Annotated in this window: 47 protein-coding genes and 1 tRNA gene (1 of these 48 running past the window's edge); 11 read left to right on the forward strand and 37 right to left on the reverse strand. The window is 67.4% G+C overall.

Annotated features, from left to right (window positions below; translation table 11 throughout):
- Window positions 1–251 precede the first annotated feature (251 nt).
- A complete protein-coding gene (mftM, locus tag AMD30_RS05690) occupies window positions 252–1115 on the forward strand; it encodes a mycofactocin oligosaccharide methyltransferase MftM (RefSeq protein ID WP_055474984.1) in 864 nt (287 codons plus the stop codon).
- Between the two features lie 38 nt (window positions 1116–1153).
- Here mftM and AMD30_RS05695 read toward each other — a convergent pair whose 3' ends face one another.
- From AMD30_RS05695 to murA, 7 genes are all read right to left on the reverse strand, one after another.
- Window positions 1154–1810 carry a MadR family response regulator transcription factor gene (locus AMD30_RS05695; protein ID WP_010842994.1) on the reverse strand — a complete coding sequence of 219 codons (657 nt, stop codon included), beginning with the start codon at window positions 1808–1810 and terminating at the stop codon, window positions 1154–1156.
- On the reverse strand, window positions 1807–3186 hold the full coding sequence (locus AMD30_RS05700; RefSeq protein WP_010842993.1) for a MadS family sensor histidine kinase: 1380 nt from the start codon (window positions 3184–3186) through the stop codon (window positions 1807–1809). Before AMD30_RS05700 ends, AMD30_RS05695 begins: the two co-directional genes overlap by 4 nt.
- Window positions 3186–4361, reverse strand: a complete 1176-nt coding sequence (locus AMD30_RS05705; protein ID WP_055475108.1) for an iron-containing alcohol dehydrogenase — start codon at window positions 4359–4361, stop codon at window positions 3186–3188. Before AMD30_RS05705 ends, AMD30_RS05700 begins: the two co-directional genes overlap by 1 nt.
- A gap of 64 nt (window positions 4362–4425) precedes the next feature.
- Window positions 4426–5970 carry a MadC family VWA domain-containing protein gene (gene madC, locus AMD30_RS05710; protein ID WP_010842991.1) on the reverse strand — a complete coding sequence of 515 codons (1545 nt, stop codon included), beginning with the start codon at window positions 5968–5970 and terminating at the stop codon, window positions 4426–4428.
- A 5-nt stretch (window positions 5971–5975) separates the two neighbouring features.
- Window positions 5976–7079 (reverse strand): MadB family AAA-type ATPase, encoded by a 1104-nt coding sequence (locus AMD30_RS05715; RefSeq protein WP_010842990.1) that lies wholly within the window; start codon window positions 7077–7079, stop codon window positions 5976–5978.
- A gap of 77 nt (window positions 7080–7156) precedes the next feature.
- Window positions 7157–8428, reverse strand: a complete 1272-nt coding sequence (mdo, locus tag AMD30_RS05720) for an NDMA-dependent methanol dehydrogenase (RefSeq protein WP_010842989.1) — start codon at window positions 8426–8428, stop codon at window positions 7157–7159.
- A gap of 138 nt (window positions 8429–8566) precedes the next feature.
- Window positions 8567–9823, reverse strand: coding sequence for a UDP-N-acetylglucosamine 1-carboxyvinyltransferase (murA, locus tag AMD30_RS05725; RefSeq protein ID WP_010842988.1), 1257 nt, complete (start codon window positions 9821–9823; stop codon window positions 8567–8569).
- A gap of 98 nt (window positions 9824–9921) precedes the next feature.
- Between murA and AMD30_RS05730 the strand changes: the two genes are divergently transcribed.
- Window positions 9922–10566, forward strand: a complete 645-nt coding sequence (locus AMD30_RS05730; protein WP_055474985.1) for a cob(I)yrinic acid a,c-diamide adenosyltransferase — start codon at window positions 9922–9924, stop codon at window positions 10564–10566.
- Here AMD30_RS05730 and AMD30_RS05735 read toward each other — a convergent pair.
- The 16 genes from AMD30_RS05735 to rpmE all read right to left on the reverse strand — a co-directional run bounded on the left by AMD30_RS05735 (window position 10563) and on the right by rpmE (window position 25100).
- Window positions 10563–11003 carry a DUF2550 domain-containing protein gene (locus AMD30_RS05735; RefSeq protein WP_055474986.1) on the reverse strand — a complete coding sequence of 147 codons (441 nt, stop codon included), beginning with the start codon at window positions 11001–11003 and terminating at the stop codon, window positions 10563–10565. The genes AMD30_RS05730 and AMD30_RS05735 overlap by 4 nt on opposite strands.
- 214 nt (window positions 11004–11217) lie before the next feature.
- Window positions 11218–11598 carry a F0F1 ATP synthase subunit epsilon gene (locus tag AMD30_RS05740; RefSeq protein WP_055474987.1) on the reverse strand — a complete coding sequence of 127 codons (381 nt, stop codon included), beginning with the start codon at window positions 11596–11598 and terminating at the stop codon, window positions 11218–11220.
- 9 nt (window positions 11599–11607) lie between these two features.
- Window positions 11608–13056: a F0F1 ATP synthase subunit beta gene (atpD, locus tag AMD30_RS05745; RefSeq protein ID WP_010842985.1), complete on the reverse strand. Its 1449-nt coding sequence runs from the start codon at window positions 13054–13056 to the stop codon at window positions 11608–11610.
- Window positions 13057–13125: 69 nt separating this feature from the next.
- Window positions 13126–14049 (reverse strand): F0F1 ATP synthase subunit gamma, encoded by a 924-nt coding sequence (locus tag AMD30_RS05750; RefSeq protein WP_055474988.1) that lies wholly within the window; start codon window positions 14047–14049, stop codon window positions 13126–13128.
- 45 nt (window positions 14050–14094) lie between these two features.
- Complete coding sequence (gene atpA / locus AMD30_RS05755) at window positions 14095–15723, reverse strand: F0F1 ATP synthase subunit alpha (RefSeq protein ID WP_055474989.1); 1629 nt, start codon at window positions 15721–15723, stop codon at window positions 14095–14097.
- Between the two features lie 86 nt (window positions 15724–15809).
- Window positions 15810–17234: a F0F1 ATP synthase subunit B/delta gene (locus AMD30_RS05760; protein WP_055474990.1), complete on the reverse strand. Its 1425-nt coding sequence runs from the start codon at window positions 17232–17234 to the stop codon at window positions 15810–15812.
- 2 nt (window positions 17235–17236) lie between these two features.
- Window positions 17237–17725, reverse strand: a complete 489-nt coding sequence (locus tag AMD30_RS05765; RefSeq protein ID WP_055474991.1) for a F0F1 ATP synthase subunit B — start codon at window positions 17723–17725, stop codon at window positions 17237–17239.
- Window positions 17726–17772: 47 nt separating this feature from the next.
- Complete coding sequence (locus AMD30_RS05770; protein ID WP_004021252.1) at window positions 17773–18024, reverse strand: F0F1 ATP synthase subunit C; 252 nt, start codon at window positions 18022–18024, stop codon at window positions 17773–17775.
- Window positions 18025–18160: 136 nt separating this feature from the next.
- The gene (gene atpB, locus AMD30_RS05775; protein ID WP_055474992.1) at window positions 18161–18910 is read right to left on the reverse strand and encodes a F0F1 ATP synthase subunit A; all 750 of its coding nucleotides are present in this window, start codon (window positions 18908–18910) and stop codon (window positions 18161–18163) included.
- Complete coding sequence (locus tag AMD30_RS05780) at window positions 18907–19320, reverse strand: hypothetical protein (RefSeq protein WP_004021250.1); 414 nt, start codon at window positions 19318–19320, stop codon at window positions 18907–18909. Before AMD30_RS05780 ends, atpB begins: the two co-directional genes overlap by 4 nt.
- A 285-nt stretch (window positions 19321–19605) precedes the next feature.
- A complete protein-coding gene (locus tag AMD30_RS05785; RefSeq protein WP_055474993.1) occupies window positions 19606–20805 on the reverse strand; it encodes a glycosyltransferase family 4 protein in 1200 nt (399 codons plus the stop codon).
- Window positions 20806–20856: 51 nt separating this feature from the next.
- A complete protein-coding gene (gene glyA / locus AMD30_RS05790; RefSeq protein ID WP_084817209.1) occupies window positions 20857–22116 on the reverse strand; it encodes a serine hydroxymethyltransferase in 1260 nt (419 codons plus the stop codon).
- Window positions 22113–22772 carry an L-threonylcarbamoyladenylate synthase gene (locus tag AMD30_RS05795; protein ID WP_055474994.1) on the reverse strand — a complete coding sequence of 220 codons (660 nt, stop codon included), beginning with the start codon at window positions 22770–22772 and terminating at the stop codon, window positions 22113–22115. The genes glyA and AMD30_RS05795 overlap by 4 nt, the downstream gene beginning before the upstream one ends.
- 4 nt (window positions 22773–22776) lie before the next feature.
- Entirely contained in the window at window positions 22777–23685 is a 909-nt protein-coding gene (locus tag AMD30_RS05800; RefSeq protein ID WP_055474995.1) for a N5-glutamine methyltransferase family protein, read from the reverse strand.
- A 5-nt stretch (window positions 23686–23690) separates the two neighbouring features.
- A complete protein-coding gene (prfA, locus tag AMD30_RS05805) occupies window positions 23691–24767 on the reverse strand; it encodes a peptide chain release factor 1 (RefSeq protein WP_055474996.1) in 1077 nt (358 codons plus the stop codon).
- 120 nt (window positions 24768–24887) lie between these two features.
- Window positions 24888–25100: a 50S ribosomal protein L31 gene (gene rpmE / locus AMD30_RS05810; protein ID WP_010842972.1), complete on the reverse strand. Its 213-nt coding sequence runs from the start codon at window positions 25098–25100 to the stop codon at window positions 24888–24890.
- A gap of 301 nt (window positions 25101–25401) precedes the next feature.
- Here rpmE and AMD30_RS05815 point away from each other — a divergent pair, with 301 nt between their 5' ends.
- A complete protein-coding gene (locus AMD30_RS05815) occupies window positions 25402–26610 on the forward strand; it encodes a sulfite reductase subunit alpha (RefSeq protein ID WP_055474997.1) in 1209 nt (402 codons plus the stop codon).
- Between the two features lies 1 nt (window position 26611).
- A complete protein-coding gene (locus tag AMD30_RS05820; RefSeq protein WP_055474998.1) occupies window positions 26612–27544 on the forward strand; it encodes a heme transporter in 933 nt (310 codons plus the stop codon).
- Between the two features lie 335 nt (window positions 27545–27879).
- On the opposite strand, the gene rho is transcribed toward AMD30_RS05820, so the two are convergent.
- The 6 genes from rho to argS all read right to left on the reverse strand — a co-directional run bounded on the left by rho (window position 27880) and on the right by argS (window position 36813).
- Window positions 27880–29997 carry a transcription termination factor Rho gene (gene rho / locus AMD30_RS05825; RefSeq protein WP_055474999.1) on the reverse strand — a complete coding sequence of 706 codons (2118 nt, stop codon included), beginning with the start codon at window positions 29995–29997 and terminating at the stop codon, window positions 27880–27882.
- 339 nt (window positions 29998–30336) lie between these two features.
- On the reverse strand, window positions 30337–31347 hold the full coding sequence (thrB, locus tag AMD30_RS05830; RefSeq protein WP_044506418.1) for a homoserine kinase: 1011 nt from the start codon (window positions 31345–31347) through the stop codon (window positions 30337–30339).
- Entirely contained in the window at window positions 31328–32413 is a 1086-nt protein-coding gene (thrC, locus tag AMD30_RS05835) for a threonine synthase (protein WP_010842967.1), read from the reverse strand. Before thrC ends, thrB begins: the two co-directional genes overlap by 20 nt.
- Window positions 32406–33746 (reverse strand): homoserine dehydrogenase, encoded by a 1341-nt coding sequence (locus tag AMD30_RS05840; RefSeq protein WP_010842966.1) that lies wholly within the window; start codon window positions 33744–33746, stop codon window positions 32406–32408. The genes thrC and AMD30_RS05840 overlap by 8 nt, the downstream gene beginning before the upstream one ends.
- Complete coding sequence (gene lysA / locus AMD30_RS05845) at window positions 33743–35164, reverse strand: diaminopimelate decarboxylase (protein WP_055475000.1); 1422 nt, start codon at window positions 35162–35164, stop codon at window positions 33743–33745. Before lysA ends, AMD30_RS05840 begins: the two co-directional genes overlap by 4 nt.
- The gene (gene argS / locus AMD30_RS05850) at window positions 35161–36813 is read right to left on the reverse strand and encodes an arginine--tRNA ligase (protein ID WP_055475001.1); all 1653 of its coding nucleotides are present in this window, start codon (window positions 36811–36813) and stop codon (window positions 35161–35163) included. The genes lysA and argS overlap by 4 nt, the downstream gene beginning before the upstream one ends.
- A 151-nt stretch (window positions 36814–36964) precedes the next feature.
- Here argS and AMD30_RS05855 point away from each other — a divergent pair, with 151 nt between their 5' ends.
- The 3 genes from AMD30_RS05855 (at window position 36965) to AMD30_RS05865 (ending at window position 39251) form a co-directional block, all read left to right on the forward strand.
- On the forward strand, window positions 36965–37789 hold the full coding sequence (locus tag AMD30_RS05855) for a DUF3105 domain-containing protein (RefSeq protein ID WP_010842963.1): 825 nt from the start codon (window positions 36965–36967) through the stop codon (window positions 37787–37789).
- A gap of 84 nt (window positions 37790–37873) precedes the next feature.
- On the forward strand, window positions 37874–38782 hold the full coding sequence (locus tag AMD30_RS05860) for a DUF305 domain-containing protein (protein WP_055475002.1): 909 nt from the start codon (window positions 37874–37876) through the stop codon (window positions 38780–38782).
- Between the two features lie 13 nt (window positions 38783–38795).
- Window positions 38796–39251, forward strand: coding sequence for an SAM-dependent methyltransferase (locus tag AMD30_RS05865; RefSeq protein ID WP_055475003.1), 456 nt, complete (start codon window positions 38796–38798; stop codon window positions 39249–39251).
- Here AMD30_RS05865 and AMD30_RS24960 read toward each other — a convergent pair.
- The 8 genes from AMD30_RS24960 to AMD30_RS05890 all read right to left on the reverse strand — a co-directional run bounded on the left by AMD30_RS24960 (window position 39248) and on the right by AMD30_RS05890 (window position 50673).
- Entirely contained in the window at window positions 39248–40192 is a 945-nt protein-coding gene (locus AMD30_RS24960; RefSeq protein ID WP_156354176.1) for a hypothetical protein, read from the reverse strand. The two genes, AMD30_RS05865 and AMD30_RS24960, sit on opposite strands and share 4 nt — an antisense overlap.
- 16 nt (window positions 40193–40208) lie before the next feature.
- Window positions 40209–42182, reverse strand: coding sequence for an ORC-CDC6 family AAA ATPase (locus AMD30_RS24965; RefSeq protein WP_156354178.1), 1974 nt, complete (start codon window positions 42180–42182; stop codon window positions 40209–40211).
- Window positions 42182–43162 (reverse strand): phosphoribosyltransferase-like protein, encoded by a 981-nt coding sequence (locus AMD30_RS05870; protein WP_055475004.1) that lies wholly within the window; start codon window positions 43160–43162, stop codon window positions 42182–42184. Before AMD30_RS05870 ends, AMD30_RS24965 begins: the two co-directional genes overlap by 1 nt.
- An 8-nt stretch (window positions 43163–43170) precedes the next feature.
- Window positions 43171–44457: a hypothetical protein gene (locus AMD30_RS24970; RefSeq protein WP_156354180.1), complete on the reverse strand. Its 1287-nt coding sequence runs from the start codon at window positions 44455–44457 to the stop codon at window positions 43171–43173.
- 309 nt (window positions 44458–44766) lie between these two features.
- Window positions 44767–44842, reverse strand: a tRNA-Arg gene (locus AMD30_RS05875).
- Window positions 44843–44898: 56 nt separating this feature from the next.
- Window positions 44899–47880, reverse strand: coding sequence for an AAA family ATPase (locus tag AMD30_RS05880; protein ID WP_055475005.1), 2982 nt, complete (start codon window positions 47878–47880; stop codon window positions 44899–44901).
- Window positions 47877–49067 carry an exonuclease SbcCD subunit D gene (locus AMD30_RS05885; protein ID WP_055475006.1) on the reverse strand — a complete coding sequence of 397 codons (1191 nt, stop codon included), beginning with the start codon at window positions 49065–49067 and terminating at the stop codon, window positions 47877–47879. The genes AMD30_RS05880 and AMD30_RS05885 overlap by 4 nt, the downstream gene beginning before the upstream one ends.
- A 79-nt stretch (window positions 49068–49146) precedes the next feature.
- On the reverse strand, window positions 49147–50673 hold the full coding sequence (locus AMD30_RS05890) for an MFS transporter (RefSeq protein WP_055475007.1): 1527 nt from the start codon (window positions 50671–50673) through the stop codon (window positions 49147–49149).
- A 104-nt stretch (window positions 50674–50777) separates the two neighbouring features.
- Here AMD30_RS05890 and AMD30_RS05895 point away from each other — a divergent pair, with 104 nt between their 5' ends.
- The 4 genes from AMD30_RS05895 to AMD30_RS05910 all read left to right on the forward strand — a co-directional run.
- Entirely contained in the window at window positions 50778–51872 is a 1095-nt protein-coding gene (locus AMD30_RS05895) for a glutathione S-transferase family protein (RefSeq protein WP_055475008.1), read from the forward strand.
- Window positions 51869–52627, forward strand: a complete 759-nt coding sequence (locus tag AMD30_RS05900; RefSeq protein ID WP_010842952.1) for a hypothetical protein — start codon at window positions 51869–51871, stop codon at window positions 52625–52627. Before AMD30_RS05895 ends, AMD30_RS05900 begins: the two co-directional genes overlap by 4 nt.
- Window positions 52621–56544 (forward strand): ABC transporter ATP-binding protein, encoded by a 3924-nt coding sequence (locus tag AMD30_RS05905; RefSeq protein WP_055475009.1) that lies wholly within the window; start codon window positions 52621–52623, stop codon window positions 56542–56544. Before AMD30_RS05900 ends, AMD30_RS05905 begins: the two co-directional genes overlap by 7 nt.
- 183 nt (window positions 56545–56727) lie before the next feature.
- Window positions 56728–57671, forward strand: the beginning of a protein-coding gene (locus AMD30_RS05910; protein WP_055475110.1) for a multifunctional oxoglutarate decarboxylase/oxoglutarate dehydrogenase thiamine pyrophosphate-binding subunit/dihydrolipoyllysine-residue succinyltransferase subunit. Its footprint extends 2872 nt past the window's final position; only the first 944 of its 3816 coding nucleotides appear in the window; it begins with the start codon at window positions 56728–56730; its stop codon lies beyond the right edge, outside the window.

The following is a 57671-nucleotide window of genomic DNA, read 5'->3' on the forward strand; positions in this document are numbered from 1 at the left end:
CGGCGCCGTGGCGCGCTGACTTGAAGAAAGTTACGCAACGGGACCGCCAGGGTCAAATCCCCTGTTCGACGCGCGATGGTGCTGCCATATCCGCAGGTCATCGCTCACCCGACGGTACCGAAAAGCTCTGAAGCGCGCAGATTTCCGCGAATCACACCGATGTGACGTGCGTCGCAAACCACCCTTTCGGACAGGTCACCATCCCCAGTCGGCCAGTTATGCGCAGGTCAGGACGCTCCTACGGTCGATCCATGACCGCGACCGATCTGGCAACGACCTCGACGAGCGCGCCTGTCGAACCATCGCCGGCACTCCCGTTCGCACCGCGGGCGCTCCGATCCCCGCTTGTTCCATCGGGTTTCACACGTTGTGGGCTCCTCTCCTGGCGTCGACAGTCAGGCGCCCTGCTCATCGCGCATCCCTTCGACGAACGGAGCATCTCCGATGCGGTCGTCGTCGACGGTCTCGTCGCGCTCGTCGAGGCCGGGGTGTTGGCCGGCCAGGCGCAGTTCGAGTCCGCGGCGACGGGCATCATCCGCACCGCGGCGGACACGCCCGCGGATGCCTGGTCGGCCTTCTATGACAATTCTCTTCGCGAACTGAGCACGGGCGCTTGCGCATTCGCGCCGGTCCACCGGCGGGCACGCAGTCTGATCGCGGGCCGGAGTGTGCTGGAGGTGGGGTCCTGCTTCGGATTCTTCGCCCTCGCCTGCGCGCTGGACGGCCTCGAGGTCTCGGCCTGCGACATCTCGCCGGGTGCGGTGTCGTTGCTCTCCCTGGCCGCACGCCGAGTCGGACTCCCCGTCGTCGCAACTGTGGGGAACGCGACCGCACTCCCCTACGCCGACGACTCGGCGGACACCGTCACCCTCATCCATCTCCTCGAGCACCTCGACCCTGCCGGCGCACGCACCGCCCTCGGCGAGGCGCTCCGGGTCGCGCGAAAGCGCGTGGTCGTCGGGGTGCCGTTCGAGGACAAACCGAGCCCGCACTTCGGCCACCTCGTGCGGCTCACCGAAGACGACCTGTACGACTGGGCACGATCGGTGCCACACGCCGGTGCCGAGATCCTCGTCGACCACGGCGGCTGGCTGATTCTCACGCCCGAACCCTGAGCCCCTAATGCTGAGCCCAGAAATGCCAAGACGAGGTCTCAGATGAGCCCGCGCTTGCTGGCGATGTAGACCGCGTCGGTCCGCTTCGACACCCCGAGTTTGCGAATGATGTTGCGAATGTGGAACTTCACGGTCGATTCCGAGATGTAGAGCGTCTCGCCGATACGCTTGTTGGACAGTCCGTCCGCGAGGAGTCGCAACACCTCGCGTTCCCGATCACTGAGTGCCTCGGACGTCTCGTTCTCACCTGACACCGCACGCAACACCACGGCCGCACTGCGCGGGTCGAACGCGCTCCCGCCACCCGACACCGCCTGGATCGCGCGCACGAGTTCGGTCGTGTCGACGTCCTTGACCACGTATCCCCGGGCACCTGCCCGCACGGCGCGCACCACGAGGTCGTCGTCGAGAAACGTGGTGAGCACCAGCGCCGCGACCTCCGGGTGGCGCTGCGCGATCTCCTTGATGAGACGTAATCCCTCGTACTCGGTGCCGGCGGACAGCTTGAGGTCGACCACCACCACGTCGGGACGTCGCGCGTTCACCTCGGCGAGCGCGGCGTCGGCCGTCCCCGCCTCGCCGACCACCTCGACGACGTCCTCGCGTTCCAGCAGCGACCGCATGCCCTGCCGCAGCAGAGCGTGGTCGTCGACCAGAAGCGTCCGGATGGGACGTCTGATGTCGTTGTCACTCAATCGAACTCCTTGATTCCGAGCGGATCGTCGGCGATGGCGGTGTTCGTCGAGCCGACCGGCAGCGCCACCGCGACCCGGATGCCGCCGATCCGCGACCGTCGGATCCGCAGTTCGCCCCCCAGCTCGGCGGCGCGATACGACATGTTCGCCAGGCCGCGGTGCCGTCCGGCGGTGAGATCGCCGAGCGAGGCGGTGCGCATCACCCGGCGCAGATGCTCGGGATCGCCCACACCGTCGTCGTCGACCGACAGTGCGACCGTGTCCGCGGAGTAGGTGAGAGTCACCGTGACCTGGTCGGCGCGGGCGTGCACAGCGGCGTTGAACAGGGCCTCGCCGGCGATCCGCAGCAGGGCGTGCTGGACTTCGTCGGTCAGATCCCGCGCCCGGCCCCGCACATGGACAGCCGTCGTCAGGTCCGGTGGCATGTGCAGCGAGCACAGTTCGGTCAGGACGTCGCGCACGCTCGGCGACGGTGCGTTCGTCGCGTTGTTGAGCGCGTAGATGAACGACCGCAGCTGTTCGACGGCTTCCTTGGTCAGCCGGCCGGCCATCTCCAGGCGGTTGAGTGCGGGGCCCTCGACGAGGTCGCGGCACAGTTCGATCTGCACGCCCGCCGACAGCACCGACTGGGTGACCGAGTCGTGGAGTTCCCGGGCGATCCGTGCGCGCTCCTCGTTGAGCACGGTCGCACGCATCGCGGCCGACAGCTCCCGCTGGGTTCGTTCGAGCTCGGTGTTGCGCTTCGCCAGTTCGATTGCGTGCCTGTCTGTCTCGGAGAACAACTCCGCGTTGAGCAGCGCGACGATCGCCTGACTGGCCAGGATGCGCAGGACGACGAGGTCGGTCGGGTCGACCATGCGGCCTACCGGTGTCCAGGCCGAGAGCCCCCCGACGACGTTGCCGTCGAGTTCGACCGGGACGTGGACGTGGTCCTCCTGCAGGATCGCGCCGTGCAGGACGGTCTCGTGTCCGCGCAGGATGTCGTTGAGCCGATTGAGGACCTCGTCGGGCAGGTCGTCGGGCGCGTCGGCCCGCTCGGAGCCCTCGAAGGCGTACAGCCGGCCACTTCCCGCGCTGATCAGGTGGCGCGGGGCCGATTGCTCCAGCCGTCCATCTGCCAGCGCGAAGACGACCCAGTCCGCGCCCAGATGGTCCCGCGCAGCCTCGACAACCGCGATGACGAGTGCCTCGGGCCCCTCGGCGGTACGGACGAGAGCGCGCGAGATCCGCTCGAGTGCCCCGACCACGCGACTCAACCGCGCCTCGACCCCGCGCAGCGCCGCATAGTGACTGCCCTTGACACTGCGGAGGCCGACCAGGCTGTCGAGGTCGGCCTGTTCGGGGAGCGCGCTTCGCTCGGGCGACGGACCGGTCATCAGAGTGCTTCGGCGTAGAGATCCCGGATGCCCGCGGCCTGCGGTCGCCGCGGGTTGGTGGTCATGCACGAGTCCGCCAGCGCGTGGGTGGTGAGGCGGTCGAGGTCGGCGGTGCGGACGCCCAGCGGTTCGAGCGACGCGGGCATCCCCACCCGGGCACCGAGGGCGGCGATGGCATCGGCGAGCCGGTCCGCGACGGTCCGGGCGTCGCCGGAGGTCTCGACCCCGATGGCGCCGGCCAGGTCGACGAAACCGTCGGCACACACGTGGGCGTTGTAGCGGATCACATGCGGCAGCAGGACCGCGTTGATCGCACCGTGGGGTGCGTCGCAGTGTCCGCCGACCGGGTGACTCATCGCGTGGGTCGCGCCGAGGATCGCATTGGTGAAAGCCATCCCGGCGCGCAGCGCGGCCAGTGACATCTCCTCGGCCGCCACCCGGTCCCGCGGATCGTCGACGAGACGCTCGAGATGCGTCCACACCCCGCGGATGGATTCCAGCGCAAGCGAATCCGTGAGCCGCCCGTGCGCGAGCGAGACGTAGGCCTCGACGCAGTGGGTCAGCACATCCATGCCCACCTGCGCGGTGACCTCGGCGGGCGCGGTCATCAGCAGGGTCGGGTCGCTCACGGTCACGTCCGGCACGAGTGATCGCCCGATGATGGTCACCTTCGTACGACGGTCGGCGTCGTTGATGATGCAGAACTGGGAGACGTCCGCGCCGCTGCCGGCCGTCGTCGGCACCGCGATGAGCGGCGGAAGCGGCCGCCGGGCGCGGTCGATCCCCTCGTATTCCAGGATGTGACCGCCGTTGGCGGCCAGTACGGCAACCCCTTTGGCCGCGTCGATCACCGAGCCGCCGCCCAGGGCGACGAGGCCGTCGGCGTCGTGCGCCTTGTAGGCGAGGAACGCGGCCGCGACCTCGCCGGACCGTGGGTTGGGCGACACATCCAGGTACGACGACGCATCGAGGCCGCCGGCCCGCAGCCCGGCGATGAGCTGTGCGTACCACGGCGTGCGTTCCAGACACCGGTCGCTGACCACGAACGGCCGGCGCATCCCGAGTCCCGCCGTCGCCACCGGCACCTCGCCGAAGGCCCCCGGTCCGAGAACGATCTCCGGCGTGTGGAACTTGGCGACCTGGCCCGATGTCCGCCGGCGCGCGTCACCCAGCATCCGACCTGCCTCCCATCCGTCCGCCCCGACCGCCCGGCTCACCGGTACCCCGACGCTACCCACGTCATCTGAGCGCCGCACCCAACTCGTCGCAGCGCGCGAGCATCTCGGCGCCGTCACGCACACTGACGACGCCGCTGCAATGGTCGGCGTAGTCGGCCATCGCACATCCGGACTGCGCCCAGTAGCGTTCGGGTTCCGGTGTGATCCAGGCGATCCGGTGAGATCGGCGACCCACCTCGGCGACCAGGTCGACACGCGGGTCGAGTCCGTTGCTACGCGCGTCCCCGACGACGAGCACCGATGTCCGCCTGCCGATGAGGTCGCCGAACTCGCCCAGCAACTCGCCGAACATGCGCCCGTAGTCGCTGGTCGCGGCGAGGTCGAGGCCGTCTGCGGCGAGCACCGCCGCGAGTGCCGAGCCGGCCGCCGCGGTCCGCAGGGCGGTCGTGACACGCACCGGCCGATCGACGAATGCGATGACCTCACAACGGTCGCCGAACCGGTGCAATGTCTGTGCGAGACGCAGGATGAACCCGGTGACCGGACGGACCGAGAGCGAGACGTCGACGAGGACCAGCATCCGGACCGGACCGGGCCGCCTGCGACGACGCCACAGTTCGGCGGGCACGCCGTCGGTCGCGACCGCCGCGCGCATCGTCGCCCGGATGTCGAGGGCCCCGCGGTCGACCGGGCGGACAACGCGCCGCGGCGCGCCCCGCATGCGCTGGATCAGCCGGTGACATGCACGGTCGATCTCGGCCTGGTCGACGTAGGCCTCGGCCGGACGGTCGACGCCTGACACCGCCTCGACGGCGCCGGCGTCCAGCCGCGCGACCAGCGCGTCCACGAAAGCACCGAGTGCACGTTCCAGTTCGGTCCTCCGGACGTCGCCGAGATCGTCGGTGCCGTCGACACCGTAGGCCTTGCGCGGATCGTAGGCGTCGAGAGCGGCCAGGATGGCCGAGGCACCGGCCAGCCCGAGTGGCCGGCTCGAGACCCGGGCCGCAGGTCCGGTCAGTTCGCCTACCGTCGACGAGTCGGCGGTGTCGACCTCGACGGTGTACGTCACTCCCCCGCCGGTCGTTCCGCCATCCGGGTCGACACCGAGCTGCTCGGCTCCGGCCGAGACGCTGAAGTCGTTCTCCTCACGGTGAGCGCTCTCGGCGTCGCGGTGCCCGGCATCGGGATCGTCCGCCATCAGGTCGCCGATCTCGTCGGTGTGCTCGTCGGCACCGATCTGCCGGGCAGCACCCTCGAACTCCTCGTCCCAGACGACGTCATCGGGCAGTTCCGCCGCGACCCCGCGCGCCCGGGGAAGGTCGTCCCCGTCCGCCGGATCGGGTTCGGCGCCGAGGAAGAACAGCTCGAACGCCCGCGCGAAACCTGCTGTCTCATGACCGTATTTGACGCAGACACTCTGCAGTGCCGCGCGGAGGACAGCCGGTTCGGCGGCCCCGACCATCGCCAGGGTGCGGCGGATCTCGATCACCTCGGCCGGCGAGGCCGCGACGCCGGAGCTCCGCAGGACCCGCCCGAACGCGACGGCGAGCAGATCGAGCGGGTCTGCGCACCTCGACGTGGCAACCGGCATGGAGGTCACCGCCATGGAGTTCACCGGCCCGGTCGGGCACCCGCGCTGCGGGCCCGTCCGGCACCGAACGCGCGCGCGGTCACCGACCCGCCGGGCGTCGTCCCGTCGACCCCGATCGGCGATCCGGTCGCCCGCGAGCCCCCGGCGTCGGACTCGGCGGACAGTGCGCGCCGGGCGATCTCGCCGTCGGATCCGAATTTCACGAGCAGAGCCAGCAGCGCACCGTGATGGTGCGCGTCGATCGGCGTGCCCGGCTGCCCGTCCCGGCTTCGGAGATAGGAGGCGGCCCGTGCGGCGTCGATCACCTCGGCGATGGACGGGCTCTTGCGCAATGGGAGGTCCCGGAGGCGACGCGCGAGGTCGACCACCTCACCGATGACAGTCTCCTCGACGTCGGGTGCGCGGACCGCGACGATGTCGCGTTCGGTCTGCGGATCCGGATAGTCGACCTGGAAGTGCAGGCAACGACGCTTGAGCGCCGGCGAGAGTTCACGGGTGTCGTTGGAGGTCAGGATGACCCACGGCGACGATCGAGCCGCGAACGTCCCCAGTTCGGGGACCGTCACCTGGCGCTCGGCGAGGACCTCGAGCATGACCGCCTCCATCGCCTCGTCGGTGCGGTCGATCTCGTCGACGAGGAGGACAGTCGGCGACGACGACGTGATGGCCGCCAGGAGTGGTCGCGCGACCAGGAAGTCCTCGGTGTAGACGCCGACCTCGGCGCGCGCCAGTGCCGAACTCGCGGCCGAGAGGGTCGTCTCGGCGGCGAGCTCGGCACTGATCCGGTCCCGCAGCATCTGCACGTGGAGAAGCTGTCGTGCGTAGTCCCATTCGTAGAGGGCGCGCGACTCGTCGAGACCCTCGTAGCACTGCAGCCGGACGAGCTCGCGACCCGATGCCGCCGCCAGCGCTTTCGCCAGCTCCGTCTTGCCGACCCCGGCCGGCCCCTCCAGCAGGAGGGGCCGGTCGAGGAGCGTCGCGAGATGGACGACGACCGCCAGTTCCGGACCGATCAGGTACCCCTGCCCGCCCAGGGCATCGGTCAGCTCCTCCACCGAAGGGAAGGAACGGCTGTCCGGGGTGCTGTCCTCGGTTGCTGCCCTGGGTGCGCACACGTGCGTCATCGGATGTCGGACTCCTTGTCGGCCTACGGTTCTCGGTACAGGTGGGGATCTCGGATCAGGGTGCAGGCGGGCGCGCGTCAGTAGCTGCCGGTGAAGGCGTGCGCCACCATCGGGATCAGCGATTCGACGGTGCTCTCCCGCGGATTGCCCGGCGTGCACCAGTCGTCCATCATGTGCTCGGCGATCGCGCGGATCTGCTTGTCGGAGGTGTCCATGGTCTCGCCACGACCCTCGTACTTGCCGGTGTTCATCCGGTTCTTGTCGTAGCTGCTCGTCGACAACTGACCGAAGTTGTCCGGGATGCCGAGGTCCTTGGACAGCCGGATGGCCTCCTCGACGGCGGCGTCGGCGGCCTGGACCGTGGTCATCTTCGACGTGTCGACACCGAGCAGGGCCGCGATCTCGGCGTAGCGCTCGAAACGGGCCGGGAGGTTGTACTCCCACACGCGGGGCAGGGCGATCGCGTTGTTCAGGCCGTGATGGCTGTCGTAGAACGCGCTCACCGCGTGCGACAGCGAGTGCACGAGTCCGAGACCACCGGAGTTGAAGGCCTGTGCGGCGATGTACTGGGCATGCATCATGCCGGTTCGGGCTTCGAGATTGCGCGGGTCGTACACCGCGGTACGCAGATGGTCGCGGATCAGCTCGATCGAGTACTTGGCATTGCCCAGCGAGGGCGCGAAGTCCAGACGCGACACGTAGGGCTCGCTGGCGTGGGCGAGCACGTCGAAGCCGCAGAACGCGGTGAAGTGCTCGGGGCACGTGTAGTACAGCAGCGGGTCGTCCATGGCGAGATCGACGAGACAGGTGTCGTCGAAGGCCACCCACTTGTGCGGCTTGTTCATGTCCGACGTGTCGGTGATGACGTAGGCCCAGGAGGTCTCCGACCCCGTGCCGGCCGTCGTCGAGACCGCGATGTGCTTCGGGTTCTCCTTGTTGGTCGCCTTGGAGAAGCCTTCGAACTCGTTGATGTTGCGACCGTCGTGGGCGATGACCATCCGCGCGCCCTTGGCGGCGTCGTGACTGGAGCCGCCGCCCACCGAGATGATGCCGTCGCACTTCTCCGACTGGTAGAGAGCTGCGGCGTCCATGCAGTTGTAGTCCTTGGGGTTGGACTCCACCTGGTCGTAGAGCACCACGTCGACGCCCTGGTACTCGATCTTGCCGATGAGCTCCTCGATGATGCCGGAGCCGCGCAGTCCCGTGGTCATCAGCAGCGCGCGGGTCATGCCCAGGTCCTTGGCCTCCACACCGAGCATGTCGTGTGCGCCGACACCCAGTTTCGCCTTCGGGAACGGGTGGAACTCCTTGATCGGGAAGTCCCAGATCTGGTTCAGCTCAATGGCCATGGTGGTGAACTCCTTGTGACGGTTGGGTCTGTCACAACGAGAATGTCGCCCAGATCACAACCGGGACAAGGGGTCCTGCCCGTACTCGACCACAGTGCACCCGCAGGGACGGGTCGGTACCTGCCCGATCGGACAGGTTCAGTCGCGCACGCGCTCGATCTCGCCCCCGAGACTGCGCAGGATCTCCACGAAATGCGGATAACCCCGGTCGATGTGCTCGACGTCGTGCACCTCGGTCACGCCGTCGGCGACGAGTCCGGCCAGTACGAGGCCGGCTCCCGCGCGGATGTCCGAGCACCAGACCGGCGCACTCGAGAGGCGGTAGATCCCGCGGATGACCGCGTGGTGACCGTCGGTCCGCGCGTCGGCACCCAGACGGATCATCTCCTCGACGAACCGGAACCGGGCCTCGAAGACGTTCTCGGTGATGACCGACATACCGTCGGAGATGGACGCGAGACCGATGGCCATCGGCTGCAGATCGGTGGGAAAGCCGGGGAACGGCAGCGTGGAGACGTTGACGGCGGTCGGACGACGGTCGTGCCGGACCCGGAAGCCGTCGTCGAAGGTGTCGACCACGGCTCCGGTGTCCACCAGTTTGTTCAGGACCAGTTGCAGGTGTTGGGGTTTCACGCCCCGGACGGTCACGTCACCGCGCGTCATCGCGGCCGCGATCCCCCAGGTGGCCCCGACGATGCGGTCCCCGACGACCCGATGGGTGGTCGGCTGCAGCCGGTCGACGCCGACCACGGTCAGCGTCGACGTTCCGGCTCCGTCGATCCGTGCGCCCATTTGCTGCAGCATCACGCAGAGGTCGACGATCTCCGGCTCGCGCGCGGCGTTGTCGATGGTGGTCTGCCCCTCGGCCAGCACGGCCGCCATCAGGATGTTCTCGGTCGCCCCCACCGAGGGGAACTCCAACGCGATCGGTGCGCCGATCAGCCTGTCGGCTTCGGCGACCACACAACCGTGTTCGATGGAGCTGGTGGCGCCCAGCGCGCGCAGACCCGCCTGGTGCATGTCGAGTGGCCGCGACCCGATCGCGTCGCCGCCGGGCAGCGCGACGACGGCTCGATGGCAGCGCGCCATCAGCGGACCGAGAACGCAGACCGAGGCGCGGAACTGCCGGACGGCCGCGAAGTCGGCGTGGAACTTCGGTTCCGCCGGGGCGGTGATCGACACCGTCTCGCCGTCCATGTCGACGACCGCACCCAGACCGCGGAGTACGTCGGCCATCAACGGGACGTCGGCGATCTCGGGTGCGTTGGTCAGCACGGTCGTCCCCTCGGCGAGGAGTGCGGCGGCCATCAGTTTCAGGACGCTGTTCTTCGCGCCGCCCACTGCCACCTCGCCGGACAGACGCGCTCCCCCGGACACCAGAAACCGATCGCTCACGACTGCCACCTTAACCGTCCGGGGTCACCGGCCCACCGGCCAGTACGTCCTCCGACCGTGCGTCCGATCCCGTGGGTCCGGCGCAGTACATTCGACGCATGGCGGTACACCTGACGAGGATCTACACCCGAACGGGCGACGACGGCTCCACCGGGCTGAGCGACTTCTCCCGGGTGCCCAAAACCGATCCGCGTGTCGTCGCCTACGCCGACTGTGACGAGGCGAACGCCGTCATCGGTCTCGCCCTGGCACTCGGGGGTGACGTCCCCGACGACCTCCGGGAAGTGCTCACGACCGTCCAGAACGACCTCTTCGACGCCGGCGCCGACCTCTCCACGCCGGTCGTCGACGACCCCGAGTACCCACCGCTGCGCATCGCGCAGGATTACATCGATGCCCTCGAGCGCTGGTGCGACTCCTTCGGTGTCGATCTGCCCGCACTGGACTCGTTCATCCTGCCGGGCGGCACACCGCTGGCTGCCCTGCTGCATCAGGCACGTACGGTGACCAGACGGGCCGAGCGCTCGGCGTGGGCCGCGGTCGCCGCCCACCCCGACGACACCAGCCTGCTGCCCGCGAAATACCTGAACCGGTTGTCGGATCTGCTGTTCATCCTGTCGCGGGTGGCGAACCGCACTCGCCCCGCCGCGGGAGGCGACCAGCAGGGCGCGAACTCGCCCGGCGACGTCAAGTGGGTTCCGGGCGGCAACCGGCAACGTCCCCCGGCGCGGCCGGAATCCTAGGCGCTGCGGCGCCGCTGCGATCTCGCGGACTGCCGGGATTCGAGCCAGGACTGGAACGCGGTCACCGCACCCGGGCCCATCGCCAGTTCGTAGTCGTCCTCGGCGCGGCCGGCGGTCTGCACCTGCAGGATGAGCATGCCGTCGAGGATATCCGTCTCGGTGCCCTCGGGGGCGCGACGACCGGAGATCTCCATGCCCTGTCGTGCGAACGTCACGTTCGGCCCCGGTTTCAGCGACGTGAGCCGGTAGTAGCGCAGAGAGTCGTCGCTGTAGTGCACGGTGCCGTGACGCCATCCCTGGTCGACGCCGGCCGGCACCGTGCGCAGCAGGACCGGAGTACCCGCGCGTCGGAGTTGCGCCAGACGCAGCGCCAGGAAGCCACACAACAGGAGCGCCACCGCCAGCAGCACACTGAGCATCACGACCGCCAGCGACATCACCTACTCCTTCGTGCAGTCACCGCGGATAGGCGAAGCGTCGAACCCGGTAGGGCTCCAGACGGCTTGGGCTGCATACACGCGGGACAGGGGGCTGTGGAACAAGCATGCCAGAACGTGCACATGAGACGCCAAACGACCTCGGCAGGCCATCGGAGAATTCCGATGGCCGGCCGAGGTCGGTCGTTGACCCGAACCGCTCGCGCGGCTCGCTCTACCGGGAAAGGTGTTGTGCCGCAGTCAGACGCGCGTGAGCACGGTGGTACTCGGGCGAATCCGGCTCCGCCTCGTCGAGCGCGGTCTTCTCCGCGTTGACGTCGACGTCGTCGGCCCAGTCGGCCGACTCCGCCAGCACCGTGACGGCCTCGCCGGTGACGGAGAGGAACCCGCCCTCGACCGCTGCCGCACGACGGTTGCCGTTCTCCTCGACGATGACCACGAAACCACCCGGGACCAACTGGCCCAGGAGCGGCTCGTGGTTGGCCAGGACACCCAGCTCACCGACGGTGGTCTGCGCGATCACGAACGTGGCCTCTCCCGAGTACAGGCTCGAATCCGCGGAGACAACCTCGACGTGGAAGGACTTCTCAGCCATGGCGAACCGCTACTTTCCGCTGATCTTGGCGGCGGCGGCCTCCACGTCGTCGAGTCCACCGCAGCTGTTGAACGCCTGCTCGGGCAGGTGGTCGAACTCGCCCTTGGCGACACGGTCGAAGGCCTCGATGGTGTCGGCGAGCGGGACGACCGAGCCCTTCTGGCCGGTGAACTTCTCGGCGACGAGGAAGTTCTGGCCGAGGAACTTCTGGATACGGCGCGCACGCTGCACCGTGACCTTGTCCTCTTCGGAGAGCTCGTCCATACCGAGGATGGCGATGATGTCCTGCAGTTCCTTGTACTTCTGCAGGATGCGCTTGACCTCGTTGGCGACGCGGAAGTGCTCGTCGCCGACGATCGACGCCTCGAGGATGCGCGAGGTCGAGGTCAGCGGGTCCACGGCGGGGTAGATACCCAGCTGCGAGATCGGACGCGAGAGCTCGGTGGTCGCGTCGAGGTGCGCGAACGTCGTGGCCGGTGCCGGGTCGGTGTAGTCGTCGGCGGGGACGTAGATCGCCTGCAGCGAGGTGATCGAACGGCCCTTGGTCGAGGTGATGCGCTCCTGGAGCTCACCCATCTCGTCGGCCAGGGTCGGCTGGTAACCCACCGCGGACGGCATACGGCCGAGGAGGGTCGAGACCTCCGAGCCCGCCTGCGTGAAGCGGAAGATGTTGTCGATGAAGAGCAGCACGTCCTGGTGCTTCACATCGCGGAAGTACTCCGCCATGGTCAGCGCCGACAGCGCCACGCGCATACGCGTGCCCGGCGGCTCGTCCATCTGACCGAACACCAACGCGGTGTCCTGGAGAACGCCCATCTCCTCCATCTCGAGGTGGAGGTCGGTGCCCTCACGGGTGCGCTCACCGACGCCGGCGAACACCGAGGTGCCGGAGAACTCACGCGCGATACGCGTGATCATCTCCTGGATGAGGACGGTCTTGCCGACGCCCGCACCACCGAACAGACCGATCTTGCCGCCCTTGACGTACGGGGTCAGCAGGTCGATGACCTTGATGCCGGTCTCGAGGATCTCGGTCTTGCCCTCGAGCTCGTCGAAGGCCGGCGGCTTGCGGTGGATGCTCCACTGCTCGCCGTCGCGACCCAGGCCCGGGCTGTCGAGGCAGTCACCGAGGGCGTTGAACACATGGCCCTTGACGACATCACCGACCGGCACGACGATCGACTTGCCGGTGTCGGACACGGCCGCGCCGCGGACCAGGCCGTCGGTCGGCTGCATCGAGATCGTGCGCACCAGGTTGTCACCGAGGTGCTGCGCGACCTCGAGGGTCAGGGTCTTGGCGACCGAGGAGAGAGCGACCTCGGCGTGCAGGGCGTTGAACAGTTCAGGAATCGAGCCCCGCGGGAACTCGACGTCGACCACGGGGCCGATGATGCGGACGACCCGCCCGTCGGCGGAACCCGCCGACTGCGCGGAGGGGGTTTCTACTGCTGCGGTCATGGTGCTTGGGTCACTTCCTCTTTATCGAAGTATGGGTTCTCGTCGATCCGGACTCGGCTGGCGCGCACGCTAGTTCGCCAGTGCGCTCGAGCCGCCGACGATCTCGCTGATTTCCTGGGTGATCTGGGCCTGGCGGAGCTGGTTGGCCTCGCGCGACAACGACTTGGACAGTTCTTCGGCGTTGTCCGTCGCGGCCTTCATCGCGGTGCGGCGCGCGGCCGACTCCGATGCCGACGAATCCAGCAGCGCCGCGTAGACCCGCGTCGCCACGTACTTCGGCAGCAGCGCGTCGAGCAGGGCGTCGGCCCCGGGTTCGAAGGTGTAGTTGCGCGACGGCGTGTCGTCGGACGAATCCTCGTCGTGCGACACGACCAGCGGGGCGATCCGCCGGACCTCGGGCACCTGCGCCAGCATCGACTGGAACCGCGTGTAGACCAGGTGCAGCTCGTCGACACCCTCGAGGGTGCCGTCTCCTTCTGGGCGCTCGACCTCGGTGCCCGATCCTGCCTGGAAGAGGTCCACCAGGAAGCTGGTCGCCGTCGCCGCGTCCGAGTACTGCGGTGACTCCGAGAAGCCCGTCCACGAGTCCGAGATCTCCAGACCCCGGAAGCTGAAGAACCCGACACCCTTGCGACCCATGACGAACAGGACCGCTTCCTTGCCTTCGTCGCGCAGGAGCGCGATGAGTTCGCGGGTCGCCTTGAGCACGTTCGCGTTGTAACCACCGCACATACCGCGGTCGCTGGTCACGACCAGGATCGCCGCGCGCTTCGGGTTCTCCCGCTCGTTGAGCAGCGGGTTGTCCAGCGATCCCGAGTTGCTCGCCAGCTCCGAGAGCACGGCGGTCATCTCCTGCGAGTACGGCTTGGCCGCCGCCACCCGTCCCTGGGCCTTGGTGATACGCGAGGTCGCGATCAGTTCCTGAGCCTTGGTGATCTTCTTGGTCGACTGGACCGACCGGATGCGTGAGCGCAGCTCACGAATGCTGGCCATGAGCCCTCACCCCTTCCTTTTCGCGATGTCCGTTGACGTCTGAGATCACTTGCGGATCTTGATCTCTTCGTTCTCGACGTTGTCGGCATCCATCGCCTCGGCCTCGGCCTCGTTGACGACGCGACGGCCGTCGTGGGTGAGGTAGCCGTTCTTGAACTTGTTGGTCTCGGCGATCAGGGCCTCGGCCTGGTCGTCGCTGAGCACCTTGCCGCCGGCGATCGAGTCGTAGACACCGGTCGCGTTGTGGTGCAGGTGGCTCAGCAGCTGGGTCTCGAAGTTGCGCACGTCGTCGACCGGGACCGAGTCGTAGTGGCCCTCACCGCAGAGGTAGATCGAGACGATCTGATCCTCGACCGAGAAGGGGCTGTACTGGTCCTGCTTCAGCATCTCGACCCAGCGGGCACCGCGCTCGAGCTGTGCCTTCGAGGCGTCGTCGAGGTCGGAGGCGAAGGCCGAGAAGGCCTCCAGCTCACGGAACTGGGCCAGCTCCAGACGCAGCGATCCCGAGACCTTCTTGAGGCCCTTGGTCTGGGCGGCGCCACCGACGCGCGACACCGAGGTACCGACGTTGATGGCCGGTCGAACACCCTTGTTGAAGAGGTCCGACTCCAGGAAGACCTGGCCGTCGGTGATCGAGATGACGTTGGTCGGGATGAACGCCGAGACGTCGTTGGCCTTGGTCTCGATGATCGGCAGACCGGTCATCGAGCCGCCGCCGAGCTCGTCGGACAGCTTCGCGCAACGCTCCAGCAGACGGGAGTGCAAGTAGAAGACGTCACCGGGGTATGCCTCGCGGCCCGGCGGACGACGCAGCAGCAGCGAGATGGCGCGGTAGGCCTCGGCCTGCTTGGTCAGGTCGTCGAACACGATGAGGACGTGCTTGCCCTGGTACATCCAGTGCTGGCCGATGGCCGAGCCGGTGTACGGGGCCAGCCACTTGAAGCCGGCCGAGTCCGAGGCGGGAGCCGCGACGATGGTGGTGTACTCCATCGCGCCCGCCTCTTCGAGGGCGGACTTGACGCCGGCGATGGTCGAACCCTTCTGACCGATCGCGACGTAGATGCAGCGAACCTGCTTGGTGGGGTCGCCGGTCTCCCAGTTGGCCTTCTGGTTCAGGATGGCGTCGATGCAGACCGCGGTCTTGCCGGTCTTGCGGTCGCCGATGACGAGCTGACGCTGTCCGCGGCCGATGGCGGTCATGGCGTCGATGGCCTTGATGCCGGTGGCGAGGGACTCCTCGACCGGCTGGCGCTCGAGCACGGTGGCGGCCTGCAACTCGAGGACGCGCTGCTCGTCGGCCTCGATGTCGCCCTGGCCGTCGATCGGGGCACCCAGCGGGTTGATGACGCGTCCCAGGAACGCATCACCGACGGGGACGGAGAGCACGTCGCCGGTGCGGCTGACCTGCTGGCCTTCTTCCAGGGACTCGTAGTCACCCAGGATCACGGCGCCGATCTCGTCCTCGTCGAGGTTCAGTGCGACGCCGAGGACGCCGCCGGGGAACTCGAGGAGCTCGTTGGCCATTGCGCTCGGAAGGCCGCTGACGTGGGCGATGCCGTCCGAGGTATCGGTGATGATGCCGACCTCGTCACGCGACGCTTCGGCTTCGAACGACGAGACGTACTGCTCGATCGCTCCCTTGATCTCGTCTGGTGAGATCGTCAACTCCGCCATGGGTTCTCGTCTTTCCTTGATGTGGCTCTGAGTCTCGAAGGCTCTGAGCTCTGGGCTTCGTGGGTTCGGGTGTGTCGGGGTGGTCGTCAGCGCGGCAGCGTCTCGGCGGCCTTGGCCAGCCGTGTCGCGACATCGGCGTCGATGACCTCGTCGCCGACACTGATCCGGAGACCGCCGAGCAGTTCCGGGGCGATCTCGGTCTGCACCGAGATGGTCCGACCGTAGATTCCGCCGAGCACGCCCGACAGTCGATCGATCTGGGCATCGGACAGCGGTGAGGCGGACACCACGTGGGCGACCGACTCGCCGCGACGGGCGGCGGCCAGCTCGGCGAGCTGATCGACAGCGACGTCGGCGGCCTGGCCGTGCAGCAGGCGCACGGTCGAGGACAGCAGCGTCCAGGTGTGGGTGCCGACCTTGTCGCCGACCAGCTTCTTCAGCAGGTCGACGCGCTTGTCGGCGTCCTTGCCGTGGTCGGACAGCAGCGAGGACAGCTGCGGGTTGGCCTCGAGGACTCGGCTCACCCGGAAGAGCTCGTCCTCGACCTGCTCGATGACCCCGTCGCGTTCGGCGGCGGTGAGGACGATCAGGGAGTTCTGACGACGCAGACCGACGACGAAGTCGCTCGACGACGACCACCGCTGACTCGACGCGGTCGCGAGCACCTCGACGACGACCGGGGCGAGCTTGCCGTCGAACAGACGGTGCACCATGGCCTTCTTGCCCTCGGGGTTCTCGTCGTCCTCGACCAGGCGCTTGCGCAGCACCGGGTTCTCGCCGAGGAAGTTGATGGCCGCGGTGAGGTCACCCGAGGCGTCGGCCAGTGCCGAACCGTCGAGATCGATTGCCGCCGAATCGAAGTGCTCCGACACGGCGAGAGCGGCGTCGCGGCTGGCGGCACGCATCGCGTGCAGACCGACGAGCGAGGCGCTCGAGGGAACCGCGTTCGCCGAACCCGACGACATCTCCTGGAGTTCGTCGATGACCCGATCGACGCTGGCCGCCTGGGCCGAGTCGTCGGCGAGATGGTTGCGCACCAGTTCGCCGGCCTTGTCGACCGCGGTGAGTCCGAGATCGGTGCGCAGCTGACGAACGAGGTTGGCGCGCACCAGGGCGACCTGGTTGCGGCCGTGCTCGGAGATGCGCTTGACCTCGTGGTCGGCCTGTGCGCGGATGTCGGAGGTGATCGCCTCGGCGTCGGCCGCGGCGTCCTTCTGCATCTGTTCCGCCTCGGCCTTGGCCTCGGCGACCGCCTTCTCGCGGGCCTGCTTGCCGTCGGCGACGCGCTTGGCAGCGGCCTCGCTCTCGGCGAGCTGCTGACGCACGGTCTCCTGTCGATCCCGCATCATCTTCGCCACCGGCGGCCGGACGTACTTCCACAGGAGGAAGAGGATGACCGCGAAGCCGAAGAGCTGAGCGATGAAGATCGCGGGGTCGAACGCAGCACCGATGTCGTGCAGCCAGGTGCCGATGGGGCCCTGGTCGGATTCGGTCTCAGTGTTGGCAGCCATGATCAGTTCACCGCTCCGCTCGTCGATCGGGTATCGGAAAGAGTTGCCGAGTCGACACCGAGCACACGCGCCGCAAGCGTCTTGGCGAGTGCGTCCACATCAGCTGCAGCCGTCGAGGCGGCCTGCTCACCCTGCGTCGCCAGCTCGGAGCTGGTCGACTGCAGGGCGGCGTCGGCCTCGGCGGTCGCTCGCTGCTTCATCTCGTTCAGCTGTTCCCGCCCCTGGGCGCGAGCATCGTCGCGCTTGGCGGTGGCCTCACCGCGCGCTTCCTTGAGGAGCGAACGGAACTGGACGTCCGCATCCTCGAATTCGGCGGCGGCGGTCCGGTTGTCCTCCACGGTGCGGTGGATCATCGCGTCCCGCTCCTCGAGGACCTGCTGGATCGGCGGAACCACGAACTTGCGGATGACCAGCAGCAAAATCACGAAGATGAGCAGGACAACGAAGAACGTTCCATTCGGGAGCAGGAAGTTCTCTGCAGCAAGCGTCATTGTGGTGAGGTGTCGTTTCTACTCGGCGACAAAAGGGAGAGCGACGATCAGCCGGCGCTGATCGGGGTGGCGAACACGAAGAGCGCCATGAAGGCCAGGTTGATGAAGTAGGCCGCCTCGACCAGACCGACGGTGATGAAGAACGGGGTGAACAGGCGACCCTGTGCCTCGGGCTGGCGAGCGATACCGGCGATCAGCTGGCTACCGGCCAGACCGTTACCGATACCGGCACCGACGGCGCCACCGGCCATGATCAGGCCGCCACCGATGAGTGCGCCGAGGCCAATCATTGGATCCATTGTGATATTTCCCTTTCGTTGCTGACATCTGGTGTGTCAGGTCTGGAGTTGCGCCGACAGGTGCCGGAGCAGGTCGTCATGTTCGGTTGTGGGCGCGGCCGTGTCCGTCTCCGCGCGGTGCCCTGGTTCGGGCGGGTCAGTGATCCTCGGTCTCCATCGACTGCGAGAAGTAGAGGATCGTCAGCAGCGCGAAGATGAACGCCTGGATCAGACCGACGAAGAGCTCGAAGGACTTCCAGATCGCGTTGGGCGCCCACATGATGTACGGCGGGAAGAGTGCGATCAGGGCGACCATCATGCTGCCGGCGAAGACGTTGCCGAAGAGTCGCAGCGAGAGCGAGATCGGCTTGGTGAACTCCTCGATGACGTTGATCGGCGCGAGGAATGCGACGTGGCCCTTGATGATCCGCTTCGGGTGACCCAGCAGGCCGCGCTTCCGGAAGCCGGCGATCTGGTACCAGACGAAGACGAAGAGCGCAAGGGCGTAGGCGAAGTTCACGTCCGCGGCCGGCGGCTTGAGGATCTCGTGGTGACCGACCTGGACCGGCAGGATGGACAGCCAGTTGGAGATCAGGATGAAGGTGAAGAGCGAGACCGCGAGCGGGAGAACGTAGGGGGCGATCTTCATGCCGATGGCACTCTCGACCTGCCCACGCATCTGGATGGTGATGGCCTCCCAGAACAGCTGCACACCCGACGGCACGCCGGTCGAGGTGACCTTCGACTTCAGGTAGAACGCCAGCGCGAGCATGATCGCCGCGGCCAGCGCCGTCGCGATGATGGTCTCCAGGTTGAAGGTCAGTCCGAACAGCTCGAATTTGGTGTAATGACCCACCTGAATGGCCGGTTCGCCATCCTCTGCGGCAAGGTTGAAGGCGGTCGTCATGGTTGGCTACGAAGTCCTTTCATCACCGGAATGACCGTGTTCAGCACCAAGACCACTTGGCCGATGGCGAGTCCGAACATCGCGCCCAACCCGTCGGGTTGGACCAGGAAAGCCGCCAGCAGCGCGAGCGCCGTGATGGCACCGAGTCGCATGGCGGAGTTGAGTGCAAGGGCGGTCTTGCGCGGGTTCTCGTCGGCGACCACGACGTCGACGGCACGTCGGACGAGGATCGCGTTGACGAAGATCCCGGCGACACCGAGAAGGAAGAACACCGCGAAGAGCGGATGTCCGACGGCGAGCGAGACGGCAGCCACCACCACGATGAACCCGCCCGCGATGAGCGCGGGGCGGCGGAGTCCGGTCGGCGCCTGGGGATAGACGGGGGCCGAATCAGGGGCAGATGCGGTCATGTCCCTCCTCAGCTCTCCTACTCCATACCGATGGCACGGATCACCCGCGTACGTGCAGCAGCACATGGCCGCTGGGCGTCAGCTCGCGTTTCGTTGTGACCCTACCAACACCGTTCTTGGTGTCTCACCGGGGGGTATTGCGTCGTGTGAGACAGAACCGGGGCTTTGTGTCCGGGCCTGCGCACATGTTGACTACTACGGGCGATAGTACACGAAAATTTACGGTTTCCTTACCTTAGGCCGAGGTACCGCCATCACGGTAACCACAGGGTCGCCGGACACCGGTCAGTGGTACGCCTTCGTCGACGTTCGCAGTTCGGCGAGGCGTCGATGCAGGCGCGGCGCCATCGTCACCAGCATCGCGACGACGAGGCCCGCACCGAAGGCCGGCGCGACGACCGACAGCGGGAACAGCGTGCTGGCCGCCGCCGAGAACGCGAGAACCCCGACCCACAGATAGATGATCAGCGCGACCCGGCGCTGCGAGTGCCCGAGTTCGAGCAGCCGGTGGTGCAGGTGCATCTTGTCCGGGGTGTAGAAACCGACGCCGGCCCGGGTCCGCCGGATCACCGCCAGCAGCATGTCGAGCATCGGGATGAAGACGACGGCGGCGACCAGGATCAGCGGGGACAGCAGCGTGAAGATGTCGGCCGGTCCGTAGGCGTTCACGGCGATACGGCCCGAGGCGCTCGTGGAGGCCGCGGCGAGCAGCAGACCGATCAGCATCGCACCCGAGTCACCCATGAAGATCCGTGCGGGCGAGAAGTTGTGCGGCAGGAATCCGAGGCACGCGCCGGCCAGTGCCACCGAGATGAGGGCCGGGGGGTAGTAGCTGACGTCGCCGCCCTGGTCGCGCAGCAGACCGAGCGAGAACATGCAGATCGCCGCCGCGGCGATGAGTCCCAATCCCGCGGCCAGACCGTCGAGGCCGTCGACGAAGTTGATCGCGTTGATCGTCGCGACCGTGATCGCGACCGTGAGGAGACCGGCCTGCAGCGGGTCGAGCACCAGCGTGCCGATGTCGGCGAACGGGATGTAGAGCTGCAGCCAGCTGATGCCGAGCAGCACCAGGACGCCGGCGGCGGTGAGCTGACCGACGAATTTGGTCAGCGCGTCCAGGCCCCACCGGTCGTCGACGACGCCGACGAGGACGATCACCGTGCCGGCGGCGATCACCGCCGTCATGTCCGTGGTGTAGGCGAAACCGCGATTGAGCGCGGGGAGGTTCGCGGCGAGCGCGATCCCGGCGACCACCCCACCGAACATCCCGAGCCCGCCGAGGCGAGGTGTCGGGATCACGTGCACGTCGCGGACCCGCGGCACGGCGACCGCGCCGGCGCGGATCGCGAAGACGCGGACCGCCGAGGTCAGGAGGTAGGTCATGGCCGCGGCCGTGAGCCCCACGAGCAGGAGCTCGCGCAGAGGAACGCCCGTCCCTCCCCCGTCCGCGGCGGCGGCGAGCAACACCGGTGCGGCACCGGTCATCGCGCCACCACCGGTGTCAGACGGGCAAGGGTCTCCGACATTGCGACCACGCTACCCGTAGGCCAGTGCGGCGATCTCGCGACGGATCCGCTGGTGTGTCTCACGGTCGCGCGTCGACATCGCGGCGGCCATCGCGTCGGCGACGATCGGATGCATCGCGGCGGTCATGCCGCGCTCGGTGGCCACCGGCGTACCGATCCGGATCGCCGATCCCTCGGAGACGGGGCGGGTGTCGAACGGGAGGACCGCCTTGTCGACGACGATCCCGGCCGCGCCGAGCCGGTGCTGCGCCTCCATCCCGGAGATGCCGAAGCCGCTGACGTCGACGACCGCGAGGTGGATGTCGGTGCCGCCGGACACCACCCGGGCGCCCCGAGAGGCCAGTTCCGTGGCGAGACCGCGGGCGTTGTCCACCGCACGACGGACGTAGCCGGCGAACTCGTCGGTACCGGATTCCGCGCAGGCGACCGCCTTCGCGGCGACGGCGTGCATCGCGGGACCGCCCTGCACGAACGGGAAGACCGCCTTGCGCAGGGCCTCGCCGTGTTCGGCCCGCGCGAGGATGACCCCGCCGCGCGGACCGCGGATCACCTTGTTGGTGGACAGGGTGACGATGTCGGCGTGCGGCACCGGCGAGGGCAGCAGGCCGGCCGCGATGTGCCCGGCGAGATGTGCGGCGTCGACCCAGAGGATGCACTCGGCCTCGTCGGCGATCCGGCGCAGGGTCGGGAAGTCGAACGTCCGCGAGTAGGACGCGGCGCCGGCGACGAGGATGCGGGGGCGGTGCACCAGCGCGAGATCCCTGACCTGGTCGTAGTCGACGAGTTCGTCGTCGCGGCGGACCTCGTAGTGCAACGGCGAGAACCACCGCCCGGAGAAGTTCGCCCGAGAACCGTGCGTCTGGTGGCCGCCGTGTTCGAGGCGCAGCGCGAGCACCGGGTCTCCGGGCTGGGCGAAGGCGGCATAGACGGCGAGGTTGGCCGCACTGCCCGACAGCGGCTGGACATTGACGTACTCGGCGCCGAACAGCGCACGGGCCCGGCCGACGGCGAGCTCCTCGAGCTCGTCGGCCACGTCACAACCACCGTGGTAGCGCGCCCCGGGATACCCTTCGGCATACTTCGCGTCGAAGACCGACGCCATCGCGGCCCGCACCCCGGGCGTCGGATCGGTCTCGCTGGCGAGCAACTGCAAGGTGTCGCGGCGCCGGCCGACCTCGCGGCTCACCATGGCGTCGACCGCGGCGTCGCCGGTCGGGGCGCCACCCGCCTCGACGCCGTGTGGTCCGGACCTCGGCGCGTCGGGGCTCATCGCTCCGCGAGCAGTGCGGCCGGGTCGGTGTCGAGTACGTCGGCGACGGCGTCCGTCGAGACCGCACCCTCGCGCAGGATGCGCGGACTCGGCCCGGAGACATCGACGATCGTCGACGCCTGCGCGGCCGGCGCCGGGCCACCGTCGAGATACACGGCGATCTCGTCGCCGAGTTGTTCGCGCGCCTCGTCGGCGGTGGTCGCCGGCGGACGCCCCGAGACGTTCGCGCTCGAGACCGCCATCGGCCCCACCTCGCGCAGCACGTCGATCGCGACCGGGTGCAGCGGCATCCGGAGCATGACGGTGCCGTCGGTGTCGCCGAGGTCCCACGCCAGCGAGGGTGCTTGTCGGACAACCAGACTCAGGCCGCCCGGCCAGAAGGCCTCGATCAGGTCGCGTGCGGGCTGCGGGACGGACAGGACCAGGCCGTCGATCGAGTACCAGGAACCGACCAGGACCGGCACGGGCATGTCGCGTCCCCGGTGCTTGGCCGCGAGGAGTGCACCGACGGCGTCGGAATCGAAGGCGTCGCAACCGACTCCGTAGAGCGTGTCGGTGGGCATCACGATCAGCCGTCCGGCTTTCGCCGCCCCGACCGCCGCCCGAATCCCCGACCAGCGGTTCTGTGGATCGTTGCAGTCGAAAACAGTGCTCACGCGATCATCCTGCCATGCCGCGTCCGACGGACCCGGCCTGCCGTCGGCGCGCCGTCACGAACCTCGGCCGGCCCGTCAGATCCGTGTGCCGGGTGACTTCCTCGAAGTCGCCGTGCGCGTGCAGGCACGACACGACGGCGTCGGCGGTCGTGTCGTCGTGTTCGATCCCGACGACGCCACCCGGCGTCAGCGTGCGGGCGATGACCGGCACCATCGGCACGATGACCGACATCCCGTCCGCGCCGCCGAAGACCGCGCGAGCCGGGTCGTGGGCGACCTCGGGTCCGACCACGGCGTCGAGCGGCACGTAGGGCGGGTTCGTGACCAGGACCGACACGCTGCCGGCCGGGACGGCTCCCGCGACCTGATCCGGATCGGTGACGTCCGCGGCGACGACGTCGACCCGTGACCCGACGGCCGGTGTCGCGTCGGCGACGTTGCGACGCAACCACACCAGCGCATCCTCGTCGGCCTCGATCGCCACGACCCGGGTCGCCGGACTCATCGCGGCGATGCCGATCGCCAGTGCCCCACTGCCGCTGCAGAAATCAGCCGCGAAATGCGATCCGGGGGTGGCGCGGAGTCGGTCGACCGCCCATTCGAGGAGGTACTCGGTCTCCGGCCGGGGGATGAACACCCCGGGGCCGACGGCCAGCTCGACGGGGCCGAAGGCGGCGGTCCCGATGATGTGCTGCAAGGGAATCCGCTGCGACCGCTGGTCGATCGCCGACCGGAACGCGCGGGCCGGCGCGTCGTCGATCGTGTCCACCAGCACCAGTCGGCCCGCATCGATCCCGAGCACGTGGGCCATCAGCCATTCGGCGTCACGGCGTGCGGAGTCGATCCCGGACGCGGCGAGACGGGCGGTCGCGGCACGCAGTTCGTCCGACAACGGGGTCGGCCTGCCGGTCACGACTCCTATTCCGCTTCCATGCGGGCCTGCCGGTCCGCGGCGACGAGCGCGTCGAGCAGGTTGTCCATGTCACCGGCGAGCACCGCGTCGAGATTGTTGGCCTTGTAACCGATCCGGTGATCGGTGATGCGGTTCTCGGGGAAGTTGTAGGTCCGGATCCGCTCGGACCGGTCCACGGTGCGGATCTGGGCCGCACGACCCTGCGCGGCGGCGGCCTCCGCCTCTTCCTCGGCTGCGGACTGCAGCCGGGCGGCGAGGACCTGCATCGCGCGCGCCTTGTTCTGCAACTGCGAACGTTCGTTCTGGCATGTGACGACGATTCCGGTGGGCAGGTGGGTGATCCGGACCGCCGAATCGGTGGTGTTCACGCCTTGGCCGCCCTTGCCGGACGAGCGGTAGACGTCGATGCGCAGTTCCGATTCGTCGATCGTCACCTCGGCCACCTCTTCGGGCTCGGGGTAGATCAGCACCCCGGCCGCCGACGTGTGGATGCGGCCCTGCGACTCGGTGACCGGCACCCGCTGGACGCGGTGCACACCGCCCTCGAACTTCAGTCGCGACCAGACCCCGTCGCGCACGGCCTCTTTCGACTTGATCGAGAAGGTGGCCTCTTTGTAGCCGCCGAGATCGGACTCGGTCACGCCGAGCACCTGCGCCTTCCAGCCGTGACGCTCGCAGTACTTGAGGTACATCCGGGCCAGGTCCGCCGCGAACAGTGCCGATTCCTCGCCGCCCGCACCGGATTTGATCTCCAGGACCACGTCGTCGGCGTCGTGGGGGTCGCGCGGGGCGAGCAGGTCGGTCAACGTCGCGTCGAGTTCCTCGACGGCCTCTTCGAGAGAGGGGATCTCGGCGGCGAACGACGCGTCATCGGCGGCCAGTTCCCGTGCGGCCTCGAGATCCTCGCGTGCCGCCTTCAACCGGGTGTAGGTCGCCATGACGGGCGCGAGCTCGGCGAATCGCTTACCGACGCGACGGGCCGCGGCGGGATCGTCGTGCAGGGCGGGATCGGCCAGCTGGCGTTCGAGACCCGAGTGCTCGGCCAGGATGTCGTCGATGGCCGAGGGACTCTGCGTACTCATGAAGGCGACCTCACTTGTCGACCGGCGCACGCCGGATGATCGGCGACACCGGGAAGAACTCTGACCGGAAAACACAGCGACGCCCGTCCCGACATCGTCGGGCGGGCGTCGCAGCGTGGTCTACTTGGCGCGCTTGCCGTAGCGCTTCTCGAACCGGGCAACGCGGCCGCCGGTGTCGAGGATCTTCTGCTTGCCCGTGTAGAACGGGTGGCACTGCGAGCAGACCTCGACGTTGATCCGACCGTTGGCAGCGGTGCTGCGGGTCTCGAAGGTGTTGCCGCAGCCGCAGACGACGGTGGTCGTCGCGTACTCGGGGTGGATTCCCTGCTTCATGTCTGACTGTCCCTTTCTGAGGTCGCCGGGTCACCGTCGCTTGTCGACGGTGTGAACCGGAACCGGACTCGACCGATCAGTATGCCACGGGGGCATCACCCGGGAAAAATCCCGGTCACCGCGGTCGCAGGTGCCTCAACGGCAGGCCGCTCGGATCCATTCCCGGCACGGCCACCCGCACTCCACTGCACGTGACGCAGATCGCGATCCTCGTAAGGGTTGCCTAAGTGTAGTACCGTGGCGTCGCCCGCCCTGTCGGCGGCACACGCTCCCCCGCACCCCGTCCCCGAAGGAATCCTCGATGTACGACGCCGCCTCCACCGGCAGCAGCCTCGCAGTCGACACCGCACGGACCTCCCCCGCCCGTCGTACCGGCAAGACGGCCCGATCGCCGTGGAACCGGCGCAATCCCTACCCGGCGACGGTCGTGCGGAACGAACTCCTCTCCGGTCCCGGATCGGCCAAGGAGGTCCGGCATCTCGAACTCGATCTCGGCGACAGCGGCATCACCTACGAGCCCGGCGACGGCATCGGCATCGCTCCGACGAACGATCCCGCGCTGGTCGATCTCCTGCTCGCCCGGCTGCGCGCGGTGGGCGACGAGATCATCGCCGACCGCAAGGCGACCTACACCCTGCGCGAGGCACTGACCAGCAGGTACGAGATCGGCGCGCCGTCGAAGTACCTCGTCCGGGCCGTCGCCGAACGCACCGGACACCCCGAACTCGCCCGACTTCTCGACGCCGGTGACCCGCAGGCACTCGACGCGTGGCTCCACGGACTCGACGTCCTCGATCTCCTGGATCTGGACCCGACCTTCACCCCGACTCCCGAGGAACTGCTCGAGGAGTTGAGTCCCCTCGCGCACCGCGAGTACTCGATCTCGTCGAGCCCGCGGGTCCACGGCGACACCGTCCACATCACGATGGCCACGGTGCGCTACCGCGTCGCCGACCGGGATCGCGGAGGTGTCTGCTCGACGCACCTCGCCGACCGGTGCGCTCCCGGTGACACCGTGCCCGTCTTCATCTCCCCCAACAAGAAGTTCCGCCTGCCCGCGGAGGATGTGTCCGCCATCATGATCGGCCCGGGCACCGGCATCGCCCCCTTCCGGGCCTTCCTGCATGAGCGGGCCGCAACCGGTGCCACCGGCAGCAACTGGCTGTTCTTCGGTGACCAGCACCGTGCGCACGACCACCTGTACGCCGAGGAACTCGATCGCCTCGTCGCCGGCGGCGTGCTGGATCGGCTCGACCTCGCCTTCTCCCGCGACCAGGAACACAAGGTCTACGTCCAGGACAGGATGCGCGAGCACGGATCCGAGCTGTTCGCCTGGCTCGAGTCCGGCGCGCACCTGTACGTCTGCGGCGATGCCGCGACGATGGCCGACGACGTGGATGCGGCACTGCACGAGATCGTCGCCGAACACGGCGGTCTCGACGCCGAGGCGGCCGCGGCGTATGTCGGGCACCTGCGCTCGGATAATCGCTACCTCCGCGACGTCTACTGAGATGACCGACTCCACCGGGGACGATCCGCCCGCCCGCAGCGATCTCGAGATCCTGCTGCGGACAGCCGGATTCGGAGACTCCTCGGTGAACCACGATGTCCCCGCGGTCGCTGCCCGACTACCGGGACTCGCCCAGGTCGTCGGCGTCACGGTCGCCGGTCCGGTGATCATGAACGCGGTCGGGGTTCACGACGACCCGGTCTCGGTCGGCGGTCCGATTCGGGTGGACCCGCACCGAATAGCTCTGCGGCTCAATCCCTCTCGCTTGTCGTCGACGTTGCTCAGCGATCCCGCCGCCCACGTTCCGCCGACCCTGCGGTTGTTCGACCATCGCGGCAACACCGCTCATGCCACCTACCTGACCGAGAACTCCGATCGCCTGGCGTTCGAGGCCATGGCGCTCGCCGGCGGAGCCCCGGGCCTGGACGGGCCACTCTCGGATTCGCCTGCGCCACAACGTACGACTCCGACGGCATCGACCGGCGACGACCAGCTCGCACAGCTCGACGCGATACTCACCGACGGTGGCGCCGCCCGCCTGCGGAGCCTCCCCCGCCTCGACTGTCCGCGCACCGCCCGCGTCGACAACCGCGCGGTGATCGCCGCGCTCGAGCACGCGTCACGGCTCGGGATGACGGTGACGTTCGCGACGGCGGCGCCGGGATGCATGCAGATGCGTCAGGATCGCCTCGACGGCGCCCGCGAGCATCGGGGACAGATGGTGCTGGCGTCGGGCGCCACCCGGGTGATGATCAATTTCGATCTGGTCGGCGAATGCTGGGTCACGTGGCCCCACGGGGTGTCGGGCCGTACCGGGTCACTAGAGATCTACACCCGGCGGGGTGAGTGCGCGCTGGTCGTGACCCAGACCGGAGCGCTTGCCCCGGCACTCGGCCAGGCCTGGGAGCACCTGACCGCCGATCTCGCCGGCTGACCCTTCGTGACGCCCCTCCGCAAGCTCCGGGGCTCCTCAGGGAGCAACGGCTGACGCCCCTCCGCAAGCTCCGGGGCTCCTCAGGGAGCAACGGCTGACGCGACTCCGCAAGCTCCGGGGCTCCTCAGGGGGCAACGGCTGACGCCCCTCCGTAAGCTCCGGGGCTCCTCAGGGAGCAAGGGGTGACGCCCCTCCGTAAGCTCCGGGGCTCCTCAGGGAGCAAGGGGTGACGCCCCTCCGTAAGCTCTGGGGCTCCTCAGGGACCAGGTACGAGACACGGCCCCGATCCGCGGTGAGCGCGGGTCGGGGCCGTGTCGCGAGAGTGCCGGACGAACTCAGTCGTTGCCCGCACCCGGTGCGGTCTTCTGCACCGACATCAGGAACTCCATGTTGGTCTTGGTCTTCTTCAGCTGGCTGAGGAGCAGATCGATGGCCTGCTGGGAATCGAGACCCGAGAGCACGCGACGCAGCTTGTGCACGATGGAGAACTCCTCGGGCGACAGCAGCAACTCGTCCTTACGGGTACTCGACAGGTTCACGTCCACGGCCGGGAACACCCGACGCTCGGAGATCTTGCGGTCGAGCTTCAGCTCGGCATTGCCCGTGCCCTTGAACTCCTCGAAGATCACGGTGTCGCCGGTCGAGCCGGTCTCGACGAGCGCAGACGCGATGATCGTGAGCGATCCGCCGTTCTCGATGTTGCGCGCCGCGCCGAGGAACCGCTTCGGCGGGTACAGCGCGGTCGAATCGACACCACCCGACAGGATTCGGCCCGACGCGGGCGATGCGTTGTTGTACGCACGACCCAGTCGCGTGATCGAGTCCAGCAGCACCACAACGTCTTTGCCGCTCTCGACCAGTCGCTTGGCGCGTTCGATCGCGAGCTCGGACACCGAGGTGTGATCTGACGGCGGCCGATCGAACGTCGACGCGATGACCTCGCCCTTGACCGAACGCTGCATGTCGGTGACCTCCTCGGGACGCTCGTCGACGAGGACGACCATGAGGTGGCATTCGGGGTTGTTGGTGGCGATCGCGTTGGCGATGTCCTGCAGGATCGTCGTCTTACCGGCCTTGGGGGGCGACACGATCAGGGCGCGCTGCCCCTTGCCGATCGGCATGATCAGGTCGATCACACGGGTGTCGAGCCGCTCGGGAGTGGTCTCCAGCCGCAGGCGCTGGTTCGGGTACAGCGGCGTGAGCTTGTTGAACTCGGGGCGGCGCTTGGCGGTCTCGACGTCGCCGCCGTTGATGGTGTCCAGCCGCACCAGCGGATTGAACTTCTGGCGCTGGTTCTGCTGGTCGCCCTCGCGCGGCACCTTCACCGCGCCGGTGATCGCGTCGCCGCGTCGAAGTCCGTTCTTGCGAACGAGGTTCATCGACACATAGACGTCGTTCGGCCCCGCGAGATAACCCGACGTGCGAACGAAGGCGTAGTTGTCGAGCACGTCGAGGATGCCGGCGACGGGCTGCAACACGTCGTCGTCGGAGACCTGCGGCTCGTTCGGGGTGTCGCGGTTCTGGCCACGGCGACGCTCACGGAACCGGCGACCACGCCGGCGACCGCCGCCCTCCCCGTCGTCATCGCGGTCCTGGCCCCCGTCGCGATTCTGACCGCCATCGCGATTCTGGTTGTCGCGATTCTGGTTGTCGCGGTTCTGACCGCCCCCGTCGCGATTCTGCTTGTCGCGGTTCTGGCCGCCCCCGTCGCGATTCTGGTTGTCGCGATTCTGGTTGTCGCGATTCTGACCGCCATCGCGGTTCTGGTTGTCGCGGTTCTGGTTGCGGTTGCGACGAGTGCGCTGCTCACCACCGTCGGAGTCGGCTGCGGCGTCGCCCGCGCCGTCGCGCCCGCGACGCCGGTCACGACCCGCGCCGGCCTCCGTCGAGTCGGCCTCGGGGGCACTGCCGCCCTTGGCGGCATCTGCGGCCGGGGCGTCGGATGTCGTCGCGTTCTTGGCGACGCCATCGGTGCTGGGGCTGTCGGTCTTGTTGTCGGCAGGCGTGCTGTCGCCGGCCGGCGCCTCGGCGGTGATCGGAGCATCGGCAGCCTTCCGGCCGGCACCGCGCTGAGTGCGCGTCCCGCGGGGAGCGTCGGCCTTCTCGGCCGTCTCGCCACCGGCGGGAGCCGGGGAGTCGCCGCCGATGGTCAGCTGCTCGTCGGCCGCAGCAGGCTTCGACGAGCCCGCCTTCGACCGCGTCGGGCCGCTCTTCGCGGCCGGGGCGTCGCCGCCGGCCTGGCGCTCCTTGATGGCGGCGATCAGATCGCCCTTGCGCATCCCGGATGTGCCCTTGATGCCGAGTTCACCGGCGACGGTCCGGAGTTCGCTGAGCACCATGCCGGACAGGCCGGTGCGTGCACGTGTCTTGGTCGCCGGTCGTCCCGAGTCGGGGCCGGCCGAACCCGCGGATTCCTGCTCGGCAGGTGCGGTGATCAGGTCCGTATCGGTCACGGAAGTCCTTTCGTTCCTCCCGCAGACGAGAACTGCGTGAGGTCTACGTTTCCCTGCGTCTGTGCGTCAGGGAGTCCGTCCGCGGTGGACGGTGAGAATGTGCGGTCCGCTGCGAGCGAGCTCGGAAACACCTGCGCTTCGGCACCGTCGACAGAGATCCATGACCCCGGCCCGGATACACAGCCGGTCATCTCCGATCGGTGAAGGATGAGAAGCGGCAGGACAAGCCTGCGCGGCTAGACCAGAATATGGTAACCCCGTTCGCATGATAGGGGCAACACGCCGGTAGCGCCAAACGAACGTGCGACGGCCGGCGAATCCACCGGCGTACGACACCGGTCAGCCGACGGAGATCTCGACTCCGCCGGCGACGGCCACCGAACGGGCCTCGAATCCGAGGCCCTGCGCCAGCTGGCGGATGTCCGACGGTACCGGCGCGGTACCGAGCACGAGGACGGTCGGCCCGGCTCCGGACACCGTCGCGGCGTGTCCGCGGGCTCGCAGGGCGGTGACGAGGTCGCTCGTCGGCGCCATCGCCGAAGCACGGTACGGCTGGTGCAGGCGGTCCTGGGACGCGGCCATGAGGTTGCGTGGGTCGGCCGTCAGCGCCACCACCGCGAGCGCCGAACGGCTCAGGTTGAACACGGCGTCGGCACGCGGGACCGCATCCGGCAGCAGTCCGCGGGTGAAGGACGTCGACGATTCGGTGTCGGGGACGAAGACGGTCGCACAGATGTCGGGATGCACGGTGAGCCGGTGTGCGTGATACGACGCGACCCCGTCGGCGGATTCGGTCCACGTGAGGACCGCCGAGCCGAGCACACTCGCGGCGGCGTTGTCGGGATGGCCCTCGAATTCGCTGGACAGCTGTACCAGTTCGTCGAGCGACAGTCCGGGTCCGAGACCGGCGGCGGTGATCAGTCCCGACGCGGCGGCCAGACCCGAGACCGCGGCGGCGGCGGACGACCCCAGACCCCGGGAGTGCGGGATCTGGTTGATGCAGCGCAACTTCAGCCCGGGTGCGCGGAGACCGGCGTGTGCCAGTCCACGGTTGAGCGCGCGCACGACGAGGTGCGATGCGTCGCGGGGCACGTCACCGGCACCCTCCCCCTCGACCTCGAGGGCGACACCCTCTTCTACGGTCTCGACGACCACCTCGTCGTAGATCCCCAGAGCCATTCCCAGACAGTCGAATCCGGGCCCGAGGTTGGCACTCGACGCCGGCACCCGGACCCTCGTCGACAACCCGACCGGCACCGTACCCGCCGCGGATGCGGAACCGGTCACGTCGCCGTCGGCGTCCGATCCGACGACCGGACGGCCGGGCCCGTCAGCCGACACCGAGAGCATTCGCGACCGCCACCGGGTCCACCGGAATGGCCTCGACCTCCGGGATGCCCGCCAGGGCGGTATCGGGGTCCTTCAGGCCGTTGCCGGTCACCGTGCACACCACGGTCGATCCCGGCTCGATCCAGCCATCGGCGCTGGCCGCGAGCAGACCCGCGACGCTGGCAGCCGAGGCCGGCTCGACGAACACGCCCTCCTTGCCTGCGACCAGGCGGTAGGCCTCGAGCAGTTTCTCGTCGGTGGCCGCGCGGAACTGGCCGTGCGACTCCTCTTTCGCCGCGACGGCCTGGTTCCAGCTGGCCGGGGACCCGATGCGGATGGCGGTGGCGATGGTCTCCGGGTCCTTCACCGGGGCACCGTTCACCAGCGGCGCGGCGCCCGCAGCCTGCACGCCGAGCATGCGCGGCACCGACGACGAGACACCGTCCGCGTGGTATTCGGTGTAGCCCTTCCAGTACGCGGTGATGTTGCCCGCGTTCCCGACCGGCAGCGCGTGGACGTCGGGGGCGCGGCCCAGGACGTCGACGATCTCGAACGCGGCGGTCTTCTGGCCCTCGATCCGCGCCGGATTCACCGAATTGACGAGCTCGATCTCGGTGAACTCGGAGGTGGCCTTGCGCGCGAGCTCGAGGCAGTCGTCGAAGTTGCCCTCGACCTGGATGATCTTGGCGCCGTGCATGACCGCCTGCGCGAGCTTGCCCATCGCGATCTTGCCCTGCGGGATCAGCACCGCGCAGGTGATGCCGGCCCGGGTGGCGTAGGCGGCGGCCGACGCGGAGGTGTTGCCGGTCGAGGCGCACAGGACCGCGGTCTTGCCGTTGTTGACCGCATTGCTGACGGCCATCGTCATCCCGCGGTCCTTGAACGAGCCGGTCGGGTTGAGGCCCTCGACCTTCAGGTACACCTCGCACCCGGTCAGCGACGACAGGTGCGGCGCGCTGATCAGCGGGGTGCCGCCCTCGAGCAGCGTGACGACCTTCCAGTCGTCGCCGACGGGCAGCCGCGACCGGTATGCCTCGATCAGGCCGGGCCACGCGCGGTGGACGGGCGTAGAAGTCGCTTCAGTCATCGGTACCTTCCAATCGCAACACACTCGACACCTTGATGACGGCGTCCATGTCTTCAAGCGCCGCAACACAATCCGATTGCGCACGGTCGGGCGCGCGGTGGGTCACCACGATCAGCCGGGCGTCGTCGCCCGCGCCCTCCTGGCGCACCGCGGCGATGCTCACCGACCGCTTGGTGAACTCGCCGGCCACCTGTGCGAGCACACCCGGCCGGTCCTCCACCCGCATGGAGATGTAGTAGCGGGTGAGGACGTCGTCGATCGGGGCGACGGGCAGCGAGGCGTAGGTCGACTCGAGGGGTCCTCGGCCTCCGTGCACGCGGTTGCGAGCGGCCATGACCATGTCGCCGAGAACGGCCGACGCCGTCGGCGCACCTCCCGCGCCCTGGCCGTAGAACATCAGCCGCCCGGCGTTCTCGGCCTCCACGACGACGGCGTTGAACGCGCCGTTCACCGTCGCCAGCGGGTGGGTCAGCGGAATGAGCGCGGGGTACACGCGCGCGGAGATGCGCTGCGAGCCACTGGCATCGCGGACCCGCTCACAGATCGAGAGCAGCTTGATCGTGCAGTCGAACTTCTTGGCCGCGACCAGGTCGGCGGCGGTGACCGACGAGATCCCCTCGCGGTGGACGTCGGCTGCCGTCACCCGGGTGTGGAAGGCGATCGAGGCGAGGATGGCCGCCTTCGCCGCGGCGTCGTAGCCCTCGACATCGGCTGTCGGGTCGGCTTCGGCGTATCCGAGCCGCCCGGCCTCGGCGAGGGTGTCGGCGTAGTCGGCGCCTGTCTCGTCCATCGCGGAGAGGATGAAGTTGGTGGTGCCGTTGACGATTCCGTTGACCTGCTCCACGGTGTCGCCCGCGAGCGACTGCATCAGCGGCCGGATGACCGGGATGGCACCGGCGACCGCGGCCTCGAAGTAGAGGTCCACCTTGGCCTCGGCCGCGGCGGTCGCGAGTTCGCCGGTGTACTCCGAGAGCAGCGCCTTGTTGGCGGTGACCACCGATTTCCCGCTCTCGAGCGCGGAGCGGATCAGACCGCGGGCCGGATCGATGCCACCCATCAGCTCGACGACGATGTCGACGTCGTCGCGGGCGACGAGGGATGCGGGGTCGTCGGTCAGCAACTCCTGCGCGATCTTGCGCGGGCGCCCCAGATCGCGCACCGCGACCCCGCGGATCTCCACCGGCGCCCCGACGCGCGCACGGAGATCATCGGCGTTGTCGGTGATGATGCGCACCACCTCGGCGCCCACGTTGCCCATTCCGAGCACCGCTACACCGATGGTGCGCGTGTCCACCTCGGTTGCGCCGCTGGTGTTCTCCACTGATCCGGTCACTGGCCCACCTCCAGGCTGAGGAAGTCTTCGATGGTCTCCCGGCGGAGCAGCAACCGAGCGTTTCCGTCGGCCACCGCCACCACGGGCGGTCTCATGGTCATGTTGTAGCGGCTCGACATCGAGTAGCAGTAGGCGCCGGTGGCCGCGACCGCGATCAGGTCCCCGGGCCCGAGATCCTCTGGTAGCCAGCAGTCCTTGATGACGATGTCGCCGCTCTCGCAGTGCTTTCCGACGACGCGACAGACCACGGCGCGCGCCTGCGACACCCGCGACACGAGCCGTACGTCGTATTCGGCGTCGTAGAGGACGGTGCGGATGTTGTCGCTCATGCCGCCGTCGACCGAGACATAGCGTCGTACGGCCCCACCGCCGAGTGCCACGTCTTTCACGGTGCCGACGCGATAGAGGGTGACCGTACCCGGACCGGCGATGGCGCGGCCGGGTTCGACCGCGATGATCGGCATCGGCAGACCGACGGCCGCCGACTCCCGTTCGACGATCGCGGCCAGGGTCTCCGCCACCTTCGCAACCGGCAGCGGTCGCTCCTCGGGAAGATACGAGATCCCCAGTCCCCCACCGAGATCGACGATCGACATCTGCGAGGTCTTCTCGACGCCGAACTCGCCCACCACATCGCGGAGCAGTCCGAGCACACGATGGGCGGCCAGTTCGAAGCCGTCCATGTCGAAGATCTGCGAACCGATGTGGCTGTGCAGACCCACGAGCCTCAGGTTGTCGGTGGCGAACACGCGTCGGATGGCCTCCATCGCGACTCCGCCGGCGAGTGAGAACCCGAACTTCTGGTCTTCGTGTGCGGTCGAGATGAACTCGTGGGTGTGCGCCTCGACACCGACGGTCACGCGGACCAGCACGTCGGCGACGACACCGCGCTCGCGGGCCACGGCGTCGAGCCGCTCGATCTCGATCATCGAGTCGAGGACGACGTGCCCGATCCCGGCGTCGACCGCGGCGCGCAGTTCGTCGACGCTCTTGTTGTTGCCGTGCAACGCGATCCGCTCCGGCGGGAAACCGGCGCGCAGCGCGATGGCGAGTTCGCCGCCGCTGCAGACGTCGAGCGACAACCCTTCGTCGTCCACCCAGCGGGCGATCTCGGTGCACAGGAACGCTTTTGACGCGTAGTGCACTCGTCCATACGGACCGAACGCGGCCATCATGTCCCGGCAGCGCGACCGGAAGTCGGCCTCGTCGACGAAGAATGCGGGTGTCCCGAACTCCTCGGCGAGCTCACTCACCGGCACACCGGCGAGCCGCAGTTCACCCGAGTCGTCGCGAGATGCGTTGCGCGGCCACACCTGCGCGGGGATCGCCGCGAGCACGGCCGGGTCGTTCGGGCGCTCGGCGAGGTGTGGCGCGGCCAGCAGTTCGGCGTGCCGGGGACCGGCCGGGTGCGCGTTCACATCTGCTCCGGTGCGGTGACGCCGACCAGGCCGAGGCCGTTGGCGAGGACCTGACGGGTGGCCTCGCACAGGGCGAGTCGGGCACGGTGGATGTCCGCGGGCTTCTCGTCGCCCTGCGGCAAGACGCGGCACTTGGCGTAGAAGCGGTGGTAGGTGCCGGCGAGGACCTCGAGATAGCGGCACACCCGGTGCGGTTCCCGCAGGGTGGCCGCCGTTGCGACGACATCGTCGAAATCGCCGATGGTGCGGATCAGTTCGCCCTCGGCGGGATCGTCGAGCAGGTCGAGATGGTCCAGCGACGACACGACGCCCAGATCGGCGGCGTTGCGGGCCAGCGCCGACATCCGCGCGTGGGCGTACTGCACGTAGTACACCGGATTGTCGTTGGACTGCTTGGTCAGCAGATCCAGGTCGATGTCGATGTTGACGTCGACGGAGGAACGGATGAGGGAGTAGCGGGCGCCGTCGACACCCACCGCGTCGACGAGGTCGTCGAGGGTGATCACCGTGCCCGCACGCTTGCTCATGCGCACCGGCTTGCCGTCGCGGACGAGGTTGACCATCTGACCGATCAGCACCTCGACGGTGGCCGGGTCGTCGCCGAGCGCCGCGGCGGCCGCCTTGAGACGGCTGATGTAGCCGTGATGGTCCGCACCGAGCATGTAGATGCAGAGGTTGAACCCGCGGTTGCGCTTGTCCCGGTAGTAGGCGATGTCGCCCGCGATGTAGGCCGCGTTGCCATCGCTCTTGAGGACGACCCGGTCCTTGTCGTCACCGAACTCGGTGGACCGCAGCCACCACGCGCCGTCCTTCTCGTAGAGGTTTCCGTTGGCCTTGAGCTCGTCGATGCACTCGTCGACCAGTCCGGTGGCGAACATCTTGTCCTCGTGGGTGAAGACGTCGAAGTCGGTGCCGAAGTCGTGCAGGCTCTGCTTGATGTGGGTGAACATCAGGTCCACCCCGACCGAGCGGAACGTCTCGAGCCGATCGGCCTCGGGCAGCGACAGGACGTCGGGGGCCGCCTCGACGACCTTGGCGGCGATGTCGGCGATGTAATCGCCCGCGTACCCGTCCTCCGGGGTCTCCTCACCCAGTGCGGCCGCCTCCAGCGACCGGGCGAACCGGTCGATCTGGGCGCCGTGGTCGTTGAAGTAGTACTCCCGCGTGACCGCTCCGCCACGGGCGGCGAGAACACGTCCGAGTGCGTCACCGACGGCGGCCCAGCGTGTACCGCCGAGATGGATGGGTCCGGTCGGGTTGGCCGAGACGAATTCGAGGTTGATGACCGACCCGGCGAACTCGTTCCCACGGCCGTAGTCCGCACCGCGCGCGAGCACGGCTGCGACGACGGTGTTCTGCGCGGCGGCACCGAGCCAGACGTTGACGAATCCCGGACCGGCGACCTCGGTCTTGGAGATGCCCTCGGCATCCGCGAAGGCCTCCGCGAGCCAGCCCGCGAGTTCGCGCGGGTTCACGCCGAGTCGCTTGCCCATCTGCAGGGCGACGTTGGTGGAGTAGTCGCCGTGGTCAGCGTGACGGGGGCGCTCGACGACGATGGAGTCGGGCACCAGGTTCTCGTCCAGTCCGCGGTCACGGACCACGGTCAGGGTCACGGCGCGCAGCAGCGCGGCCAGGTCGGCGGGAGTCACAGGACATCATCCTATTGGCCGTTGCCTGATCACCGACAATCGCACCCCGCTCGACCCACGGGGCCCACCAGTACACTCGTGGGCGCCGAGCGCGTGCCGGGGCATTCCGCCCGCCCGCCCGGCGCCCGCAGTCGGATGAGGAAAGAAGTCAATGGCGCGCAAACCAGGGGCGAACGTCCCCAAGTCCCGCAAACGAGCAGGCTCGGTTCCCTCGGCGACGGGACGGCAAATCGACTGGATGCTGATCGGTGCCGTCGTGGTGGTCATCGGTCTCATCGCGGGTCTCGCGATCTACCTCGTCCCCAAGTTCAACGAGCAGCGCGCCGAACAGAAGGACGACGTCGCCGTCGAGTCGGTGTCGGAGTTCGTGCCCACCCCGCAGAAGCCGGACCCGGCGTCCGACATCCCCGGTGTGACGAAGCGGTACTACGAGGCCGCCCGCCACGTCACGGCCGACCAGCGCGTCGCCTATGACCAATCGCCGCCGTTCGGTGGTCCCCATGACGAGATCTGGGCGACCTGCACCGGCGTCGTCTACCCGAATCCGCTGCGCTCGGAGAACGCCGTTCACGCGCTCGAACACGGCGCGGTGTGGATCACCTACAACCCGGACACGATCTCCCCGGAGGACCTCGACTACCTCAAGCAGCTCGTCCGCGGTGAGCAGTACCTGTTCCTGTCGCCCTACCCCGGACTCGACAAGCCGCTGTCCCTGCAGAGCTGGGGCCACCAGCTCAAGCTGGACTCCGCCGGCGACCCGCGTGTCAACCAGTTCATCACCGCGTTGCGCCGCAACATGATGCCCGGTGTCTACCCGGAGAATCCGCAGACCGCCGCCTACCCGGAGACCCAGGCCACCTGTACCGCCATCCCCGGGTTCGATCCGTCGAATCCTCCGCCGGCCGACCAGGGCGAGCCCGGCCCCGATGCGGTCCCGATGGACGGCGGCAGCGGCGCCCCGACGCCCGCGGGCTGACGCGGTTCACACCCGAACATCAGTCCGGCCACCGGCCCGGCCCGACGAGACGACCCCGGCCTGACGAACGACGAGGACCCAGCGATGACCGACAGCAGCGATCGTCCCGAAACCCCGGACGACACAACGACTTCCGTGGCAACTGACGACGCTGTCGAGACGTCGTCGCGTCCCCGGATCCTGCTCGCGCTGGGCGGGGCGGCGCTGCTTCTCTTCGGTGTCGGCCTCGGCCTGCTCATCCAGGCGAGCCTCGCTGAGGACCCCACCGGCGAGGACTCGCCCGCCGCGAACTCGGCGGCTGTCGGATTCGCCCAGGACATGACCCGCCACCACGAGCAGGGAGTGGAACTGGCGGCCATCGAACTCGAACACGGCACCGACCCCGAGGTGCGGAGCATGGCGTTCGACATCCTCACCGCCCAGAGCAACGAGATCGGCCAGATGCAGTCGTGGCTGTCGCGATGGGGCCGGCCCGTCACCAACCCCGGGGCGACCATGGCCTGGATGGGCCACGGGGGGTCGGACACCGAGGGACACGACCATTCCGATCCCGCGGATCACACCGAGGGCGGTCATGATCACGGCAGCATGGACCACGGAGACGGCGGCCACGGGGACATGGACCACGGCGACATGGATCACGGCGACATGGATCACGGGGACATGCCGATGCCGACGTCCGGCGCGCCCGCTTCGGGTGCGCCCGAGTCCGACGCCGAGCAACCGGCGATGCCGGGTATGGCGACGTCGACGGAGATGGAGCAGTTCCGCGCGATGCGGGGTCCCGAGGTGGACATCCGGTTCCTGCAGCTGATGCTGCGCCACCACGAGGGCGGTCTGCACATGATGGAGTACGCCGCGGACCCGGCGAACGTCGAGCAGGCCTACGTCCGCGACCTGGCGTCGAGCATGAAGCGAACCCAGGACAAGGAGATCGCCATCATCACCCAGATGTTGGCACTGCGTGGTGCACAACCGCTTCCGATGAACTGAGCAGCGCCGCGACGTGCTCTCACCACGACTCGCCGCCGCGGTCGACGCACTGCCCCTGACCCCCGGTCTGCGAGTCCTCGAGATCGGCTGCGGGCCCGGGGCAGCGGCACGCGAGGTGGCGCGGCGCGTGGGCCCCGACGGATTCGTGCTGGGCATCGACCGGTCGTCGCGGGCCGTGAGCGCCGCGCGTCGTACCGCGCTCGCCGACGGGCTGCGCCCGGACCCGCTCGACTTCGAATGCGGCGCGATCGAGGACTTCGTACTGGGTGACCGCATCCCGTTCGACGTGGCCTTCGCGCTGCGGGTCGGCGCACTCGACGGGCGACACCCCGAGCTCTACGACGCGGCCGTGCAGGCCGTGGCCCGTGCGCTGCGACCGGGCGGCGAGCTGTTCGTGGACGGCGGTGACCCGTTGCGACGTGTCGGGTTACCACCTCGCACTGGTCCTGGTCGCGACGTACCAACCTAGCGATCAATCGTTAGCGCGTCTAGCTCTAACTTATACTCATGAATAGCGCCACTCCCAGTAGACGTTTCTCTACTGTAGCGCTGCGCGTAAGGAAAAATAACACTAAGCGGGGAGTCAAAACCCTCGCATAGGTAGTACCAAGCGAACCCGAGAACCTGAGACTTAGGACCAACCGGCGCAAGGTACACATTCCCAGATACACCTTTTTTGCGGATCGACGAAATATGATCACTTAACACCTGCGCGGTCATGAATGGATTATTAGCCGGAGCGAATAGCAGACTGCGCGACCGAAACTCATTGATCGCTTCTTTCGCCTGGGATATACGATAGACACTTTCCTGATACATATGAGGTTGAAGTCCCGGCATTCCCACAAGCAGGTAATGCTCAGCTTTACTCTTTGACTCAGCGATAGCCTTCACGAGGCTGTGGTCGTAGCCAGCGCCGATCACAAGACAGTCCCGCGAGTCGATCGAAGCCGACTGCACACCCCCATAACCCGGTACCACAGCTACTCGCTCAACCGGACCCCTAGTGAAGGTCGTCTCCTGACCTGAAACATACGCGACCGGATCCGAATAGAAAACGGAAACTTCCGTAAACCCCGCGCGAAATAACATTAGAGGAAGGAGCAAAAGGTGGGGCCGCATCATCCCAGTGATGTCAATACCAATACGCTTATCCGGCGTTAAGCCAAGATCCCGTATACAGCGCTCCCAGGAATCTATCTCAGACTCCAGTGGATCAGTTTTCCAACTCATCGTGGGCACCTCAGAATCCGAGTACTCGTACTCGTGGTGCACGAGCCACCGTTTCTCAACGGCACGCGCAAGCTCGAACAGCGTCTTTACCCGCTCCGATCCGTTATACGCAGACAGAAAAAGGTCGAACGACAAGCCCGAAACATCGGAGTGGGTCAACCGACGCCGCTTGAACACACTGTAATCGTACATATCAGAACAGATATCCAGCTTCAGGTTTCGTGAATGGCGCGTTCATCGGACCGGTTTTCTCCTTTACCATCTTTCTGAACGCGGACTCCTCTACATCTGGCGAAAAAAGAGTCAACACCTCATGCCCGGCGAGCGTTAGGTCACCCCGTCTTCCGAAACCGAGGCCGAAGAATGGGGCCAGCATCGGATGTAATTGATACTTGTGATGGACCGGACCGCGGTTTCTCGCCCGCCGGCCACCCGAGACTTCAATCAACATGCGGTACTTCACACAGTCACGAATTACCTCAATTGTGCTATCGTCCACGCCTTCTAGATTCGAAGAGAACGTCGTCAGGCTGACCTCCGCGGGTTTATCCGAGTAGCGTACTTCGTGCAGTAAAGTACCAAATCTGCGGATCGCTCGATCACAATTAGTACCTGCTTGACCAAGCGGACGTACATCATTTAGATACCAGGCAGATGCCTCGCGCACACCTGCTGACTGCGTAGCAACTGAGATAGTCTCGGGCCCGCCAAACGGATCGATTCCGCGCCACTCCGCGCGTGTGGTAATTGCCTTCAGAATTACAAGGAGGCTCCGCGGCAAGAAACCCGACATTGAGATAAGGGAGTCGATACCGGCATATGGCAGATCGACAGAATAGTCATCGTAGACTTGCGCAATCAAATCTTGCCGCCAAAGACCCAGAAAATTCCTCAGTTGCGTTGAAACGTGCTCGCCCACCACAAGAGGTTCAACGAACTCCCTTGCGCTAGTAAAATGACTTAGCGACAGCAATTTGTTCTGACTCCACCTCTGATATGCACGCAATATAGCAAGCTTCTCTACCAGAGGAAAACCTTCAAAACGGACTGCGGCTACAGCGTCCTCTGCGAGTTGCCTATTCCCCGCGACGCTTGTTATGGCTTTACGCAGATTAATCAAATAGCGCGGCTCGTTTGCTCCCATTACTTCCAAGAGCTGATCGTTTATGCTATTAAACGAGTTGTCAGAATCGAGCTTTTCAATCCATGCTGGCGTATCCTGCACAGCCGTACTAGTCTCGCTTAGACGTTTGCTTATCATCTCGATACAGAAAGTTCGATAGGTGACACCTCCCTCACTATATGCATTCTCGGGGACGATCTTGCTAAACTCGCTCCCTTCCTTGTTCTCTTCGCCTGCACTAAGAGTTCTGTGGGTTCGGATACCCCACTCCCTAGCGCCGATGAGGAAAGAAGTAGGCAGCTTCTTTTCACGCACGAGCGTATTTACAAACATTTGTTGACTTGCGGTCAAATTCTCGAGTTCGTCCAACATGTACGTAATCCGGACGTTCTCGAAACCTACCAACGTGCTCTGCAAAAGTGTCCCTATGCCAAAAATTAATGAACCGGGATTGAAAGCGACCTTTAAGTTGAGCTCGCGTGTTAGCGGCGCATTGTTGACTGCACTATCGATCGAACGTTGCAGAGCCGTGAGGGAAACCCGGACACCATCGAGAACGTCTTCGTGGCCCATTGGCTCCAGACCTTCGACCAGCTCAGATACTCCGGCCGCGAACTTTCGGAGTGCGGATATACTCCAGGGTGATTCAGCTTTCTGAATGTCAGCAAGCACGTCAAAGAGCAAGAGCGCAAGCCGCACCTCCAGCCACTGTGCGAAGACCGCTCTCCATGCCTCTTCACCGATTCGCCCGCCTTCGAACCTGCTACCGTCGAGCCCGCTAGCAGGCGCGTAGATTCCTACATACCCTTCGTACTCAAGGCGCGCGAGAATTGAGCCCTTGGCTCGAGACTTTTGCAAGCTATAGGAATAGTGGCGCATGAGATGCGTTCGTCCGCCACCTTTGCCGCCTACCAAGTACTGGGTAATCGAACTACGAGGATCAACAAGCGGGTAGGTCGCATGCGAGAAGCTGACGAAACGGGCTGCAATCTCCTGGTCCGTAAAGTCTACTGCCTTGGTGACCTCAAACGGGTTTCTTCGCATTAGTTAAGCACCTTGTTGAAACGCGGAAAAACCGGCTCCCAATCGACCGATGTTTCGTTCACCCAAAACACAGGTAGCGTGTTGTCTGGCACGTTGTGCTCGAACCCTAACAACAATTGCCCATCCTTATACCCGCAGGGGAAGGGTGGGACCAAGAGCTCACCGTACTTTTTCGCGAAGTGGTGGCCATCTTCCATGGTCACACTGTCGGGGCACGTTCTGTAAACTCGCGAATGTGGAGAAAAAGCTCTCTCTGCGTCGTCTATCTCGTGCACCGCCTCAACGCAGTCGAATGGAAGTTCTCGAACTCGTCTCATCGCGTCGGGCCGCGCGAAGAGTGTGAAGTACCAGATTTCGATCGGGTCTTCCGACCCATTGTCAGCAGCACGCACATATTTCAATAACTTGTCACTGTACTCCCTGGCTTGGGTCCCTGAACCCATAATGTCGTCGATAAATACTAATCTCTTCAGACCGGCAATTGCGACCGCGTTGTCTGGCTCGCCTGGGGCCTTCTTAAGGATTTCGTGTTGGTGAATGAATAGAGTCTTACTAAGTCGATTGATTTGACGGAAGTAGTACAAAAGGTGCGCGCCGCTTTCGGAAGGGTTACCCATTCCCAGAAAACGGGTCGCCTGCAATTCGCGCTGAAACTCCGGTTCGAGAAGCGCTTGATCTCTGGTGCCGCCCAGATGCTCCCGCAGCTCTTGAATCAGCGGATATCTATACAAATCTCGATACATTGACTTCAGCATACCGCGTATAGTCTCTACATTGAAGAAGTCGAAATTAGCCAAGAGCTGCAGGGCGTGGACGCGTTCCTTTTCGACTTCGAACGCCCTGCCGTTAAAGTTGCTAAGCCATCGGTCGACATCGGCTCCGGTGACCCGTCCGTCCCAGACCTCATTTGAAAGCACTCTGATACGACTCATTAGACGCTCTTCGTCCGAGGTATCAACCAAGCCGAACCGGTTCTCCATGAAGACTCCTATTGTCCAAACTCAAATACGTCGATGTATTCGGCTCGGGCTGGTGCAGCGCTAGCCCTCCGTTTAGTCAGCAGCGCGCGACCCCGAATTTCATCTCGAAGACTTAATTCTTTTCTGAACCCATAATTTGATAGCAGCTCCCCCAGCAGTTCGTGTGTAGCGATCTCCAGCCCCGCAACCGTATTTGTGCCTGATACTAAGACCACGCGCATTGCATGCACCTTAAAGTGACGTAGGGCGCTTTCCATGTCGCTGAAATAGGTTGCATATATCGCGGCTCGCGTGGGTGAAACAAGCCGGATATCATTGAGAATGCTTACCACTCTGTGGTTACTGATATTTTGCTGGGCAAGTTTATCTGCGCGCGATAGATGTTCGCGACCAATACTACTGTGTTCAAGTTTCACGGTGCCTTTGGAATCTGAAAGACCCAGCCACCCAAGTTCTAGGCTCGAACTTCTGATGTATTTCTGCGCCGCGCCGTATGGTGGGCTGGTGATCACCAGAGATCGCCCAGACGCCGGAGCCTGCGACCATGAGCTTTCTCTGCGCGTGTCTCCAACAGTCACCGTCGCGGTGGGCAGCGAACCATCTAGCGTCTCGATCCGACGCGCTAACGCTGACGCCTCCCGCTCCCAGGATTCCCAAACATCCTGTCCCGAATACCCAATAGGATGTCTGGGACGCACGGGTACCGGAATTCTTCGATCTGTGCATGCTGTCCGCCTGGCGGTCAGAGCCAATGTCAATTCGACCGCAGCGTGGTGTGGTCCTGAGTCTTCGCGAATAACCGACGCTAAGCGACACAACGCCGAGTAGGCCTCGGGCGAGTACCATTTGGTCACATAGGCGCTTGGTTCAAGATATTTGCGCGTCCGCTTCGCCTCCTTGAGCACTTCACGGCAGAGCGACTCAAACGACTTGCTGTTGATCGGTGTGGTTTTCACCTTCGAGGCCAAAGCACCAATCGGGTTCTGCTCTATTCCGGTGGCGCCGAATCCGGCTCGTTGAGCCTCTAGAAGCACGGTGCCAGACCCACAAAATGGATCGATAACGTGGTCTATGTCAGCGACTATCTGCTCACAACGCAAAAGCATTCTCGGGATCTGTCTGAGAAGTCGTGCGGGGTAGGGGTACACGCTGTGCGTCAGGTCGTCTGAGGGGAGCGGCCCGACCAGCTCGCGGAAGCTCACGTCTAATGGGTCGCCGTTGTAGGAGTTCAACAAGTGCGCGAACTTCTCGGTGTATTTGCACGCCGCGTGTTCCCCTCGCTGGAGGAGCGACATTACTGTGCCATCCTGAGACGGGATGCGCTCGTCATGCTAGTCTGCGGAGCGCGCTTTGAGCCAGGCCGTTCTCGTCACATCGCTGCGCAAGTCCGAGCACGCTTGCTCGAAAGTCCGCGTCCATATGTAAGTCGCTCATTCGGGCATGTTCTCACGACAACGCCAATTCAGCGCCACTTCGAGACCCGTACGTGTGTGTCGCCAGCAACTTGAGCGACGTCAAACAGTCCGTCGAGTACAGCTCATGTCCCACTTCCAGCGTGAAGTAAGGGGTGGCTCGTTCAAGCTTCAAGGGGAAGGCTCCTGCAATGGTGCCCCCGGCAGGATTCGAACCTGCGGCCTTCTGCTCCGGAGGCAGACGCTCTATCCCCTGAGCTACGGGGGCTCATCGGGCGGGACTCAGCCTAGCGCACGGTTCGCCCGGCAGCCCAATCGGGCAGCTCACGACACGCCGAGGGGGCTCTGCACGCGCACCGACGACCCGTGCTCGCCGCGCAAGACGTGCAGCTGGGCCGGGATTCGCGCCCGGAGTTCGTCGACGTGGCTCACGACGCCGACGACGCGCCCACCGGTCCGCAGATCGTCCAGGACGCCCATCACGAGGTCGAGCGCCTCGGGATCGAGGGTGCCGAACCCCTCGTCGATGAAGATGGTGTCGAGCACCCGTCCGCCCGACTCCGCGGAGACGACGTCGGCGAGTCCGAGCGCGAGAGCCAGCGACGCGAAGAACGTCTCCCCGCCCGACAACGTCGTCGTCGCGCGGAGCGCGCCGGTGTACTCGTCGCGCACCTCGATGCCCAGGCCGCCGCGCCGGCCCCGGACACCAGCCGCGTCGGTGTGGACGAACTCGTAACGACCCGAGGACATTTCGCGGAGCCGGCCGGACGCGGCGACGAGGACCTCGTCGAGGCGTGCGGCCAGCACATACGACCGCAGCGACATCCGCCGAGAATTCTGTCCGCGTCCGCTGACCAGTTCGGCCAGTCCCTGGAGTTCGGCGTGGCGTTCCTGCATCGGCGCCAGCGCGTCGAGAGCCGCCCAGAACTGGGTGACGTACTCCTCCAGACCGGCGGCCTGTCGAGCGGTGACGGCGTGTTCCTTCGCCGCGGTCTCGAGGCGCCGGCGAGCGGCCTCACGCTCCACCGTCAGCCGTTCGAGATCCGGCTCGGGGGCCGACATCGCGGCCCGCACGTCGTCGTCGGCGAGGGTCTCCTCCGCCGCGGCGCGCAGACTCGCCGCCTCCTGCAACATCGTGTCCCACGCCGCGATCTGGGTGTCCGGGGCGAACGCCGCGCGAACCGCGGCGAGATCGTCGAAACCGGCATCGAGGCAGGCCGCGGACAGCCGGGCCGTTGCTCCGGCGACCCGGTCCCGCGCACGCGCGGCCTCCTGCCGGGCGTCGCGGAGACGACGTGTACGGCGAACCAGTTCGGCGAGTTCGCGGCGGCGCTCGGCGACGCCTCCGCGCCCGCCGGTCGCTTCGCGGACCGCGGAATCGAGCTCGGTGAGGTTCTGCCGCAACGAGTTCAGGCGCTCGCGCCGGGCGGACTGGGCCGACTCGGTGTCGGCGATGGTGGTGCGCCACGCATCGATCTCGGCGTCGACCCGATCGACGGCCTTCTGCAGTGCAGGCACTCGTGACGCGGCACGCTCGGCGGCCGCGAGATCGGCGCTCACCCGGGCCAGGTCGGCGTCGACGGCCTCGGGGTCGGCGCCGCCGATGACGGCGTCGAGATGCACGCGACGCTCGCCGAGTGCGGCGACCGCGGATTGGGCGATGGCCTTGATCGCACTCGCACGCTCTTCGGCTTCGGCCGCCTCTTCTTCATCGGCGACCGTCCCGTCGGGGTCGTCGGCGGTGGCGGGCCGCGGGTGTGCGACCGAACCGCACACGACGCACGCCTCACCGTCGACGAGTTCGCCGGCCAGCTCCACCGCCATCCCGGCGAGGCGACGCTCCCGCGCGTCGAGCACCCGCTCGCGGGCGGCGGCATGCGCATCACGGGCGTCGAGCAGCTCCTTCTCGGCGGCGACGAGCCGGACCAGGACCTCGTCCCGGTCGGTCAGGGCGTCGCGGACACGGCGGAGTCCGTCACGCTCGGCCCGCAGCTTCGGGGCCTGCAGGCGAAGGTCCTCGGCCGCGCGCAGCGCACCGGCGGCCTCGGCACGCCGACCCGGCGCGGCCTCGAGCGACTCCCGTGTCCGCGCGACCCGGCGTTCGGCGTCGGAGATGGTGGCATCGAGTGCATCGATCTCGGTGACCAGCGCAGGCCGCTGTGCGATCCGCTCGGCAAGCGGTTCCCAGCGCCCCGATTCCTCGGTCCAGCGGTCGATCGCCGCATCCAGGAGCGCGTCGAGGTCCTCGTCCGTGTCGACGGCACACAGGACCTCGCCCTCCGGCAACCGGCCCAGTTCGGCGCGGGCACCCGCAACGGCCTGCTCTGCGACCGTCAGATCGCGCACCGCACGATCGGAGTCGTCGGCGAGCGGAACGATCGGTGCGGCCCGCAGAGCGAGGCGGCGTGCCCGGCCCGCGTCCGCAAGCGCCTGCTCACCCTCGGCAAGCCGGGCGAGGCGCTCCGTGGCCGCACGCCCCCGGCGACGCAGCTCGGCGACCCGGCTCCCGCTCTCGTACGCGGCCTGGGCCTGGTCTGCCGCGGCCTGCGCCGCACCCGATTCGACGAGGGTGCGTTCCGCGGCCACCCGCGCACGCTCGAGACATTCCTGCGCCCAGTCGAAGTCGGGCTCGGCGATCGGCTCGGCACCGCCGACCGCGACGATCTGGCCGGCGATCCGGTCGAGCACCGCGGTCTGACCGGTCAGCGTGGCCGCGCTCTCCCGAGACCGTTCGCGCAGCCACTCCTCCAGGTCACCGAATCGTTCGGTGTCGAACAGCCTCTCCAGCAACGCTTCCCGCTCGTCGGAGTGCGCCCGCAGAAACCGCGCGAAGTCGCCCTGGGGCAGCAGCACGACCTGGAAGAACTGGTCGGCGCTCATGCCCAGCAGCCGTACCACCGCGTCACCGATCTCGGGGATACGGGTCAGGTCGGGCCCCGACCCGTCGACCCACGTCAGCGTCGCCCGAGCGTTCACCCTGCGGGTGCCGCCCCCGCGCTTCTTGGGTCGCTCGTGCTCGGGCGACCGCGTGATCCGGAGCCGCCGGGACGCAATCGTCGCCTCCAGCTCGACCTCCGGGACCTCGTCGGCCGCTGCGTGATCCGAATGCAGTCGCCGGTTGACGTCGCGCACGCCCGGGACCCTCCCGAACAGCGCGAAGGCGACGGCATCGAGGACCGTGGTCTTACCCGCGCCGGTCTGTCCGTGCAACAGGAACAGTCCGTCACCGCCGAGGTCGTCGAAGTCGACGGTGATCTCCTCGGCGAAGGGACCGAACGCACGGACGCGCAAGCGGTGCAGCCTCATGCGGACTCCGCGATGATCGCCTCGATGTCGAAGAGGGTCAGTTCGGCGGCGTCGGACTCGGGTTCGCCGACGACGGCGCGGAGTGCGCGCTCGAGGAGAACCCGCTCCCCCTTCGTCGGTTCGTCGCGCACGTCGGAGATGAACGAGGCGACGATCTCGGCGTCGGTGCGCCCACGCACACGGGACCGGTAGTCGACGCCGATGCCGGAGTGCGGACGCTCCCACTGCACATGGACCGCGAAGGGGAAACGCTCGCGCAGGCGTCGCATCGCGTCGGTGGGGCGGACCGGGTCGGTCAGCGTCACCTCGACATAGTGGTCCTGCGCCTCACCGAACCGGTCGTCGGTCAGCAGATCGGCGAGAACGCCGGTGAGAGAACTCAGTTCGCGGACGACGGGCAGCTCGCGGGCCCGGACCTCCGCGACACCGCCGGCGTCGAGATCGACCACCAGCGCCGCCTTGCGATGGGTTCGTTCGCCGAAGGAGTACGGAAGCAGAGAACCGCTGTAGCGGACGGTGTCGGTGACGCGCTGCGGTGAGTGCAGATGCCCGAGCGCGACGTAGTCGGCACCCGAGAACGTCTCGGCGGGAACGGTTTCGACACCGCCCACACTGATCGAACGCTCCGACCCGGAGGCCGCGGCCCCGCTGACGAAGGCGTGCGCCACCACCACGGACCGCACCCGGCGGGCGGCGAGGTCGGCACGGACCCGCGCCATCGCGGCGTCGAGCACGGCGGTGTGGCCGCCGACCGACTCGACGCCGAGGTGGCGGCGGGCGGTGTCGGGTTCGAGATACGGGATGCCGTAGATCGCGACATCTCCGTGGGTGTCCGCGAGCACGACCGGCCGGTCGATGTCGGCGATCGAGGTCCGAAGGTGCAGTCCGCCGGCGGCCGCGAACCCGGAGCCGGCACCGAGGCGGGTGGGCGAATCGTGATTGCCCGACGTGACGACGATCTGCGCTCCCGCAGCGGCGATCTCGGCCAGCCCCTCGTCGTAGACCCGGACCGCGTCCGCGGACGGGACCGACCGGTCGTAGACGTCCCCGGCGACGATCACGACGTCCGCGGACTCCGCGGCGACGAGCTCGGCCAGGTGGGACAGCGCGCGGCGCTGGTCGGCGAGCAGCTCGACCCCGTGGAACGTCCGGCCCAGGTGCCAGTCGGAGGTGTGCACGATGCGCATGGGCGCAACCTTACGGTCGGGTCCCGACAGATCGTGGGACGCGCGCTCTCGGCGACCCCGACCCGGGCGGTCGGGTCCGCTACCGGGCGTCGGTGACCACGGCCTGCGGGTCGACGACCTGCGGTGGGACGTTCTGGTGCGCGGGACGGACGAAGAAGAACGTCGCGACGACACCGATCAGCAGCGCGGCGGCCGGTAGGTACAGCGACTGGCCCATCGCGGTGGCGAAGCCCTCGCGGAGGAACTCCGGCAGCTGGCCCGTCCCGCCGTCCTGCGCGTTCTCGGCATCGACCCCGGGCAGCTCGGCCGCGAGCCGGGTCTGCAGGAGCGCCCCGATCATGGCCGACCCCAACACCGAGCCGATGACCCGCAGCGTGTTGTACACACCGGCACCGGCGCCGGCCTGGTGCCACGGCAGGTTGCGCGTGGCCGTCGCCGCCAGCGGCGCCCAGATGCCGGCCGAGGCGACACCCATCAGGCACAGCGGGACGACGATCAGCCAGACCGGGGTCTCCGGACGCGCCACGAAGCCCAGCCACGCGATGGCGATCGCATTCAGCAACAACGCCGAGGAGACGATCGTGCGTGGATGGACGCGGTCGACCATCCGACCCACGAACGGGGCCAGGACGCCGGTCAGCACGGCCATGGGCACCAGGACGACCGCCGACTCTGTCGGCGACATCCCGCCGACGAGCTGGAGGAAGAAGGTCAGCGGGATCATCAACCCCGACACCGCGAAACCCATCGAGGCGATGCCGATCGTCGACAGCGAGAAGTTGCGGTCGCGGAACAGTGACAACGGGAGCAGCGGCTCCGTGCGAATCCGGGACTGCCAGTAGACGAAGACCCCGAGGATCACCAGACCACCGACGATGAGGAGCCAGATCCAGGCGTCCCAGTCGAAGGTCTCGCCTTCCTGGATGCCGAACACCAGCGCGGACAGACCGACGGCGGACAGCGCGACGCCGATCCAGTCGAACTGGTGGTCGTTGGTCTCGACCCGGGGGACGAGAACGGCGGCGAGGACGAGGCCGACGACGCCGACCGGCAGGTTGATGAAGAAGATCCACTCCCAGCCGAACGCGTCGGTCAGGACACCGCCGAGCAGCGGTCCGACGAGTGTCGCGACACCGGCGACGGTGCCCCACACACCCATTGCCGCTCCGCGCTTCTCGGCCGGGAAGATGCGCGTGATGAGCGCCATCGTCTGCGGGGTGATGAGCGCTGCGCCGACACCCTGCAGGGCGCGCGCCCCGATCAACTCACCGATCGACGACGACAGTCCGCACCAGAGACTGGCGACGGTGAACACCGCGAGACCGATCTGATACATCGTCTTGGGACCGAACTTGTCGCCCAGGCGGCCGGTGATCAGCAGTGGCACCGCGTAGGTGAGCAGGTACGCGCTGGTGACCCAGACGACGCCGTTGACGTTCGTGTCGAGATCGGCCTGGATGCGCGGCTGCGCGACCGCCACGATCGTCATGTCGACGAGGATCATGAAGAAGCCCACGCAGAGCGCCAGCATCGCGGCCCACGGTCGGGTCGTGACCATCTCGTCGGTACCCGCGTTCTCGCCGCGGGTGGCGTCGCTCGATCGCATTTCCCCGATGCTAGACCTGTCCGTTTCAGCCACGACCCGCACGACGCGGGGTCCGGCGCCACAGCTCGCCGTGTATGTCACGGCGGATCATTACTGTGGAACCCATGAGCACCGAGACCGATCACAGCACCGGGTCCGCGTCCGACCCGAGCGCGGCATCGACGAGCGAACAGGGTTCGTACGTGATGACCGGCGAGGAGTTCGTCCGGGACACGAAGTACATCGAGACCCGCATCACCGCCGACGGCCGGGACGGCTATCCGGTGGAGGCCGGCCGGTACCGGCTCGTCGCCGCCCGGGCGTGCCCGTGGGCCAACCGGACACTCATCGTCCGGCGGCTCCTCGGACTCGAGGACGCCATCTCACTCGGTCTCTGCGGTCCCACCCACGACAAGAACTCGTGGACCTTCGATCTCGACCCCGGCGGCGTGGACCCGGTGCTGCAGATCCCCCGGCTCAAGGACGCCTACGAGAAGCGGATCCCCGGCTATCCCAAGGGGATCACCGTGCCCGCGATCGTCGACGTGCCGACCGGAGCGGTCGTCACCAACGACTTCCCACAGATCACCATCGACTTCTCCCTGGAATGGACCGCCTTCCACCGCGACGGCGCGCCGGAGCTCTACCCCGAGCGTCTGCGCGACGAGATCGACGAGGTGAGCCACGGCGTCTACACCGAGGTCAACAACGGCGTGTACCGGTGCGGATTCGCCGGCAGCCAGGAGGCCTACGACGCGGCCTACGACCGGTTGTTCACCAAACTCGACGAGCTGTCGGACCGATTGTCGACGCAGCGCTACCTCGTCGGCGACACCATCACCGAGGCGGACGTGCGCCTGTTCACCACGCTGGCGCGGTTCGACGCGGTCTACCACGGCCACTTCAAATGCAACCGCAGCAAGTTGAGCGAGATGCCGGTCCTGTGGGCCTACGCCCGGGATCTGTTCCAGACACCCGGCTTCGGCGACACCACCGACTTCACGCAGATCAAGCAGCACTACTACATCGTCCACACCGATGTGAACCCCACGCAGATCGTGCCCAAGGGCCCGGACCTGCGCGGCTGGCTCACCGCGCATCATCGCGAAGACCTCGGTGGACGCCCGTTCGGCGACGGCACACCCCCTGGCCCCCCACGACCCGCCGAGGTCGTGCCCGAAGAGGATTGGGTACCCCAGAGCATGAGAGACCGGACATGAAAGACAAGTCGACACAAGGGGTCTCGACGAACAAGGGCCGCACGCCACCCGGCAAGGCGGTCGAGGTGACCGGCGGACTCCTGGACCGTGCGCAGCGACTGCAGGCGCCTGCGGTGAAGAAGTACGTGGACTCGCTGCGACGGAAATACCCCGACGACTCACCCGCGCAGATCGTCGAGCGGCTCGAGAAGCGCTATCTGAACGCGGTCACCGGGTCCGGCAGCGCCGTCGGCGCGGCCGCCGCAGTGCCCGGGGTCGGCACGATGACCGCGTTCGGAGCGATGACCGGCGACACGGCGTTCTTCCTCGAGGCGTCGGCCCTGCTGGCGCTGTCGATCGCCGAGGTGCACGGCATCCCGGTGCACGAGTCCGACCGCCGCAAGGCACTCGTCATGACCGTCGCGCTCGGCGAAGAGGGCGTGCTGGCACTCGGCCGGGTGGTCGGCACCGGCGGCGGCGCGCTGCGCAGGCTCGGCGGCGCGGCTCTGCCGTCCGGCGCGATCACCAAACTGAACAAGACCCTGGTGAACAAGCTCGTCCGGAAGTACGCGATCCGGCGGGCGCCGCTGATCTTCGGCAAGCTGATGCCCGCGGGGATCGGTGCGGTCATCGGGGGCGCGGGCAGTCGCGCGCTTGGCCGCAAGGTGGTGCACAACGCTCGCGAGGCCTTCGGACCTGCTCCCCGTGCATGGGTCATCGACGTCGACTTCACCGAGACCCCGACCCCGGATCCGCTCCCGCCCGGTTCGTGGTGATCGCGGCGTCCCCACCGCCCACTCCGTCCGCGGCGGCGCCCGGCTGGATTCGCCGGCTCGTCGGCGAATCGTGGCGATACCGGCGCGTCGTCGTCATCACGATGACCGTGACCCTGATCGCGGTCGGGGTCGACGTGCTCATGCCGCTGCTGACGAAGGCCGCGATCGACCATGCCACCGGCGTCGTCGACGACGGTCTGCCGCTGCGGACGATCATCGTCGCGTTGGTCGTTTTCGCGACCGTTCGCTACGCCTGCCATGTCGGCCGGCGGGTGTTCGCCGGGCGACTGGCCGTGAGCGTCCAGAACTCGCTGCGACTCCGGCTGCTCGACACCCTGCTGCACCTCGACGGGCGCAGCCAGCACCAGATCCGCACCGGTCAGATCGTGTCCCGGTCCATCACCGACATCCAGGTCGTGCAGAGCCTGCTCGCCATGGCGCCGTTGTCGTTGGGCGCCGCGGTGCAGATGGTCGTGGCGCTGGCGATCATGGCCTATCTGTCGCCGCTGCTGACCGGGGTGGCACTGCTGATCGTCCCGCTGATCGCCGTCGAGGTGTGGCGGACACGGCGTCGCCTGTTCGCCGCGACCTGGTCGGCCCAGCAGTCCGCGGCTGATGTGGCCCAGCACGTCGAGGAGACCGTCACCGGCGTCCGGGTCGTGAAGGGCTTCGGACAGGAAGAGCGCGCCGTCGACGACCTCGTCACCCGGTGCCGGACGGTGTTCGCGCGCCGACTACGGGCCGCGCGGATCAACTCGCGGTTCGCCCCGACGCTGGCCGCCATCCCGCAACTGGGCATGGTCGGGGTGATCGTGGCGGGCGGTTACCTCACGATGACCGGCGCGATCACCGCCGGCACCTTCCTCGCGTTCAGTACCTACGTCGCCACCATGACAGGCATCGCACGGCTCCTGACGAACCTCGTCGTCAACGCGCAACTGGCTCGCGCGGCGGTCGAACGCGTCTACGACGTCATCGACCACCCTCACGATCCGGGCGACACGGCCACCGGCTCACTGCCCGGCGGGCCCCTGGGCGTCGAACTGGCCGGCGTGGGGTTCGCCCACCACACACACGACGCCGACGACCCGCCCGCGGTCCTGTCCGGGATCGACCTCCGGATCGAACCGGGCGAGTGTGTGGCGATCGTGGGTCCCCCCGGTTCCGGCAAGTCGACCATCGCCGACCTGGTCAGCCGGTTCGAACGCCCCGACACCGGGACGATCTCCCTGCTCGGTGCGAGCACCGGAGACGACGCGGTCCGGACCCGGCACCCCATCGACGAACTGGCACCCGAGGCCCTCCATCGGGCCGTCGCCGTGGTCTTCGACGAGCCGTTCCTGTTCTCGGACACCATCACCGCCAACATCGCCATGGGCCCGGGCGCGGCGGACCCCGATGCCGCCGACCGGGTGCGGGCGGCGGCCACAGCCGCCGACGCCGCAGAATTCATCGACGCGCTCCCCGACGGGTACGACACCGTCATCGGCGAGCGCGGACTCACCCTGTCGGGCGGCCAGCGCCAGCGCATCGCCCTGGCGCGGGCGCTTTTCGCCGATCCCCGCGTCCTCGTGCTCGACGATGCGACGTCCGCGGTGGACGCGACCACCGAGTCCCGCATCCTGGGCGAATTGCGCAACCGGCAGGCCACGATGCTCGTCCTCGCTCATCGCCGGTCCACGCTCGTTCTCGCCGATCGCGTCGCCGTGCTCGACGACGGCCGGATCACCGCGCTGGGGACGCTCGCCGAGCTCGAGGCGACCTCACCGCGATTCCGCGAGCTGATGTCGAGCCCGGCGCACACGGCCCCCGACGGCCACACGGGACCGACCGCGGTCGCCGACACCGCCCCACCGTTGCGCGGGCCGACCGCGGCCGACCTCGAAAACCTCTGGCCGAGTGTCGAATCCGATTCCGCCGAGGTCACGGCCCGGACGTCGGTCCCGGCCGGGGCGGGCTCGCGGACCGGTCGCGGCGGCGGCGTCGCCAGCGCCCTCGGTTCGATGCCGGCCACACCCGAACTCCAGGCGTCGGTGGATGCCCTCCCGCCCGCGGTGGAGCGACCCGAGGTCGACGTCGACGCCGCTCGGCGCGAGAACCCGGTGTTCACCCTGCGCGGACTTCTGGCGCCGGTCCGGTGGCTGCTCGCCGCCGCGTTGCTGGCCATCGCCGTCGACACCCTCGTCGGTCTGGCCTTCCCGAGCATCGCGCGGGCGGTCATCGACGCGACGGGCCACGCCGAACGGTCGACGCTGGTGTGGGCCGCGCTCGGCGGGGTCGGGCTCGTGGGCGTCGGCTGGGTCGCCGCGAAGTCGATGACCATCACCTCGACCACGGCGGGCGAGCGCGTGCTGTTCGGACTGCGGATCCGCAGCTACGCCCACATCCAGCGGCTGGGACTCGACTACTACGAGCGGGAGCTGTCGGGTCGGATCATGACGCGCATGACGACCGACATCGACGCCTTGTCGACGTTCCTGCAGACGGGGCTCACCTCGGCGATCGTGGCGGTGCTGACCCTCGTCGGCGTCGGGGTCGCACTCCTGGTGACCGGTCCCCTGCTCGGATTGCTGGTGCTACCCGTCTTCCCGCTACTGATCGCCGCGACGATCGTCTTCCGCCGCGTCGCGAGTCGGGCGTACACGCGCTCACGCGAACTGATCAGTGTCGTCAACGCCGACTTCCAGGAGAACATCGCCGGCATCAAGACCACCCAGACCTACCTGCGCACCGACAGCGCCCAGACGCGGTTCGCCCGGCGCTCGGCGGAATGGGTCGAGGCCCGGATGGTGTCGCAGCGGGCGATCGCGACCTACTTTCCGCTGATCCAGCTCATGTCCGACATCGCCACCGCGATCGCGCTCGGCGTCGGCGCCGGTCAGGTGGCGTCGGGCTCGCTCTCGGCGGGCACGCTCGTGGCCTTCGTCCTCTATCTGACGATGCTCTTCGGCCCGGTGCAGCAGCTGTCGCAGGTCTTCGACGGCTACCAGCAGGCGGCGGTGGGTCTCCGGCGCATCGGCGACCTGCTGCGCACGCCGAGCTCGTTGCGCACCTCGGCGCGGGCCGAGTCCCCACCGGACACCGGTTTCGACGGCGTCGTCGACTTCGACCGGGTCGGATTCCGCTACGAGGGCTCCTCGACGGACGCGCTGTCCGGCGTCGACCTGCACATCCCGGCCGGGTCGTCCCTGGCTCTGGTCGGCCGGACCGGTGCCGGGAAGTCGACGATCGTCAAACTCCTGGCCCGCTTCTACGATCCGACCTCCGGACGCGTCGTCGTCGACGGCACCGACATCGGCGACTACGACCTCGCGGGCTACCGCCGCCGTCTCGGTCTCGTCCCGCAGGAGCCGCACCTGTTCACCGGCACGGTCGCCGAGAACATCGCCTACGGCCGGCCCGGTGCCGATCGGGTCGCGATCGTCGACGCCGCGGCCGCGGTCGGCGCGCTGCGCATGATCGCCGCCCTCCCCGGTCGGATGAACCACCCGATCGGCGAACGCGGCCAGGGTCTCAGTTCGGGGCAGCGCCAACTCATCGCGCTCGCGCGAGCCGAACTCGTCGAACCCGACCTCCTGCTGCTCGACGAGGCGACCGCGACCCTCGACCAGGCGACCGAGGCCCAGGTGCTCGCCGCCGGGCGCGCGGTAACGCGGCACCGCACCTCCGTGATCGTCGCGCACCGGCTGGCGACCGCCGCCCGCGCCGATGCCATCGCGGTGGTCGACGGTGGGCGGATCGTCGAGCTCGGAACACACGAGGAGTTGCTGGCGTTGGGAAAGAGGTACCGCGGCTTCTGGGATGCCGGTGTCGATCCCGACGAGCCGGCGGTGCCCGACACCGATGCACCGGCTCCGACCAGCGCACGGACCGCCGCCGTGACGGTCACGCGGGCCACCTCGGAACTGACTCCGTAGTAGTAGGTCGGTCAGCGCGAGCGAGTCGACGACGCGTAGCATCGTCAGGTGGTTCACCGATAGTCTCCACAAGAGACGACGCGTGGCAGAGAACCCGGCACCTTCAGGGAATTGAGGCGAGATACCGCTGTGAGCAGCAGTTCGATTTCAGACTTCGGACAGAACACGTGGCTGGTCGAGGAAATGTACCAGCAGTACAAAGAAGACCCGAACTCGGTCGATCCGAGTTGGCACGAACTACTGAAGAACTACGAACCCGGCGACAACGGTAGCCCCGCCGCGTCCGCCTCTCCGCCCTCGAAGTCCGTAAAGCCCTCCGCCACAACGTCTTCCGCCACAACGGCGTCGACTTCCGCCTCGTCTTCGACGACGGGTTCGTCGACCAACGGGTCCGCCCGCAGCAACTCCGCACCTGCCGCCGAAGCCGCGCCGCGCAAACAGGTCACCCTGGATCAGACCCCCGCCCGCACCGCGCCGCGCAAGCCTGCCCCCGCCAAGGAGTCGACCGCGACGAAGGCCGCATCCGGCCACAGCGTCGCCAGCCGCGACGGTTCGGCGCGTTCGCAGCCCAAGCAGACCAAGCCGGAGGCGGGCAAGGCGTCCGCCGCGCAGAAGTCCGAGAGCGCCGACGGCAACAAGGTCCTGCGCGGTCCGGCCGCGGCCATCGCGAAGAACATGGCGCTGTCGTTGGAGATCCCGACGGCCACCAGCGTCCGTGCGGTGCCCGCCAAGGCGATGATCGACAACCGGATCGTCGTCAACAATCACCTAGCGCGCACCCGAGGCGGCAAGATCAGCTTCACCCACATCCTGGGTTACGCGATCGTGCAGGCCATCAAGGCGTTCCCGAACATGAACCGGCACTTCGCCGAGATCGACGGCAAGCCGAACGTCGTCACACCCGCGCACACCAACCTCGGCCTGGCCATCGACCTGGTCGGCAAGGATGGCAACCGCACCTTGGTCGTCGCCGCGATCAAGGAATGCGAGACGATGGGCTTCGCCGAGTTCTACACGGCGTACCAGGACATCGTCCGTCGCGCGCGCGACGGCAAGCTCGGCGCGGCCGACTTCTCCGGTGTGACCATCTCGCTCACCAACCCGGGCACCATCGGCACCGTGCACTC

It is taken from the genome of Gordonia sp. HS-NH1 (assembly GCF_001418765.1).
In the GTDB taxonomy this organism is placed as follows: domain Bacteria; phylum Actinomycetota; class Actinomycetes; order Mycobacteriales; family Mycobacteriaceae; genus Gordonia.

Excerpts from the sequence above, each read along its gene's own strand:
- AMD30_RS05895 (WP_055475008.1), top strand. The coding sequence starts at position 50,778 with ATGAGCACCGAGACCGATCACAGCACCGGGTCCGCGTCCGACCCGAGC.
- mftM (WP_055474984.1), top strand. The coding sequence starts at position 252 with ATGACCGCGACCGATCTGGCAACGACCTCGACGAGCGCGCCTGTCGAA.
- AMD30_RS05785 (WP_055474993.1), bottom strand. The coding sequence starts at position 20,805 with ATGACCGGTGCCGCACCGGTGTTGCTCGCCGCCGCCGCGGACGGGGGA.
- AMD30_RS05700 (WP_010842993.1), bottom strand. The coding sequence starts at position 3,186 with ATGACCGGTCCGTCGCCCGAGCGAAGCGCGCTCCCCGAACAGGCCGAC.
- glyA (WP_084817209.1), bottom strand. The coding sequence starts at position 22,116 with ATGAGCCCCGACGCGCCGAGGTCCGGACCACACGGCGTCGAGGCGGGT.
- atpD (WP_010842985.1), bottom strand. The coding sequence starts at position 13,056 with ATGACCGCAGCAGTAGAAACCCCCTCCGCGCAGTCGGCGGGTTCCGCC.
- atpB (WP_055474992.1), bottom strand. The coding sequence starts at position 18,910 with ATGACGACCGCCTTCAACCTTGCCGCAGAGGATGGCGAACCGGCCATT.
- AMD30_RS05855 (WP_010842963.1), top strand. The coding sequence starts at position 36,965 with ATGGCGCGCAAACCAGGGGCGAACGTCCCCAAGTCCCGCAAACGAGCA.
- AMD30_RS05860 (WP_055475002.1), top strand. The coding sequence starts at position 37,874 with ATGACCGACAGCAGCGATCGTCCCGAAACCCCGGACGACACAACGACT.
- AMD30_RS24965 (WP_156354178.1), bottom strand. The coding sequence starts at position 42,182 with ATGCGAAGAAACCCGTTTGAGGTCACCAAGGCAGTAGACTTTACGGAC.
- AMD30_RS05715 (WP_010842990.1), bottom strand. The coding sequence starts at position 7,079 with ATGACGCACGTGTGCGCACCCAGGGCAGCAACCGAGGACAGCACCCCG.
- AMD30_RS05750 (WP_055474988.1), bottom strand. The coding sequence starts at position 14,049 with ATGGCCAGCATTCGTGAGCTGCGCTCACGCATCCGGTCGGTCCAGTCG.
- atpA (WP_055474989.1), bottom strand. The coding sequence starts at position 15,723 with ATGGCGGAGTTGACGATCTCACCAGACGAGATCAAGGGAGCGATCGAG.
- AMD30_RS05760 (WP_055474990.1), bottom strand. The coding sequence starts at position 17,234 with ATGGCTGCCAACACTGAGACCGAATCCGACCAGGGCCCCATCGGCACC.
- AMD30_RS05740 (WP_055474987.1), bottom strand. The coding sequence starts at position 11,598 with ATGGCTGAGAAGTCCTTCCACGTCGAGGTTGTCTCCGCGGATTCGAGC.
- madC (WP_010842991.1), bottom strand. The coding sequence starts at position 5,970 with ATGGCGGTGACCTCCATGCCGGTTGCCACGTCGAGGTGCGCAGACCCG.
- AMD30_RS24970 (WP_156354180.1), bottom strand. The coding sequence starts at position 44,457 with ATGTCGCTCCTCCAGCGAGGGGAACACGCGGCGTGCAAATACACCGAG.
- AMD30_RS05815 (WP_055474997.1), top strand. The coding sequence starts at position 25,402 with ATGTACGACGCCGCCTCCACCGGCAGCAGCCTCGCAGTCGACACCGCA.
- AMD30_RS05880 (WP_055475005.1), bottom strand. The coding sequence starts at position 47,880 with ATGAGGCTGCACCGCTTGCGCGTCCGTGCGTTCGGTCCCTTCGCCGAG.
- thrC (WP_010842967.1), bottom strand. The coding sequence starts at position 32,413 with ATGACTGAAGCGACTTCTACGCCCGTCCACCGCGCGTGGCCCGGCCTG.
- AMD30_RS05770 (WP_004021252.1), bottom strand. The coding sequence starts at position 18,024 with ATGGATCCAATGATTGGCCTCGGCGCACTCATCGGTGGCGGCCTGATC.
- AMD30_RS05780 (WP_004021250.1), bottom strand. The coding sequence starts at position 19,320 with ATGACCGCATCTGCCCCTGATTCGGCCCCCGTCTATCCCCAGGCGCCG.
- AMD30_RS05730 (WP_055474985.1), top strand. The coding sequence starts at position 9,922 with ATGGCGGTACACCTGACGAGGATCTACACCCGAACGGGCGACGACGGC.
- AMD30_RS05735 (WP_055474986.1), bottom strand. The coding sequence starts at position 11,003 with ATGTCGCTGGCGGTCGTGATGCTCAGTGTGCTGCTGGCGGTGGCGCTC.
- AMD30_RS05900 (WP_010842952.1), top strand. The coding sequence starts at position 51,869 with ATGAAAGACAAGTCGACACAAGGGGTCTCGACGAACAAGGGCCGCACG.
- mdo (WP_010842989.1), bottom strand. The coding sequence starts at position 8,428 with ATGGCCATTGAGCTGAACCAGATCTGGGACTTCCCGATCAAGGAGTTC.
- AMD30_RS05705 (WP_055475108.1), bottom strand. The coding sequence starts at position 4,361 with ATGCTGGGTGACGCGCGCCGGCGGACATCGGGCCAGGTCGCCAAGTTC.
- AMD30_RS05885 (WP_055475006.1), bottom strand. The coding sequence starts at position 49,067 with ATGCGCATCGTGCACACCTCCGACTGGCACCTGGGCCGGACGTTCCAC.
- AMD30_RS05890 (WP_055475007.1), bottom strand. The coding sequence starts at position 50,673 with ATGCGATCGAGCGACGCCACCCGCGGCGAGAACGCGGGTACCGACGAG.
- rpmE (WP_010842972.1), bottom strand. The coding sequence starts at position 25,100 with ATGAAGCAGGGAATCCACCCCGAGTACGCGACGACCACCGTCGTCTGC.
- AMD30_RS05765 (WP_055474991.1), bottom strand. The coding sequence starts at position 17,725 with ATGACGCTTGCTGCAGAGAACTTCCTGCTCCCGAATGGAACGTTCTTC.
- AMD30_RS05870 (WP_055475004.1), bottom strand. The coding sequence starts at position 43,162 with ATGGAGAACCGGTTCGGCTTGGTTGATACCTCGGACGAAGAGCGTCTA.
- AMD30_RS05820 (WP_055474998.1), top strand. The coding sequence starts at position 26,612 with ATGACCGACTCCACCGGGGACGATCCGCCCGCCCGCAGCGATCTCGAG.
- thrB (WP_044506418.1), bottom strand. The coding sequence starts at position 31,347 with ATGCTCTCGGTGTCGGCTGACGGGCCCGGCCGTCCGGTCGTCGGATCG.
- prfA (WP_055474996.1), bottom strand. The coding sequence starts at position 24,767 with ATGAGTACGCAGAGTCCCTCGGCCATCGACGACATCCTGGCCGAGCAC.